51 protein-coding genes (1 of these 51 running past the window's edge) are annotated in these 57,671 nt (G+C 64.2%); 31 read left to right on the top strand and 20 right to left on the bottom strand.

The window, feature by feature from the left end; genetic code table 11:
• The coding region (locus QMZ05_RS17240) for a hypothetical protein (RefSeq protein WP_353701832.1) at window positions 1-519 on the top strand (519 nt) is incomplete at its 5' end.
• 173 nt (window positions 520-692) lie between these two features.
• Here QMZ05_RS17240 and QMZ05_RS17245 read toward each other — a convergent pair.
• Window positions 693-1,298, bottom strand: a complete 606-nt coding sequence (locus QMZ05_RS17245; protein WP_353701833.1) for a MarR family transcriptional regulator — start codon at window positions 1,296-1,298, stop codon at window positions 693-695.
• A gap of 153 nt (window positions 1,299-1,451) precedes the next feature.
• Between QMZ05_RS17245 and QMZ05_RS17250 the strand changes: the two genes are divergently transcribed.
• From QMZ05_RS17250 to QMZ05_RS17295, 10 genes are read left to right on the top strand one after another with little or no spacing between them, the layout of a single operon-like run.
• The gene (locus QMZ05_RS17250; protein ID WP_353701890.1) at window positions 1,452-1,970 is read left to right on the top strand and encodes a flavin reductase family protein; all 519 of its coding nucleotides are present in this window, start codon (window positions 1,452-1,454) and stop codon (window positions 1,968-1,970) included.
• Window positions 1,971-1,990: 20 nt separating this feature from the next.
• Entirely contained in the window at window positions 1,991-3,460 is a 1,470-nt protein-coding gene (locus tag QMZ05_RS17255; protein ID WP_353701834.1) for a 4-hydroxyphenylacetate 3-hydroxylase N-terminal domain-containing protein, read from the top strand.
• A gap of 17 nt (window positions 3,461-3,477) precedes the next feature.
• Window positions 3,478-3,858 carry a cupin gene (locus QMZ05_RS17260; protein WP_353701835.1) on the top strand — a complete coding sequence of 127 codons (381 nt, stop codon included), beginning with the start codon at window positions 3,478-3,480 and terminating at the stop codon, window positions 3,856-3,858.
• 53 nt (window positions 3,859-3,911) lie between these two features.
• The gene (locus QMZ05_RS17265) at window positions 3,912-5,312 is read left to right on the top strand and encodes an ABC transporter substrate-binding protein (RefSeq protein WP_353701836.1); all 1,401 of its coding nucleotides are present in this window, start codon (window positions 3,912-3,914) and stop codon (window positions 5,310-5,312) included.
• 36 nt (window positions 5,313-5,348) lie between these two features.
• Window positions 5,349-6,248 (top strand): branched-chain amino acid ABC transporter permease, encoded by a 900-nt coding sequence (locus QMZ05_RS17270; RefSeq protein ID WP_050419402.1) that lies wholly within the window; start codon window positions 5,349-5,351, stop codon window positions 6,246-6,248.
• Window positions 6,248-7,171 carry a branched-chain amino acid ABC transporter permease gene (locus tag QMZ05_RS17275; RefSeq protein ID WP_353701837.1) on the top strand — a complete coding sequence of 308 codons (924 nt, stop codon included), beginning with the start codon at window positions 6,248-6,250 and terminating at the stop codon, window positions 7,169-7,171. Before QMZ05_RS17270 ends, QMZ05_RS17275 begins: the two co-directional genes overlap by 1 nt.
• On the top strand, window positions 7,168-7,914 hold the full coding sequence (locus tag QMZ05_RS17280) for an ATP-binding cassette domain-containing protein (RefSeq protein WP_353701838.1): 747 nt from the start codon (window positions 7,168-7,170) through the stop codon (window positions 7,912-7,914). The genes QMZ05_RS17275 and QMZ05_RS17280 overlap by 4 nt, the downstream gene beginning before the upstream one ends.
• The gene (locus QMZ05_RS17285) at window positions 7,914-8,606 is read left to right on the top strand and encodes an ATP-binding cassette domain-containing protein (RefSeq protein WP_353701839.1); all 693 of its coding nucleotides are present in this window, start codon (window positions 7,914-7,916) and stop codon (window positions 8,604-8,606) included. The genes QMZ05_RS17280 and QMZ05_RS17285 overlap by 1 nt, the downstream gene beginning before the upstream one ends.
• The gene (locus tag QMZ05_RS17290; RefSeq protein WP_353701840.1) at window positions 8,590-9,273 is read left to right on the top strand and encodes a DUF2848 domain-containing protein; all 684 of its coding nucleotides are present in this window, start codon (window positions 8,590-8,592) and stop codon (window positions 9,271-9,273) included. Before QMZ05_RS17285 ends, QMZ05_RS17290 begins: the two co-directional genes overlap by 17 nt.
• A gap of 30 nt (window positions 9,274-9,303) precedes the next feature.
• Window positions 9,304-10,632: an amidase family protein gene (locus QMZ05_RS17295; RefSeq protein WP_353701841.1), complete on the top strand. Its 1,329-nt coding sequence runs from the start codon at window positions 9,304-9,306 to the stop codon at window positions 10,630-10,632.
• A 55-nt stretch (window positions 10,633-10,687) separates the two neighbouring features.
• Here QMZ05_RS17295 and QMZ05_RS17300 read toward each other — a convergent pair whose 3' ends face one another.
• The 3 genes from QMZ05_RS17300 to QMZ05_RS17310 form a co-directional block, all read right to left on the bottom strand.
• Window positions 10,688-12,997 carry a tetratricopeptide repeat protein gene (locus tag QMZ05_RS17300; protein WP_353701842.1) on the bottom strand — a complete coding sequence of 770 codons (2,310 nt, stop codon included), beginning with the start codon at window positions 12,995-12,997 and terminating at the stop codon, window positions 10,688-10,690.
• 380 nt (window positions 12,998-13,377) lie between these two features.
• Entirely contained in the window at window positions 13,378-13,524 is a 147-nt protein-coding gene (locus QMZ05_RS17305; RefSeq protein WP_353701843.1) for a hypothetical protein, read from the bottom strand.
• Between the two features lie 214 nt (window positions 13,525-13,738).
• The gene (locus QMZ05_RS17310; RefSeq protein WP_353701844.1) at window positions 13,739-15,355 is read right to left on the bottom strand and encodes an AMP-binding protein; all 1,617 of its coding nucleotides are present in this window, start codon (window positions 15,353-15,355) and stop codon (window positions 13,739-13,741) included.
• A gap of 207 nt (window positions 15,356-15,562) precedes the next feature.
• Between QMZ05_RS17310 and QMZ05_RS17315 the strand changes: the two genes are divergently transcribed.
• From QMZ05_RS17315 to QMZ05_RS17335, 5 genes are all read left to right on the top strand, one after another.
• On the top strand, window positions 15,563-16,141 hold the full coding sequence (locus QMZ05_RS17315) for a GNAT family N-acetyltransferase (protein ID WP_353701845.1): 579 nt from the start codon (window positions 15,563-15,565) through the stop codon (window positions 16,139-16,141).
• 304 nt (window positions 16,142-16,445) lie between these two features.
• Entirely contained in the window at window positions 16,446-17,720 is a 1,275-nt protein-coding gene (locus tag QMZ05_RS17320) for a DUF3100 domain-containing protein (protein WP_353701846.1), read from the top strand.
• 23 nt (window positions 17,721-17,743) lie between these two features.
• Entirely contained in the window at window positions 17,744-18,913 is a 1,170-nt protein-coding gene (locus tag QMZ05_RS17325; RefSeq protein WP_353701847.1) for a M20 aminoacylase family protein, read from the top strand.
• Window positions 18,910-20,310 (top strand): L-serine ammonia-lyase, encoded by a 1,401-nt coding sequence (locus QMZ05_RS17330; protein ID WP_353701891.1) that lies wholly within the window; start codon window positions 18,910-18,912, stop codon window positions 20,308-20,310. Before QMZ05_RS17325 ends, QMZ05_RS17330 begins: the two co-directional genes overlap by 4 nt.
• 167 nt (window positions 20,311-20,477) lie before the next feature.
• The gene (locus QMZ05_RS17335) at window positions 20,478-21,551 is read left to right on the top strand and encodes an AraC family transcriptional regulator (protein WP_353701848.1); all 1,074 of its coding nucleotides are present in this window, start codon (window positions 20,478-20,480) and stop codon (window positions 21,549-21,551) included.
• A 381-nt stretch (window positions 21,552-21,932) separates the two neighbouring features.
• Here QMZ05_RS17335 and QMZ05_RS17340 read toward each other — a convergent pair whose 3' ends face one another.
• From QMZ05_RS17340 to QMZ05_RS17350, 3 genes are all read right to left on the bottom strand, one after another.
• Window positions 21,933-23,132 carry a CoA transferase gene (locus QMZ05_RS17340; RefSeq protein WP_353701849.1) on the bottom strand — a complete coding sequence of 400 codons (1,200 nt, stop codon included), beginning with the start codon at window positions 23,130-23,132 and terminating at the stop codon, window positions 21,933-21,935.
• A 126-nt stretch (window positions 23,133-23,258) separates the two neighbouring features.
• Entirely contained in the window at window positions 23,259-24,233 is a 975-nt protein-coding gene (locus QMZ05_RS17345; RefSeq protein WP_353701850.1) for a 3-hydroxyacyl-CoA dehydrogenase NAD-binding domain-containing protein, read from the bottom strand.
• A 21-nt stretch (window positions 24,234-24,254) separates the two neighbouring features.
• Window positions 24,255-25,013 carry an acetoacetate decarboxylase gene (locus QMZ05_RS17350; protein ID WP_146989288.1) on the bottom strand — a complete coding sequence of 253 codons (759 nt, stop codon included), beginning with the start codon at window positions 25,011-25,013 and terminating at the stop codon, window positions 24,255-24,257.
• A 307-nt stretch (window positions 25,014-25,320) separates the two neighbouring features.
• Here QMZ05_RS17350 and QMZ05_RS17355 point away from each other — a divergent pair, with 307 nt between their 5' ends.
• The 12 genes from QMZ05_RS17355 to QMZ05_RS17410 all read left to right on the top strand — a co-directional run bounded on the left by QMZ05_RS17355 (window position 25,321) and on the right by QMZ05_RS17410 (window position 37,562).
• The gene (locus tag QMZ05_RS17355) at window positions 25,321-26,343 is read left to right on the top strand and encodes an AraC family transcriptional regulator (protein ID WP_353701892.1); all 1,023 of its coding nucleotides are present in this window, start codon (window positions 25,321-25,323) and stop codon (window positions 26,341-26,343) included.
• Between the two features lie 301 nt (window positions 26,344-26,644).
• A complete protein-coding gene (locus QMZ05_RS17360) occupies window positions 26,645-27,727 on the top strand; it encodes an AraC family transcriptional regulator (RefSeq protein WP_353701851.1) in 1,083 nt (360 codons plus the stop codon).
• 180 nt (window positions 27,728-27,907) lie between these two features.
• Window positions 27,908-28,717, top strand: coding sequence for an alpha/beta fold hydrolase (locus tag QMZ05_RS17365; RefSeq protein ID WP_353701852.1), 810 nt, complete (start codon window positions 27,908-27,910; stop codon window positions 28,715-28,717).
• A 60-nt stretch (window positions 28,718-28,777) separates the two neighbouring features.
• Window positions 28,778-29,218, top strand: coding sequence for a phasin family protein (locus QMZ05_RS17370; RefSeq protein WP_353701853.1), 441 nt, complete (start codon window positions 28,778-28,780; stop codon window positions 29,216-29,218).
• A gap of 38 nt (window positions 29,219-29,256) precedes the next feature.
• Complete coding sequence (locus QMZ05_RS17375; protein ID WP_353701854.1) at window positions 29,257-30,024, top strand: SDR family oxidoreductase; 768 nt, start codon at window positions 29,257-29,259, stop codon at window positions 30,022-30,024.
• A gap of 28 nt (window positions 30,025-30,052) precedes the next feature.
• A complete protein-coding gene (locus QMZ05_RS17380; protein ID WP_353701855.1) occupies window positions 30,053-31,762 on the top strand; it encodes a long-chain fatty acid--CoA ligase in 1,710 nt (569 codons plus the stop codon).
• A 172-nt stretch (window positions 31,763-31,934) separates the two neighbouring features.
• A complete protein-coding gene (locus tag QMZ05_RS17385; protein ID WP_353701856.1) occupies window positions 31,935-33,482 on the top strand; it encodes a wax ester/triacylglycerol synthase family O-acyltransferase in 1,548 nt (515 codons plus the stop codon).
• Between the two features lie 97 nt (window positions 33,483-33,579).
• Window positions 33,580-34,917 (top strand): MFS transporter, encoded by a 1,338-nt coding sequence (locus tag QMZ05_RS17390; protein ID WP_353701857.1) that lies wholly within the window; start codon window positions 33,580-33,582, stop codon window positions 34,915-34,917.
• A 92-nt stretch (window positions 34,918-35,009) separates the two neighbouring features.
• Entirely contained in the window at window positions 35,010-35,603 is a 594-nt protein-coding gene (locus tag QMZ05_RS17395; RefSeq protein WP_353701858.1) for an adenylate kinase, read from the top strand.
• On the top strand, window positions 35,600-35,917 hold the full coding sequence (locus QMZ05_RS17400; protein ID WP_353701859.1) for a hypothetical protein: 318 nt from the start codon (window positions 35,600-35,602) through the stop codon (window positions 35,915-35,917). Before QMZ05_RS17395 ends, QMZ05_RS17400 begins: the two co-directional genes overlap by 4 nt.
• Window positions 35,918-35,921: 4 nt before the next feature.
• Window positions 35,922-36,719, top strand: coding sequence for an SDR family oxidoreductase (locus QMZ05_RS17405; RefSeq protein WP_353701860.1), 798 nt, complete (start codon window positions 35,922-35,924; stop codon window positions 36,717-36,719).
• 66 nt (window positions 36,720-36,785) lie between these two features.
• Entirely contained in the window at window positions 36,786-37,562 is a 777-nt protein-coding gene (locus QMZ05_RS17410) for a hypothetical protein (protein ID WP_353701861.1), read from the top strand.
• Window positions 37,563-37,587: 25 nt separating this feature from the next.
• On the opposite strand, the gene QMZ05_RS17415 is transcribed toward QMZ05_RS17410, so the two are convergent.
• The 10 genes from QMZ05_RS17415 to QMZ05_RS17460 all read right to left on the bottom strand — a co-directional run bounded on the left by QMZ05_RS17415 (window position 37,588) and on the right by QMZ05_RS17460 (window position 49,611).
• Window positions 37,588-38,508: a LysR family transcriptional regulator gene (locus QMZ05_RS17415; RefSeq protein ID WP_353701862.1), complete on the bottom strand. Its 921-nt coding sequence runs from the start codon at window positions 38,506-38,508 to the stop codon at window positions 37,588-37,590.
• Between the two features lie 1,545 nt (window positions 38,509-40,053).
• Window positions 40,054-40,845 (bottom strand): CPBP family intramembrane glutamic endopeptidase, encoded by a 792-nt coding sequence (locus tag QMZ05_RS17420; protein WP_353701863.1) that lies wholly within the window; start codon window positions 40,843-40,845, stop codon window positions 40,054-40,056.
• Window positions 40,846-41,153: 308 nt separating this feature from the next.
• Window positions 41,154-42,137 (bottom strand): ABC transporter substrate-binding protein, encoded by a 984-nt coding sequence (locus QMZ05_RS17425; RefSeq protein ID WP_353701864.1) that lies wholly within the window; start codon window positions 42,135-42,137, stop codon window positions 41,154-41,156.
• Between the two features lie 39 nt (window positions 42,138-42,176).
• On the bottom strand, window positions 42,177-42,551 hold the full coding sequence (locus QMZ05_RS17430) for a response regulator (protein WP_353701865.1): 375 nt from the start codon (window positions 42,549-42,551) through the stop codon (window positions 42,177-42,179).
• A 334-nt stretch (window positions 42,552-42,885) separates the two neighbouring features.
• Complete coding sequence (locus QMZ05_RS17435; RefSeq protein ID WP_353701866.1) at window positions 42,886-43,371, bottom strand: hypothetical protein; 486 nt, start codon at window positions 43,369-43,371, stop codon at window positions 42,886-42,888.
• Complete coding sequence (locus QMZ05_RS17440) at window positions 43,310-45,823, bottom strand: ATP-binding protein (RefSeq protein WP_353701867.1); 2,514 nt, start codon at window positions 45,821-45,823, stop codon at window positions 43,310-43,312. The genes QMZ05_RS17435 and QMZ05_RS17440 overlap by 62 nt, the downstream gene beginning before the upstream one ends.
• A 269-nt stretch (window positions 45,824-46,092) precedes the next feature.
• Window positions 46,093-46,320 carry a DUF1127 domain-containing protein gene (locus QMZ05_RS17445; protein ID WP_353701868.1) on the bottom strand — a complete coding sequence of 76 codons (228 nt, stop codon included), beginning with the start codon at window positions 46,318-46,320 and terminating at the stop codon, window positions 46,093-46,095.
• Between the two features lie 183 nt (window positions 46,321-46,503).
• Window positions 46,504-47,484 (bottom strand): ABC transporter substrate-binding protein, encoded by a 981-nt coding sequence (locus QMZ05_RS17450; RefSeq protein ID WP_353701869.1) that lies wholly within the window; start codon window positions 47,482-47,484, stop codon window positions 46,504-46,506.
• Window positions 47,485-47,520: 36 nt separating this feature from the next.
• Window positions 47,521-48,708: a SpoIIE family protein phosphatase gene (locus tag QMZ05_RS17455; RefSeq protein ID WP_353701870.1), complete on the bottom strand. Its 1,188-nt coding sequence runs from the start codon at window positions 48,706-48,708 to the stop codon at window positions 47,521-47,523.
• A 126-nt stretch (window positions 48,709-48,834) separates the two neighbouring features.
• Entirely contained in the window at window positions 48,835-49,611 is a 777-nt protein-coding gene (locus QMZ05_RS17460; protein ID WP_353701871.1) for an anti-sigma factor antagonist, read from the bottom strand.
• Between the two features lie 248 nt (window positions 49,612-49,859).
• Here QMZ05_RS17460 and QMZ05_RS17465 point away from each other — a divergent pair, with 248 nt between their 5' ends.
• The 3 genes from QMZ05_RS17465 to QMZ05_RS17475 all read left to right on the top strand — a co-directional run bounded on the left by QMZ05_RS17465 (window position 49,860) and on the right by QMZ05_RS17475 (window position 53,234).
• Entirely contained in the window at window positions 49,860-50,195 is a 336-nt protein-coding gene (locus tag QMZ05_RS17465) for an STAS domain-containing protein (protein ID WP_353701872.1), read from the top strand.
• A 10-nt stretch (window positions 50,196-50,205) separates the two neighbouring features.
• Window positions 50,206-52,311, top strand: coding sequence for a winged helix-turn-helix domain-containing protein (locus QMZ05_RS17470; protein ID WP_353701873.1), 2,106 nt, complete (start codon window positions 50,206-50,208; stop codon window positions 52,309-52,311).
• A 251-nt stretch (window positions 52,312-52,562) separates the two neighbouring features.
• Window positions 52,563-53,234, top strand: coding sequence for a hypothetical protein (locus QMZ05_RS17475; RefSeq protein ID WP_353701874.1), 672 nt, complete (start codon window positions 52,563-52,565; stop codon window positions 53,232-53,234).
• 604 nt (window positions 53,235-53,838) lie between these two features.
• Here the strand turns inward: QMZ05_RS17475 and QMZ05_RS17480 are convergent.
• The 3 genes in view from QMZ05_RS17480 to QMZ05_RS17490 are tightly spaced (at most 41 nt apart) and all read right to left on the bottom strand, a layout consistent with a single transcriptional unit that may run on beyond the window.
• Window positions 53,839-55,359 carry a trypsin-like serine protease gene (locus tag QMZ05_RS17480; RefSeq protein ID WP_353701875.1) on the bottom strand — a complete coding sequence of 507 codons (1,521 nt, stop codon included), beginning with the start codon at window positions 55,357-55,359 and terminating at the stop codon, window positions 53,839-53,841.
• Window positions 55,360-55,375: 16 nt separating this feature from the next.
• Complete coding sequence (locus QMZ05_RS17485) at window positions 55,376-56,986, bottom strand: caspase family protein (protein ID WP_353701876.1); 1,611 nt, start codon at window positions 56,984-56,986, stop codon at window positions 55,376-55,378.
• A 41-nt stretch (window positions 56,987-57,027) separates the two neighbouring features.
• A protein-coding gene (locus tag QMZ05_RS17490) for an OmpA family protein (RefSeq protein WP_353701877.1) crosses the window boundary here: on the bottom strand, window positions 57,028-57,671 show its 3' portion. The gene runs 298 nt beyond the window's last position; 644 of the gene's 942 nt are visible here — the last part of the coding sequence; its start codon lies off the right edge, out of view — the gene reads right to left on this strand; the stop codon is at window positions 57,028-57,030.

The following is a 57,671-nucleotide window of genomic DNA, read 5'->3' on the forward strand; positions in this document are numbered from 1 at the left end:
TCAACGTCCGATCCGGCGAGCGGTCACTTTGTGGTCGGCGGCGTGGCGCAAGGCGCCAATCAGAACATCGACGTCAGTGCCGCGCAACTCGCCAGTACCAGCTTCCAGAGCGGCTCCGGCTCCGACGACCTCTGGGTGCGCGCCAATGACGGCTTTGCCTGGGGCGCCTGGAAGGAGTTTCACGTCAGTGCGCCGGTTGACCAGGCGCCGGTCGTGACGGCGTCGGATCTGACCACCACGCAAAATCACAGCCTCGCCGTCTCCAGTCTGTTCTCGGTCAAGGATGCCGAGAACGACACCATCACCGCCTATCGCTTCTGGGATTCATCGTCCGATCCGGCGAGCGGCCACTTTGTGGTGGGCGGCGCGGCCCAGGGCGCCAACCAGAACATCAATGTCAGCGCCGCGCAGTTCGCCGGCACGACCTTCCAGACCGGCACCGTCTCCGACGATCTCTGGGTGCAGGCCTTCGATGGCAACCTATGGAGCGCTTGGCACGAGTTTCATGTCCTGGTGTAACCCACTCGAGGCAAGCAAATTGATGCTGACAATCAGGTGCGCACGGCGGCGTTAGTACGGTGATCCCGCCGCTGCGCCAGCGCGCTGGATATTGGCGGAGATGCGCGTCACAGCATGGAGGCGCAATTCATTGCCGCAGACCGGCAACTGATTAGGCCTGCTGCAGCGGCGACTTACCGAGTATTACGAAGCGTCGTGCGTCGCTTCTTGCGCGAGGCCGGCGAATTCGTTGTGAGAGCCCGCTGATCCTCCTCAAACTTGAGCGTCGCCTTGACATGCTCCGCAAGTTTCACCGCGCTGTCGGCGTTCGACGCGAGCCGGGACAGCAGCTGAGACAGCACCTTGAACTCATCGCGCGTCAGCATCCCGAACAACGCATCGTTGACGGGGCGTTGCAGGGCGGCGAGACGGGTCAATAGACCGAGGCCGTGCTGGGTGAGCGTGAGTTGCACGCGCCGCCGGTCGTCCGGATGCGGGCTCTTCTCGAGGAGGCCGTCGGAGACCAGCTTGTTGATCTCGTTGGTGACAAAGGCGCCGCTCAGATACAGCCGTTCGGCGACTTGATTGACCCCCATCGGTTCTTCGGCCGTCGAATTCTTGATCGCGATCAGGATCAGATACTGAGTGGTCGACAGGTCGACGAAGTTCGCGAATATCTCACGGCAGGCTTCAAGGCTGCGTCCGAAGGCGAAATAGTCGTAGAGGACGCCGCGAAGCGTTCGGTCCCCCTCCTTGTCGAGCAGTTCGGGCTTCGACGCCGTCAAGAGCGCTTCGGTCACGGTCGTTCTCCCCGCGAAATCATGGGCTTGCGAATTTGCCTAAGAAGCACGCATGCGCGTGCCCATCAAGAGGGCTTGACATTCCCAAATAGCTTTGTCAGAAAGCTATCTGAAAATTATAAATCAGGGTCGAAGCAGCGAGGCAGGCGTCCCATGGAGGACCGCGCATTCAGGCGAGTGTTGGGGGAGTTCGCAACGGGCGTTGCGGTGGTCACCGCGCGCGGCCAGGGCGAAGAGCTCATCGGCATGACCATGAGCTCGTTCAACTCCGTCTCGCTCGATCCGCCGCTGGTCCTGTTCAGCGTCGACCGCAAGGCAAAAAGCCTGCCCGCGATGCTCGAAGCCAGGGGCTTCGCCGTCAACATCCTCGCCCGCGAACAGGAACAGATTTCCAATCAGTTCGCGCGCGCCCTTTCCAACAAATGGGATCAGGTCAAGACATCGGTCGGCCACGCCGAAGCCCCGTTGATATCGGGTGCCCTGGCTCATTTCGAATGCGCGCCGTTCGCAAGCTACGACGGCGGCGACCATGTGATCTTCGTGGTCCGCGTCGTGCGTCACTCCGCGCGCAGCGAGCCGGCCACGCCGTTGATCTTCTTCCGGGGGCGCTATCGCGACCTCGTCGACGAAACCGAGCGCGAGCCGACCTGGCCGCTTCCCATTCATTACTAGCTTCGAACCGGAGAACCGCGATGCGTAGCGCAAAGGAGTATCTGTCTGGCCTGAAGGACGGACGGACCGTCTACATCAACGGGGCTGCGGTCGGCGACGTGACCGCTCATCATGCCTATCGAAATCTCGCCGGTTCGATGGCGGGGCTGTTCGACTTCGCGAGCGCCAGGGAGAACGTCGATCTCATGACGTTCGAGACCGATGCCGGACGTGCCAACCGGAGCTGGCAGCTGCCGACGTCCTATGCCGATCTCGTCCAGCGTCGGAAGGCACTGGAAGCATGGGCCGCACTGCATGCCGGCTTCATGGGCCGGGCCCCGGATCATGTCGCGTCGTGCATCTCAGGTCTCTACATGGGGCTCGACGTCTTCAAGGCGTACGATCCGGCCCGAGCGGGCGCGCTCGAGAGCTACTATCGCTATGCGCGCGACAAGGATCTCTATCTCACCTACGTGATCATCAATCCGCAGGCCGATCGTTCGAAGGGGGCCGCCGAGCAGGCGGATCCGTTCCTCACCGCCGGCGTCGTCGATCGCGACGCAGAAGGGATCACGATCCGCGGCGCCAAGATGCTCGCGACCGGAGGCGTGGTCGCCGACGAGGTCTTCGTCACGACCATCCAGCCGATGCGTCCGGGCGAAGAGCGGTACGCGATGTCCTTTGCGATCCCGATGAACGCGAAGGGTCTCAAGATGCTGTCGCGCAAGTCCTACGAGGATGCAGCCGGCGCGGTGTTCGACAATCCGTTGTCGAGCCGCTTCGACGAGAACGACTCGGTCCTCTATTTCGACGACGTGAAGGTTCCCTGGGATCGCGTCTTCATCGAGGGCAACGTCGAAATGTGCCAGAAGCAGTTTCACGCCACGCCCTGCCACGTCTATCAGAACTACCAGGCGATGGTGCGGCTGAGCGTGAAGCTCAAGTTCCTGGCCGGCCTCGCGCATCGGACCGCCGAAATGAACGGCGTCACCCAGTTTCCGCAGGTACGGGAGATGCTCGGTCAGCTTGCAGCCGAGACCGGCATGGTCGACGCCTTGGTGGCGGCCATGGAGGCGAAGGGCGCGCAGGTCGGTCCCTATTTCATCCCGGACCGGCACACGCTCTATTCCGCACAAGTGCTGACGCAGCAGCTCTACGCGCACATCATCAATACGCTGCGCGAACTCGCCGGCGGCGGCATGATCATGCTGCCGTCGTCGGTCGCCGACTTCGATAACCCCGAGATTGCGGCCCTGATCGGCAAGACCCAGCAGTCGCCGAAGGCCAACTCGCACGACCGGGTGAAGTTCTACAAGCTCGCCTGGGATGCGGTCGGATCCGAGTTCGGGTCCCGCCATCAGCAATACGAGATGTTCTACGCCGGCGCGACCTTCGTCACCAAGGGACACTCCTATCGCACCTACGACTGGTCCGGCGCCGATCGCCTGGTCCAGACGATGCTCGATTCCTACGACCTCAACGGCATCTCGATCGCCAGCAAAGCCGCCTGAACCAACGGAGACGACATATGCCCGTCAACAAGAAGCACGACGAATTCTACACGCTCGACATGGCCACCGGTTGGGAAACGCCCGCAGGCTATCCTGCCGGCATCCAGCAGAAGATCCTCGCCGGCGCGCTCGACGAGGAGAACCGGCGCGGCACGCGAACCCGGCTGCTGCGCTTTGCGCCGGGCGTCTACACGACTGCACCGTTTTCGCACGAGTATTGGGAAGAGGTCTATCTCGTCTCCGGCGACCTGATCGTCGGCAATGACGAGAAGGGCGAGGGCGGCGAGAGCTTCCCGCCGAACACCTATGCCTGCCGGCCGCCGCACGCACCGCACGGTCCGTTCAAGTCCGTCAACGGCTGCCTGCTTCTCGAAATGCACTATTTCGATCCGGTTTGAGGCCGGTCCGCCAGCACCGACAAACATCGTTCGACCGCTCCAAGGGGGAAAATATGGCGTTCAAGAATATCTCGCTCGCATTCGCGCGTTGCCTGTCCTCGCTTCAACCGCTGTTCCGATTTAATCGGGAATTGCCGCACGGCAATCTCCGGGTGGTGGTCGATGGCCTTGCGGGCGCTCTTGCGATTTGCGTCGTGGCGGCAACTCCGGTCGCTGCGCAGGACAAGCCGAACTCGGTGGGACTTGGCGTCTTCACGTTCACGTCCGGTCCCGCCGCGGCCTACGGCCTGCCCGGCAAGAACGCCGCCGATCTCATGATTGATGAGATCAATGCCAAGGGCGGGATCGGAGGCGTTCCGGTCACCGCGACCTTCGTCGACGAGGCGCAGGGCGCGCAAGGCGTGATCGCGGAATATCGCCGGCTGGCCGGAGATGCGAAGAACCAGGTGATGATCGCCGCCTTGTCGAGCGCCACCTGTCTTGCGCTGGCGCCGATCGCCGAGCAGTTGGAGGTCCCGACCGTCGGCTGGAACTGCGATACCCACCAGCTGCTGATGGACGGCAAGAGCAAGTACGTGTTCCGTCCCAACGGCAACACCGTGCCCGAATTCGTCGCCTACGCGATCTACCTCCTGGATCGCAAGCCGGACGTGAAAACGGTGGCGATCATCAATCCGGATTATGCGTTCGGCCATGACGCGGCCAAGATCTTCACCGCGGCGCTCAAGGCGCTGAAGCCGGACATCGAGATCGTCGCCGAACTCTATCCGAAGCTCGGCTCGCCGAACTACCAGACCGAGATTTCGCGCCTCACCACCGCGCGCCCGGACGTCGTCTTCTCCAATCTCTGGGGCGCCGACCTCGAAAACTTCGTTCGCCAGGCGACGCCGCGCGGGCTGTTCACATCCAGTCAGGTGGTCCTCGCGCTCGGCGAGACCGTGCTGCAGCGCGTGCCGTTGCCGGATGGCGTGATCGTCGGGGTTCTGGGTGACGGCTGGTGGATGTCGCCGGACGCCAAGGCCAATCCCGAGACGGTGAAGTTCGCCGAGGCCTACAAGTCGCGGTTCGGCGAGTATCCGGTGTTTCCGTCGATCAAGATGGCCAATGCACTGATCTACGTGAAGGCCGCCTACGATGCCGCCATGCAGAAGAATGGCGGAAAGTGGCCGACCCGTGCCGAGCTCGCGGCTGCCATGAAGGGGAGCAAGGTCGCAACCTTGACCGGCATCACGCAGACGCGCGCTGACAATGACGGTCTCGTCGACCAGATCGTCGGAGTGACCGTGAAGACGTCGGCGCAGCCGTTTCCCGTGATCGGCGACATGGTCCGCTACAAGGGCGACAGCCTGATGCCGCAGGCCGGCCAGGATCCGCTGGCCTGGATTTCGACGCTCAAGCCCGAATTCGCCAAGAGCCTTCCGAAGCCGGGGAGCTACAAGATCGGCGAACGATAGCGTCCACTCGCAACCAATCACGCAGGCGTTAAGCCGATGTCGAATGCAATCATTCCCTTGCTGCTGGATAGCCTCGCCAGCGCCGCGTTGATCTTCTTCGCGGCGGTTGGCCTGACGCTGGTGTTCAGCGTGCTGCGCGTCCTCAACGTGGCCCACGGCAGTCTCTACTCGATCGGTGGCTACGTCGCGGCGTCGGCATGCCTGTTCATCGCGAGCCGGCAGCTCAACCCCTATTTGTCGTTTGCCGCGCTGCTGTTCAGTGCGGTTTTCGTGGCCGCCATCTTCGGTCCGTTGATCGAGCGCAGCCTGGTCCGGTGGACGTATGGCAAGTCTGAAGCCGTCCAGATCCTGATCACGTTCGGCCTGTTCCTCATCCTGGAGGACCTGCAGCGGCTGGTCTTCGGCGTGCAATCGCTCTACGAGGATGCGCCGATGCGATTGCTCGGCACGTCGAGCATCGGCGGCGTCGTTTATCTGAACTACCAGATCCTGCTGGTCGGGATGGCGGTCCTGGTCGTCGTCGGGCTGCGGCTCCTGATCAACCACACGCGGCTCGGGCGCCTGATCACGGCCGTCGTGACCGACCGTGAAATGGCGCAGTCGATCGGTATCGATACCAACCGGATCTTCATCCTGGCGTTCTCGCTCGGCGTGTTCCTTGCCGCGCTCGGAGGAGCGCTGTCGACGCCGACATCTGGCATTGCCCCTGGGCTTGGCGCCGACACCATGGTGCTCGCCTTCGCGGTGGCGGCGATCGGCGGGCTCGGCCAGATCGAGGGAGCCGCGGTCGCCTCGCTGATCGTCGGCCTGGCGCGCGTGCTCGCGATCTATCTGGCGCCTTCGCTGGATGCCGTTGCGCCCTATGCGGCCATGCTGGTGGTGCTTCTGATCCGCCCCTATGGCCTGTTCGGATCGGTCACGGCGCGGAGGATATGATGCGGATCATCCTGACCGCCGTCGCGGTGCTCACGCTCGCCGTCCTTCCCGTGGCCGCGCCGTGGCTGCAATTCGTGTTGACGCTTGCGATCGCCAAGGGCTTTGCGGCGCTCGGTGTCGCCGTGCTGCTGCGTGCCGGACTGATCTCGATCGGCCACGCGATGTTCTTCGCGGCCAGCGCCTACGGCGTCGCCTTCCTGGCCCATGCCGGCATCAACGATCTCGGATTGCTGCTGGTGCTCTCGGTGCTGGTCGCCGCGCTGACCGGCGCGGTCGCCGGCGCGTTCCTCGTCCGGTATCGCGCGATCTTCTTCGCAATGTTGAACCTCGCGGTCTCCATGGTGTTCTACGCGCTGTGCGCCAAACTCTACGGTGTCACGGGCGGAACGGACGGCATGCCCGTTCCGATTCCGGCGGTGTTCGGCATCATCTTTGCCGAGCCGGTGTTCAAGAGCGTGCTGTTCTATCTCAGCCTGGCGCTGATGGTGCTCGTCGGTCTTGCCGTCCAGCGGTATCTCGACAGTCCGCTGGGCCATGCGCTATCGGCCGTCCACACCAATGAGATCAGGCTCGAATATCTCGGCATTCCGGTCTGGGCGGTGTTGCTGATCGCCTATGTGATATCGGCGGCCCTTGCCGGGCTCGGCGGCGCGATCTCCGCGTTTGCGATCGGTCGCGTGGTTCCGGACTTCGCGTTCTGGACGGCATCCGGCCATCTCGTCCTGATCGCCGTGCTTGGCGGCATCGGTGGCGTGCCGGGCGCGTTCATCGGCGCCTTGTTCCTCGAACTGCTGCACAGCGCAGCCGTGACCGTAACCGATGCCTGGAATCTGATCGTGGGCATGGCTCTGATCATCGTGATCATGTTCATGCCGCAGGGCATCTATGGACTATTCGCGCGCAAGGAGGCGTCGAGCCCATGAGGCGCCCTATCCTGGAGGCCAAGAGCCTCTGCGTCGCATTCAACGGGGTCAAGGCCGCCGACGGGGCAAGCATTGCAATCCACGACGGCGAATTCCTCGCGATCATCGGCCCGAATGGATCGGGCAAGACGACGCTGCTCAACATCTGCACCGGTTATATCCGCCCGGTTTCAGGCAGCGTTCTGCTCGACGGCAACGATATCACCCGGCTGTCGCCGCGCGCCATTGCGCGACGCGGCGTCGCGCGCGCCTTTCAGATCCCGCAGCTGTTCTCCGCGCAGCGCGTGATCGACAACATGATGCTGGCGCTTGCCGCGAAAGACGGACTGTGGAGCGCGGTCCGGCCGCTTGAAACGGCGCAGCGGCGCGAAGAGGCTATGGCCCTACTCGAACTGGTCGGGCTCGGCGGCGATGCCGACCGGATCAGCAGCACCCTGCCTGAAGGTCATCGTAAGCTGCTCGACATCGCGGTTGCGCTGGCGCTCAAGCCGCGGCTCCTGCTGCTGGATGAGCCGACCAGCGGCGTGAGTGCGCTGGAGCGCTTCCCGCTGATGGAGGCCCTGATGAGTGCGCTGCGCCAGCGCAGCATCACCGCTCTTTTCGTCGAGCACGACATGGACGTGGTTGCACGGTACGCAAGCCGCGTCCTGGTGTGGAATGCCGGGAATATCATGGCCGAAGGGCGGCCCGACGAGGTGTTTGGCAACGCGCAGGTCCGCGAACGCGTCGTGGGAGTAGCCTAATGCTCAAGCTCGACAAGGTCAGCGTCTCAATCGAGGGCGTTCGTGTGCTGCGCAAGGTCAGCTGCGAAATCATCGCTCGCAAGACGACGGTGTTGATCGGCCGTAATGGCGCCGGCAAGACGACGACGCTTCGCGCGATCATGGGGCTGATCGCGCACGACGAAGGCTCGATCCACCTCGATGCCGACGATCTCGGCAGCCGGCCGGCCTACACGCGCGCCCGGGCCGGCGTCGGATATGCGCCGGAAGACCGCCGGCTGGTACCGGAGCTGAGCGTCGAGGAGAACATCCGCCTTCCGGCACTGGCGCTGAACCTTGCCAAGGCGGAAATCGTTCGCAGGCTGGACGAGATCTATACGCTGCTGCCCGAACTGCATGTGATGCGGTCGCGACCTGCGGGCGGCGTTTCCGGCGGGCAGGGCAAGATGGTTGCGCTGGGGCGTGCGCTGATGGTGGCGCGCAAGGTCCTGCTGCTCGACGAACCCTTCCAGGGGCTGGCGCCGGCCCTGGCGCTCGATTATGCACGGACGCTCGGTGAGCTGCGCAAGCACCGGCCGGAGCTCGCCCTGCTGATCACGGAATCCTCGCCGGCCCTGCTCGACCGCGTCGCCGATCGCACGTTGCAGATCGAGCGCGGCGAGATTCTCGTTCCGTCTACCAAGGATGACAAAGCCCATGTTCATGAAGTTTGACCGCATCGCGAAGGATCGGACCGATCACGTCGGCGTCGAAATCGAATCGCTCGTGATCGCGGGCTGGGCGGGCAGGAACGCGGCGGCGATCGAGCACCATATCGAGGAGCTCGCCGCGCTCGGGATCCCGCGCCCGTCGACGACGCCGCTCTACTACCGTGTCGCAGCCCAGACGCTGACGCAGGCGGATCGCTTGAGCGTGCTCGGTCCGGACAGTTCCGGTGAGGTCGAGCCCGTCGTGGTCGCCATGGCCGACGGACTCTGGATCGGAATCGGATCCGATCATACCGATCGCAAGGCGGAAGCCGCCGGTATCGCACTTTCGAAGCAGCTCTGCGGCAAGCCGGTCGGCCGGCAGCTCTGGTCCTATGCTGATGTCGAGCCGCACTGGGATGAATTGGTGCTTCGCGCGTGGGCGACGATCGACGGCAAGCGGGTGCTCTATCAGGAGAGCCCGGTTTCCTCGCTGAGAACGCCGCGCGATCTGATTCGTCGCTACGCGAGCGCCGACATCCTTCCCGCCGGGACCTTGATGTTCTGTGGCACGCCGGGGGCGATCGGCGGAATTCGCCCAGGAACACGCTTCGAAATGGAGCTGAGCGACCCGGTTCTCAAGCGCTCCCTGATCCACGGCTACGATATCGACGTGCTTCCGGTCGTCTCTTGACCTCCAACGTCCGGTGAGGAGCGTCGACCAATGACGTCAGCTAACGGCCAGTCTCAAGCCAGCGCCGCGGCACGATTGGAAGCCGCGCTGACGCGCGCGCGATCATCTGACGCAGCGAATACCTTCACCGCCCTGTTCGAGGAGAGCGCCCGGTGTGAGGCCGAAGCCGCCGATCGGCGAGCCGCTGCCCGGACGACGCGCGGTCCGCTCGACGGTCGCATTGTCTCGGTCAAGGCTCTCTTCGACGTTGCCGGCACCGTGACGAGCTCGGGTTCCGCCGTCCTGCGCGCTTTGCCTCCCGCCGCTGAAGACGCGCTGGCTGTGAAGCGTTTGCGCGCGGCGGGAGCCGTGATCATCGGCAAGACGCAGATGACCGAATTTGCCTTTTCGGCGCTCGGCACCAACCCGAACGATGGGGTGCCGGGCAACCCCCGAGACCGCCGGCGCGCTCCGGGAGGATCCTCGTCTGGGGCTGTCGTCTCGGTCGTCGACGGCATGGCGGAAATCGCCATCGGGAGCGACACCGGAGGATCGATCCGAATTCCAGCGGCGCTGTCGGGTGCAACCGGCTTCAAGCCGACGAGCGGCTTCGTGCCGACCGCCGGCGCGTTCTCGCTATCGTCGAGCCTCGATACCATCGGTCCGATTGCCTCGAGCGTCGCGGACTGCTTCGTGGCCGATCAGGTGCTTTCGGGTGGCGACGTGGCGTCGCGGCCGCAGCTTGCCTCTCCTTATACGTTTCGGCTCACTATCGCTCGCGGTCGTCTGTTTCACGGTTGCGAGCCGGAGGTGCTTGGCGCGTTCGAGAGCGCCGTCGAGCGGCTTCGATCAAGTGGCTTGCAGATCGCGGATGGATCGATCGAGATGGCTCTCGATCTCGTCGCAGAGATCGATGGGATCGGCACCTTTCCGTCAATCGAGGTCGGCGCGACGCTGCGCGGTCTCGGCCTATCGAGCCTGGATGGCGTCGATCCGAAAACCCGCGTTCGTATCGAGGCGGGCGCCGGCATCCTCGGTATCGACTATGTGCGCATGGTGCGGTTGCGGGAAGCGGCCATCCGATCCTTCGAACAGTCGTTTGGCAACGACGAGGTTTTCATCCTGCCGACGACGCCAATCCGCGCGCCGCTGCTGTCGTCGGTCGAGGAGGATGGTGCGTTTCATCGGGCCAACGGTCTCGTGCTTCGCAATCCACGGGTCGCCAATCTGCTCGATTGTCCGTCGATCTCGTTGCCGATACCGATCGACGGTCTTCCCGTCGGTCTAATGCTGATCGGCCGCAGGAATGCCGACCGGCGTTTGCTGGAGATCGCGTCCTGTGTCGAGACGATGCTGCGAGACCCGTCGCATCCCGCTTAACGCGAAGGGGTCGTCGAATCCGCGGCGGTCGGGCAAGTTGGCGCCGCCGCAACGATCACGCCGGGACGTCGATATGGTCCGGCGCAAGGCCCGCCCGGTGACGCTCATACATCGCGGTGTAAGCGGCCTCGATATGCCGGGTGAAGCGTTTGGTATCGAACAGCGGTGCCGTCAGCCGGTTGGCCGCCAGCCTGGTTCTGAGCGCCGCGAGCTTCGAAGGATGGGTCGCAAGATCGACCGCCATGTGCTCGTAAGCTTCCGGCGATTCCGCAATCAGCTCGGGCAGATCGGTCGCATGGAGCAAGCTCGCCCCGACCCGACTGGCAAACGTGTCGCCGAGAACGGTGAGCACCGGCAGGCCGGTCCAGAGTGCATCGCTGGCGGTCGTGTGGGCGTTGTAGGGAGTGTTGTCGAGGAACAGGTCGGCGAGGCGATGGCGTGCGAGATGGTCGGGCAACGGCGCACGCTGTGCGAACACAAGGCGCTCCGCAGCGACGCCACGCGCGACCGCCTCCTTTCGCAGATTCGCGGCAGACTCGGCGCTGGCTTCGAGCAGCCACAACATGCTGCCCTCGACGCGGCCGAGAATCCTCATCCACCGATCGAACATCTGCGGGTTGATCTTGTAGTTGTTGTTGAAGCAACAAAACACGAAGCCGGTCGGGGCCAGCCCCACCTCGGCGCGCGTGAACATACGTTCGGCAATGGCGCGCTTGTCGTCGTTGACCTGATAGCTGTCGGGCAGGGCGACCACCTTTTCGCTGTAGAATTCGCGATGGTGGTCCGGGATCACGGTACGATCGGCGATGATGTAGTCGATGAACGGGGCACCGAGTGTTCCCGGGTAACCCAGATAACTGACCTGGATTGGGGCGGGCCGGCGGCCAAGGACCCTGGTGCGGGATCCCCCGGTGAAGCCTTTCAGATCGACCAGGATGTCGATTTCCGATCGTCTGATCAGGTCGGCGACCGCATCGTCGTTCATGTCCCCGACCTCGACAAATCGATCGAACGAGGCCTCCAGCCGTCGACGCATCTCCGTGGGGTCTTTGGGCGACCATGAGATTGCCACCGTCTCGAATGTCGACCGGTCGTGGCACTCGAACAGCCCTGCCATCAAATGCGACGTCGCGTGGTTGCAAAAATCCGACGAGAAATAGCCGACGCGAATTCGGTCGTGATGGTAGCGCTCGCCCCGCCAGCGCTGGCTTTCAGAGGGCGGATGGTTCTTCGCGGTCCATCGCGTGGCGCAGAGCAGTTGGTCGGCGGCCGATGAAGGCACGCTACAAAACAGAAATGGCGCCGCCGTCGCGTCCCGATACCTGATCGAATCGATCAGTTGGTCGCACTCGGCGTCGAAGCTACTCCAGTCGCAAATCTGCGATTTGGCGTGCAGGCGATAGCCTTCGATGTCGGCCTGGTCCGGCTGGAGCGCGATGGCCTTGTCATAGGCAGCGAGTGCCTCCTGGTAGCGCGCCAGCATGGATAGAACCTTGCCGCGGTTGGCGTAGGCAGCCGCATCGTCGCCCTTGTGCTGGATCGCCTTGTCGATGCTGGCGAGCGCCGCCTCATGATCCCTGAGCTTGAGCAGCGCCGTGCCGCGGTTGTTGTAAGCTTCGCCATAGTCGGGCCGCAGTGCGATCGCCTTGTCGTAACTTGCAACTGCCTCTTCGAGACGGTCCAGTTTGATCAGCACGTTGCCGCGGTTGTAGTGCGCGCCGGCAATTCCCGGCGCCCGGTCGTAGCTGGCGAGCGCATCATCGAACCTTTCGAGGTCATTGAGCACGTTGCCGCGATCGTTGTGTGCACCGGTATCGTTGGGCTTGAGCGCAATCGCCCTGTCCAGGCTCGCCAGGGCCGCCTCGAACCGCCCGAGCTTTCTCAGCGCGGCGCCCCTGTTTCGATAGGCATCTGCATGGTTGGGCACCAGCGCGATCACGCGATCGTAGCTTGCGAGCGCCTCCTCGTGGCGGCCAAGGTCTGCGAGCGTAAGTCCGCGATTGTAGAGCGCCGGCGAGAGGTCTTGCTTGAGCGCGGTCGCCCGGTCGAAGCTCGCGAGCGCTTCGTCGAAGCGACGCAAGTCGCGCAGCGCATTGCCAAGGTTGTTGTGCGCATCCGCGACGTTGCCGTTGAGCCTGATCGCGCGCCGGATCAGATCAATGCCGCGCTCGCTGCGGCCGGTCTGCGCGGAAATCAGGCCCAACAGATGCAGCGCATCGAAGTTGCTTGGCTGCCGTCGGAGAATGTCTTCATAGATCTTCTCTGCCGCCGCCAACTGCCCCCGCTGATGCAGCGCGAGAGCCTGCGCGAACACGGGCTGAGAGGCGGTCGAATTGGATTTTTGGGGGTCACCTGTTTCGGGCATCCGACGTCTTCACGCGCTTCCAAAAATTGCAATACCAACCGCATTGCAATCTACCAACACGGCTACCGCCGTATAGCAGCAAAAGTGGGCGAATGGCCGTGAATGCCGAAATGAAGATTGTGCCGAGCCAGGAAAATCGAACGTTGCCGGATGAGGCCCAGGCCGCCCGTCTTCGCTTCTCGCGTCGCTCAAGCTTCGCGTGGTGTCCGGCCGGCATTGAGCTTTGAAGGTAAGTAGTTGATTTTACCGGATTTTAGTCGAAGGTCGCGGCCCTCTGCCAATGCAACCACCAGCATGTCGTGCAAAGCTCGGTCAGTTCTTTGAAGACCCCTTAGGCGGGTGCGCGCAAACGAAGATCCGGCTTTGTTCAGATAGATGTATCAGTCCGCGATCCTGTCGAAGTCGCACACCATGAGTGCCGTTTCGGCAAGGCTGACGATATCCACCCGCAAGTCCGTGGTGGTCCCCTGACCGATAATCCCTTGCAGCGTCAGTTCTCCTCGTAGTGCTTCGATCATCCGTTTCATGCGTCGCTGGTACTTGGTGCGAGAGCGTTCGTCGTCGTGACTTAACATGTGGCAGTCTGCAGTTTGCTTCTTATCGGTGGAATCGCCGGGGGCGAAATGGGATGTCCAACATGGGCATCAATTCCCGAAAAGGTGCTGTCGGACCGATTTGACGGTGATTTTTGGACACGGGCCGATCGGGATTTCCAGGCGGCACCGTCTGTTCGGGGCAGAGTCAGTCCTTGAGCAGCCGCCGCAACAGCTTGCCGGCCGGTGAGCGCGGCAATTCCGTGACGAAGCTGACGTCCCGCGGCACCTTGTAAGGCGCCATGTTCTGGCGCGCCCATGCCACAAGCTGCGCCGAGTCCAGTTCGGTACGCGGGGCCAGGACGATGAAGGCCTTCACCACCTCACCCTTCGTTGCGTCGGGCATGGCGATCACTGCCGACGCTGCCACCGACGGGTGCTTGTTCAGGATCGATTCGACCTCTTCGGGGAAGACGCTGTAGCCGGAGACCTTGATCATCTCCTTGAAGCGCCCCATGAAGGTCAGATAGCCATCGGCATCGAGGCGGCCCATGTCGCCGGTGTGGAGCCAACCGTTGCGCAGCGCTTCCGCCGTCGCATCGGGACGATTGCGGTAGCCCTTGAACACGCCCGGGCCGCGGATCACGATTTCGCCCGGGACACCGGCCGGCGTGTCCGTGCCCGAGTCCGGATCGACGATCCGGATCGCGTTGCCGGGTACAGGCTTGCCATGCGTGCCCCAGCGCACCGCCGTGCGCGGCATGAAAGTGTCGACCGTATGTGTCTCGGTCAGGCCGTACGCGGCCTCGAAGCTTTCGCAGTTCGACGCGACGGCCTGCCATTGCCTGGCAAGCGCTTCGGTCCAGTCGATGCCGAAACTGGTCACGGGATTGACGCGAAGGCTGCTCAGCTTGAAGTCGGAAATGTTCGGGATTTGCGTGATCGCGACATTCATCGGCGCCACGCTATACCACCAGCTCACCTGGTAACGGTCGATCGCCTGCGCCGTCACGAGCGGATCGAACCGGTACAACAGCACAGACGTCGCGCCCGCGTAGACCGGCGCGTTCACGCCCATCACCATGCCCGCGATGTGATAGAGCGGCGCAATCGAGAGCAGGACGTCATCGGCGCCGATCCCGTTGCAGTTCACGGTCGCCGCCGTCTTGTAGATGACGTTGCGATAGGACAGCATCGCTCCCTTGGGCCGGCCGGTGCTGCCCGAGGTGTAGACCATCAGCGCCGTGTCGTTCATGTCGATCGCGACCGCGCCCGGCCTTGCACCGCTTGTTGTGACGGCAAGGAAGTCTTCAGTATCGCCGGTCGCGCCGGCCTGCTCGGGCGCCGATCCCAGCAGTTCGTCCGGAACGCCGATCTGGGGCCGCTCGGGCAGCAGATCGGTGTAGCGGACGACGAACACATGCTCGAGCTTGGTCTTGTCGCGGACCTGCCGCACGATCGGCAGCAGCGGCTCGGCCGCGACGATCACGCGCGCGCCGAGATCGTCGAGCTGATAGGCGAGCTCGTGCTCCTTGTTCAGCGCGCCGCAAGGCGAGGCGATGGCGCCGATCTTCTGGATGCCGAACTGCGCCATCATGTACTGCGGACAGTTGTTCATGAACAGCGCGACCGGCTCGCCCTTGGCGACGCCGAGCTGTTGCAGGCGCGCCGCAAATGCATCGCTGGCGCGGTCGAGTTCGAGGAACGTGACGGCACGGCCGTACCAGATGCAGGCCGGTTTCTCCGGCCGTTCACGGGCATGCAGCCGGAGTATTTCATGCAGCGGTCGTTCGTCGTTGCCCGTGGGCGCGCTTGTATTGGTCATTGTCGAAAGGCTCTTGTGCTCATGCCAGCTGGGAAAGGTGCAAACTGGCCGCTTCAGGGGTTATATTGGGACATTGGCACGCCCGGCTTGCGTGATCCGGCTCTCGCGTGCAGGACAGGGCGAGAGAAACGCGGTGCCCCCGCAAGGGCGGTTGCGGCGAAGTGCGAACCTTTGATTGAGCGAGCCGTCTGCATGAGGAATACCAAGATGCGATCCTATCCACGTCGCGTCAACTTCGAGAGTGGAGATGTCGAGTTCCGGTTGATGGGAGCTGCCGACGAGGCCGCCACCCTCAAATTCGCCAAGGCGCTTGCCGTGCACGACATGCTGTTCCTGCCGAGGAATATCAGCGAGCAGAAGGTGCTCTCGGCATGGATCAAGGAGATCGAGCGCGGCTCGATCGTCAGCCTGCTCGCGGTGAGGGATGACGCAGTGGTGGGGTGCGCTGCGATCGTGCGAGACCCAATGTCGTGGTCGGCCCATGTCGGTGAGATCAGGACCGTGATTGCCTCGCATGTGCGCGGGACCGGCATCGGGCGGGCGCTCTCCAATGAGGCTTTCGATCTCGCACTGTCGATGGGCCTCGAACGCCTGACCGTGCAGATGACGTCGGACCAGACCCGGGCGATCGCGATCTTCGAGGCGCTCGGTTTCCGCGTCGAGGCGCTATTGCGCGATCAGGTGAAGGACCTCCAGGGCAAGACGCACGACATCGTGGTGCTCGGTGTCAACGTGTCGGAGGTGCAGAAGCTCGAGCCGAATGGCTCGTCCAGCGCGATCGAGTAGCACGGGCCACTATCGGAAAAATTGCGTCCTGCGCGCTGCATCCGAATGATCATCCACGCGGCGGCTTGCGCGGGCCGGAACGGCGTTCCCCAAGTGTTGCAAAAAATGCAACGGAAATCGGACACATCGATCATTGATGCAACATGCGTTCTCCCCGATGCTGGGCGGGCAAGTTGGTTCACCGTTCACCGCATCGTCGCGCAATCATTTCCTTGAGGTGTCCAGCACTATGACGTCGACCTCTTCTCCGTCCGCAGACCAGTCTGCTCAGGCAGTCGATTCCGCAAGCTCCGGCAAGCTCACATTGTTCGTTGCCGTTCTGATCATCGTTGCCGTCGCCGAGACGATCGGGATCGTCCAGTTTCAGGTCGGGCCGGGCACGGTGTTGCTTCAACCGATGGTGTGGGCGCTGTTGATCGCCGCCGCATGGGGCCTTTCAGCGCGTTATCTGCCTGCCGCGGCGCGGATCGGACCCGGCCTGCAGACCTACGCGGGACAACTGCTCAACGCAGGCCTGCTGCTCTTCGTGATCAAGATGGCATTCACGGTCGGCGGTGCGCTTCCGGAGGTGCAGAAGGCCGGCTGGGCGCTGCTCTTCCAGGAGCTCGGACATACCTTCGGCACGCTGGTCCTCGGCCTGCCGATTGCGCTCTTGCTCGGCGTCAAGCGCGAGGCGGTCGGCGCGACCTTCTCGATCGGCCGTGAAGGCAATCTGGTGATCATCGGCGAGAAGTACGGCATGAACTCGGCAGAGGGGCGCGGCGTGCTGGCCGAATACATCACCGGCACCGTGCTCGGCGCGCTGTTCATCGCGTTGCTGGCCGGTTTTGTCGCCAGCCTGCACATCTTCGACCCGCGCTCGCTTGCGATGGGCGCCGGGGTTGGCTCGGGCAGCATGATGGCCGCCGCGATCGGCACCATCAACGGCCACAACCCTCCAGAGATGGCGAAGCAGCTCATCGCGATCGCTTCGGCGGCGAACCTGATGACCGCCGTTCTCGGGTTCTATTTCGCCTTGTTCTTCTCGCTGCCGGTGTGCTCCTGGCTGTATGACCGGCTGGAGCCCGTGCTCGGCCGGTTCTCGAACGCCAAGTTGGGAGACCTCGGGCCGTCGATCGCAGGCGTCGGCGAGGCAAAGCACGGCACGTTCGGCTTCTCGGACTCGCTGCTCGCCTGGATCACCGTCGCGGGCGGCGTCCTGATCGGCAATTCCCTCACCTACAAGGTACCGCTGTTGCAATCGGGGGCAGGTCTCCTGGTCATGCTCGCCGTCGTGCTGCTGGTCGACGTTCTTGCCCGGCTGTTGACCAAGGTGCCGCACATTCTCATCCTGGTCGTGGTCACCACGGTGCTCGGCATCCCCGGCCTGCTGCCATTCTCCAACGCGATGATCGGCTCGGTCGACAAGCTGAACTTCCTGGCTTTCACGACCCCCGTGCTGACGCTCGCCGGCTTCTCGGTGGCCAAGGACCTTCCGATCTTCAGGAAGCTGAGCTGGCGTATCGTGGTGGTCTCGCTGACGGCCGCCGCAGGCACGTTCCTCGGCGCGACATTGATCGCCGAATTCTTCCATCGCTAAGCAACGGACAGGTAGACCTACGCATGTCAAAGGAATTTGGAATCGCCGACGATATCTGCGCCCGGATGCGGGATTGGCGTCATGACATCCATGCCAACCCGGAAACCGCGTTCGAAGAGCACCGCACGGCCCAGCTCGTGGCCGATGCATTGATGGAGATGCAGATCCCGGTCCATCGCGGCCTCGGCGGAACGGGCGTGGTAGGAACGTTGAAGAACGGTGAGGGTCCGACGATCGCGCTGCGAGCCGACATGGACGCGCTTGATCTCCAGGAGCTGGGGGACCGCGCGTACAAGTCGACCCGTGCCGGCAAGATGCATGGCTGCGGCCACGACGGCCACACCACGATGCTGCTCGGCGCCGCCGTTCATCTCGCCCGGCACAGGCCGTTCCGCGGCACCGTCCATTTCGTTTTCCAGCCCGCCGAGGAGAATGAAGGTGGCGGCAGGAAGATGGTCGAGGAAGGGCTGTTCAAGCTCTTTCCGGCCGACGCGGTTTACGGCATGCACAACATTCCGAACATCCCGCGTGGAAAATTCGCGATCAGGACCGGCATTGCGACGGCCTTCCTCGATACGTTCGAGATCGTGGTCACCGGGAGCGGTTGTCACGCCGCGACGCCTGAGAAAGGCATCGATTCAATCCTGGTGTCGGCCGATCTCGTCTCCGCGCTGCAAGGTATCGTGAGCCGCCGGATCGGTGCGATGGACGCCGCGGTCGTGAGCGTCACCCAGATCCATGGCGGCGACACCTGGAACGTGGTGCCCGAAACCGTTACATTGCGCGGCACGGTGCGGACGCTGGACGTCGAGGTGCAGGATCAGGTCGAGGCAGCCATGAAGCAGGTCTGCGCCGGCGTTGCGCAAACCCATGGCGCAAAGATTGATCTCAGCTACATGCGAGGCTATCCGGGCGTGATCAACACGCCCGCCGAAACCGATGCCGCGGCTGCGGCGGCCGCAGGCCTCGTCGGCGCCGAACAGGTGCAAACCGACATCAAGCCGGCGATGGGATCTGAGGATTTTGCCTTCATGCTGCAGGAGCGCCCAGGCGCCTATATCTGCATCGGCGCCGGCGAAACCGCCAACGATCCGCCGCTGCACAATCCATACTACGATTTCAATGACGCCATCCTGCCGCTCGGCGCCGCCTATTGGGTCGAACTGGTGAAGCAACAACTGCCCGCTGCCTGATGCTTTCGGTCTTCGACATCTTCAAGATCGGCATCGGCCCCTCGAGTTCGCATACGGTGGGGCCAATGCGCGCGGCCGGACAATTCGTCCGTGCGCTCGAGCGCGATGGCCTTCTGGAGAGAACGGTGCAGGTCCGCGCCGATCTCTACGGATCGCTGGGCGCCACCGGGCGAGGGCATGCGACCGACCTCGGCGTGATCCTCGGCCTGCTCGGCGAAAAGCCCGATACGGTCGATCCAGCCCAGGTCGCACCGCGGCTTGCCGACATTCGGTGCTCGGGCGAGTTGCGGCTGCTCGATGTTCATCCGGTCGCGTTCCGGCGCGGACGCGACATCGTGTTCAAGCCCGACAGTGCATTGCCGGAACATCCCAACGGGATCCGCCTCGTGGCGTTCGCCGCCGGCGACACGCTGCTGGCGGAACGCTATTACTTCTCGATAGGCGGCGGGTTCGTGATCGAGCGCGGCTTCGACGATGCGCCTCAAGGTGCCGACGGCGCGCCTTCGATCTGGCCATATCCGTTCGGCACCGGTGCGGAGCTGGTGGCGCGCGCGCAGGAAAGCGGCCGCTCGATCGCCGAAATGATGCTCGCCAACGAATGCGTCTATCGGACCGAGGCCGAGGTCCGGGCCGGTCTCCTGAATATCTGGGATGCGATGAAGCAATGCGTCGACCGAGGCTTCGGGATCGGCAATGCGGGCGCGGCCGAACCGCTGCCTGGCCCGCTGAACATTCGCCGTCGCGCGCCGGCGCTCTATCGCGAACTATCGGTCCGAAACAGCGATACCGAGGGCGTCGATCCGCTCGCTGCGATGGATTGGGTCAACGCCTTCGCGATGGCGGTCAACGAGGAGAATGCCGCGCGCGGACGCATCGTAACCGCGCCGACCAATGGCGCCGCCGGCGTGATTCCGGCTGTGCTGCACTATTACGTCAAGTTCAGTCCCGGCGTGACCGACGACGGCGTCATCACCTTTCTGCTCACCGCGGCCGCGATCGGCATGCTCTATAAGGCGAACGCCTCGATCTCCGGCGCAGAAGTTGGCTGCCAGGGCGAGGTCGGCGTCGCTTGTTCGATGGCCGCGGGCGGCCTGACGGCCGTGCTCGGCGGTACGCCGGCGCAGGTCGAGAACGGGGCCGAGATCGGCATGGAGCACAATCTCGGTCTCACTTGCGATCCCGTTGGCGGACTGGTGCAGATCCCCTGCATCGAGCGCAACGCGATGGGGGCCATCAAGGCGATCAACGCCGCGCGAATGGCGTTGCGCGGCGACGGCAAGCACTATGTCTCACTCGATGCCGTCATCAAGACGATGCTGCAGACCGGCGAAGACATGAAGTCGAAATACAAGGAAACGTCCTTGGGCGGTCTCGCGGTGAACGTCGTGGAATGCTGACGCGAAGCACGACTGCGGCGGAACATCCGAGAACGAGCTCGAGCCGCGGGCACGGCCCTGTGGCCGTGCTCCCCCGAGGTTGGGGATAGCGGAGGCCTGTCGGTTGCCGCCAGCATTGCGAATGATTTCGATTTGGAGCTAGACTCTACGCTAGGAGGAGGACGACCATGAGCGCTGGAGGGCGCCCGCAAGACGCCATGCCTGCATGCCAATTGCCCCCGGATTTCGACCAGTATGTCTATTCGGCGCAGTTGATTGCGGCCATCATTGCCGAGCTTGGCAGGCTGGACGTCCGATCGTCCGTGGCGCTGGCAGGCACGGGCCTGACCGAGGACAAGCTCGAAGCGCATACGACGCGTATCTCGTACCGGCAGATCGACGTTGTGGTTCGCAATGCGCTGCGGCTGTCGGACGACCCGACGGTTGCGCTTCGCGCCGGACAGCGGATGCGCGTGACAGCGCATGGAATGTACGGGTATGCATTGCTGAGCAGCGCGACCTATGACGATGTGCGGACCTTCGCAAATCGATATCTCCGGGTCGTCGGCCCGCTTTGCGATGCGAAATATTCGTATGACGGCGCAGCGGTCGTCTGCGCGTTCGAGCCGCTGCACTGGCCGAATCCGACGCAGGACGTGCATCGCTTCGCGGCCGAGTTCGCGCTGTCGTCGCACTTGACGACCATGAAGGATCTGGCGGGTGAATCGTTCCGCTTTTCGCAGATTTCCGTTGCCTATGGCGAACCGGCGCATGCCGGTGCCTATCAGGCGATCTTCGACTGCCCGGTTCTGTTTCAGCAGCGGGGCAATGAATACAGGTACGAGCTGTCGCAGGCCGATGGTCCGGTGGCGCTGGCGGACTCCCGCACCCACGGGATGGCGCGCGAGATGTGCGAGCAGGTGTTGTCCGAGGTCAACCAGGCGGGCGGGATCGCGGTGGACGTCCGGCGCGTGCTGATCGAGCAGCCTGGCAGGTATCCGAACATCGAGGCGATCGCCGAGAGGCTTTCGATGCATCCCCGGGCGCTGCGGCGAAAGCTCGAGGCCGAAGATACATCGTATCGCGAGCTCCTCGCCGAGGTGCGGACGCGCCTTGCGATCGAATACCTGCGCAAGACCGCGATGACCAACGAGGAAATCGCGAGCCGGCTGGGCTATAGCGACGCCGCCAACTTCCGGCATGCCTTCATCCGCTGGACCGGCAAGAGCCCATCCGATTTCCGGGTATCTTCGCCGATGTGAAGGCCGCGGGGGCAGGGCAGCACGACGCTTGATCGTTCGTCATCGCGGGCTGTCCATAAGTCACCTCCGAACCGGCCTCGTCGAACCTCCTCGCGGACGAACACCGTGCATAGACTGGCCATCGACCGGAAACGCAATGGTTGGTCAAGAGGTTGAGATGTGTGGGGCGACGCGCGGTAGCACGTTCTATCGGCCGGCCTTGGCGCACCTCAGGCTCTAGCTGATCCCTCTCGGAGGCGCCTTCCGAACCTCAGCTGCGCCGCACCGCCGCTGTGGTGCCCCCCGGTTCGGGCCTCGAGACTGGCCGCGCTCCTCAACCGAGGGCGCGGCCTTTCTCGCGCGCGCCATGAACCTGCCAGGCATCGCCTGACGCTCAGCGTGTCATGCCAGGATCTTGCTTTCGCGCATCCCTGTGATGGCCGCGTCGTCGTAGCCGGCCTCACGCAATATCTCTGTGCTGTGTTCGCCGACCGCGGGCGCCTTGCGCGGCTTCACCTTGGTCGCGCCGTCGACAAAGAACGGGCTGTCGATGGTCAACATTCCGTCGTTCTCGAACGGCACCAGCACGCCGGCTGCCAGCATTTGGCGGTCGGCAGACAGGTCGCCCATCTCGGCAACGCATTCGAAGACGATCCCTGCCTCATCGAGCCGCGCGCGCCACTCGTCGCGGTCGCGCGTTGCGAAGGCCGCGTCGAACAGCGCGATCAGTTCCGACGAGCGGGCGAACCGATCGGTCTGCTTGGCAAAGCGTGGATCAGTGAGCAGGTGGTCGAGGCCGAGGCATTTCGCCACGGTCGGAAAGTCGCGCTGCTCGTTGACGATCGCGAGCAGCAGCCAGCGGCCGTCGCGACAGCGGTAGTAGCAGCCGAGCGCATTGAACAGGTTCTCGCGCGGCGGTCGTGGCGTGAAGGTCGCGCCGCACAGCGCGGCCTGCGCCATGATGCCGTTCGACCAGACGCCGTTCGCCAGCAGCGAGGAGCCGACCTGGGTGCCGCGGCCGGTACGCTCGCGCTGATACAGCGCTACCGCGACCGCCGCGAACAGCGAAACGCCGGACGGATGATCGCCCATGCCGGCGAGCGCCCGCGCAGGCGGCGTGCTGGCGTCGCTCCGCACCATGTCCATCAGGCCTGAACGCGCCCAGTAGGCAGTGACATCGAAGCCCGGCTTTCCCGCCTCGTCGCCGGTTTCGCCATATCCGGTGAAGGATGCGTAGATCAGCCGATCGTTCATCGCGGCGAGCCGCTCGTAGCCGATCGAAAGCTTCCTGCGGACGGCGAGTGGATAATTGGTGATGAACACGTCCGCGGTCGAGGCAAGGCGGTGCAGCACCGCCTGGCCTTCGGGTTTTGACAGATCGAGCGCGAGGCCGCGCTTGTTGCGGTTGTCGAGCAGCCAGCCATAGGGCTGGTCGGATCTCGGCATGCCCGGCAGTTTAGGCACCTGACGGAACGCATCGCCTGCGCCGGGCGGTTCGATCTTGATCACGTCGGCGCCGAAGTCTCCCAACAGTGTTGCCGCGGTCGGGGCGGCGATGAAGCTGCCGCAGTCGATGACCTTCAAACCCTCGAAGATGCTCATATGAGTCCGTCTCCGCTTGATTGCTTTGGAATCATGCCAGGCTCGTCGGGTCTCGCCGGCTGGATGACCTTGTCCCGAAATAGCACCCCTTGGGCCTGCGATTGCATGCAGCCCGAGGCGAGCCGGTTATGTGCGATCCCTTCCGTTGCGTGCCGCCAGCACGTGCAGCAGCGCCACCTGGGTGTCGTCGCGCGCGCGCTCCATCTGCGGGATCGGCGTCCGGCCGAACGATGCGGCGGCCTGATCGATGATCCGGCGCTGCAAAGCCTCGTCGAGGTCGACTTGCGGAATCACCTTGAACGACGCGGCCATGTTCTTGCCGAGGTGCTGGAAGAACGATTCGAGCCCGTTCGGTCCGCCGCCCATGTGGAACGAGCTGAATGGCCCGTTCACCGCCCAGCGCAGGCCGATCGAGCTGGTGACGATATCGTCCAACTCGTCGACCGTGACGACGCCCTCCTGCACGAGATAGCAGGCCTCGCGCATGATCGCGCGCTGCAACCGGTTGGCGACAAAACCCTGGATCTCCTTCTTGAGCACGCGCGGCACCTTGCCGAGCGCCTCATAGAACGCCACCGCGTCGGCGGTCGCTGCCGGATCGGTCCGGTCGCCGGGAACGACCTCGACCAATGGAATGAGATGCGGCGGATTGAAGGGATGGCCGACCAGCAGCCGGCTCGCATCCTTCATCTCGTGCGCCTGCTCTGTGGCGGGCCGCGCCGAGCTGGATGACAGCAACAGCGCATGTTTCGGCACCGCAGCCTCGATCCGCGCCCAGAGCTGCTGTTTCCATTCGGGCTTCTCCGGACCGTTCTCCTGCACGAGGTCGGCACCGGCGACGGCGCGCGTCAGATCCGGCTCGAAGCGCAGGTTGCGCTCCAATCCCTCATGCGGCAGACCAAGCTTGAGCAGTGTCGGTGCGATCCTGATCAGCGCGGTCTTGACGACGGCCTCGATGTCAGGCTGCGGGTCGTTGATCACGACGTTGAGCCCGTGCGCGAGAAACAGCGCTGCCCAAGAGGATCCGATGACGCCGGCTCCGATCACGCACACATTGCGATATCGGTTCAGCACGACGGCACGATCTGCGGATGATGGCATGGTTTCCTCCGGAGCGTCCGCTCAGCGCGGTTGATCGAGATAATTGTGGCAGCGCTTGGCGCGGGACAGCGTCAGGTCGGTCATGATGTGGCTGCACGCGACGATCTCGCGCACCGGAAAGTCGGCCATCGGTGCCAATGCGTGGGCGAACAGCTCGAGCCGCGCCGGGCCGGTCCATGCGCCCTTGACGGTGATGTCGGTGATCTCGGAGCGCAGCAGCTCGCAGATGCGTGGCTCGCCCGCCGGCTTCGGGCTGTCATAGGTCCACAGGATCTTCAGCATGAAGGTCGGCACGCAGATCTCGGCCTTTGCCTTCTCGAGGTCCAAGGCACGGTGCTTGTAGCCCATCGTCGCGGTCGCAACCCGCAGCGTGCCGTAATCCATCGTGCCCACCAGCGTGTCGGAATCGACGTAGAGCTTCGGCTTGCCGATCACCTTGGGGTAGCCGCTGATTTCGCGGCCGGATGCCAGTGCCGGCAAATTGTCGAGATACATGGCGTGAAGGTATTCACCCTTCTCGTCGCCGAAGCGCACCTGGACCGCCTGGCCGCATTCGGTGTAGTCGCCGAGGCCAGAGGTGTCGGGCATCCGCATGATTTCCCAGCGGACCAGCGGGTCGTCGATCTCAAGCGGCTCGGGAACCACCGCGCGCAACGCTTCGATATCGGTGCGGTACAGGATGTTCAGGTATTCGCGGTTGGTGAAACGAAACGGTCCGCGGGGAAATGCCGGCGCGCCGATCGGCGTGGTCAGCTGCTTGAGAACGTCTTCCCGTCGCATCCGCTCCTCCCTTGATAACGCTTGGTCAATGCACGCCTCCGGCTGCATGCCGGTTGTCGGGCAAGGCATCGCGAGCCTAGCGATCTTGCGAAACGGAGAAAGGTGCGATTGGACCGCCGACCGGGTGACTTCCGGACGCGGAATGCGGCGCGTAAGGCCCGCGCCATGCGATCATTGCGTCGCGCACGCGATCGGGCTTACGCTCGGAGCGGTCGATCAATAGCAAGGGAGGAGCGTGCGGAATGCCAGGGGGCAAGCGGTCGTCATGACCAGGCAAGATCCGCAGGCCAGCGAATCGTCAAATCGAATGTTAGCCGGCTTCTCGCAGCGCATCTTCCCGCCGCATTCGATCGCGGCGATTGCGGCCGAGCTTCGCGAGCAGGGCATTGATCCATCGACGGTTCTCGAGGGGACCAGGCTTGGCATCACCCAGCTCGAATCCCATACCACGCGAATATCGTACCGGCAGCTCGACACGGTGATCCGCAATGCGCTGCGGTTGGCGAAGGACCCCGCTATTGCGCTGCACTCGGGCGCGCGAATGCATGTCACCGCCTATGGCATGTATGGATACGCGCTGCTGAGCAGCGCAACCCACGCGGAGGCGCGCGACTTTGCGGCGCGGTACATCCGCGTGGTGGGGCCGTTCTGCGATTTTGGCCTCTCCTATAATGGTGAAAGAGTGGTGGCAATCTTCCAGCCCATGCACTGGCCGAATCCGACCGAGAGCGTGCACCGCTTCGCGGTGGAGTTCGCGCTGGCCGCGCACCTGACCACCATTCGCGACCGTTCCGGTCAGAGCTTCGGGTTTTCGCGCGTGCTGCTCGACTATGCGCCGCCGCCGTCCACCGCAGCGTATCAGAGCCTTTTCCAATGTCCGGTGCTCTTCAATCAACTTCATTGCGGATACGAATACGCGCGCAATGACGGTCCGCGGGCGCTGGCGGATCCGCGAACCCATGCCATGGCGCGGGAGATGTGCGAGGAGATCCTCGGCGAGGTCAATCGCGCCGGCGGTGTAGCCGCAGATATCCGCCGGCTCTTGATCGAGCAGCCGGGTCGCTATCCAAGTATCGAAGCGATCGCCGAGCAGCTCGACATCTATCCCCGGGCGCTGCGGCGCCGGCTCGAAGCGGAGGGGACTTCATATCGCGATCTGCTTGCAGAGGTGCGCATGCGGCTTGCGATCGAGTATCTGCGCAAGACGCGCATGACCAATGAGGAGATCGCGAGCCGGCTGGGCTACAGCGACGCGGCCAATTTCCGCCACGCCTTCTTGCGCTGGACCGGCAGGAATCCATCCGAGTTCCGAAGTGACGAGGGGCTGTAACCCCGGCACATCCAGGGGAGCTCTGTCCGTAGTTCACCGCCAAATTGGCTCAATCGAACCTTTTGTGCGGCCAAGGCGCGCTTATGCTCGGCGCCGTGATTGCGCTCGCGATCGCGTTCTCCCTACTTGGACCGCCCTCCCTCGGCGGTCTTTCTTTTGGCCGGCCCTGTCCGGAATTCACCTTCAAACACGACCAATCGAACCTTCCGCTGCCCGGTCCGGCTTACTAGCCTTCCAGCAGGTAGCGAGGAGCCGGATTGCGGTGCTGACGAACAGACGCTGAAGGCGGACGAGGAAGCTCGTGTATCACCCGTCACCAAATCTCCTGCAGTGTCTCTATTCGCCGCAACGGATCGCAGCGGTGGTGGATGTCCTGTCTGAGGACGGGATCTCCGCGTCGCGCACGCTCGGCGGCGCCAATTTGAGGAGTGCCGACCTCAGGGATTCGTCAGTGCGCGTCTCCTATCAGCAGGTCGAGACCGTGTTTCGCAATGCGATGCGGTTGTCGCGGGATCCGGCGATCGCGTTTCGTGCCGGTGCACGAATGCATGTCCTGGCTTACGGTATGTATGGTTATGCCATGCTGAGCAGCCCGACCCGCGCAAAGGTCATTGACTTCGCGGCCAAGTACGGCCGCGTCCTGGGTACAGTTGCCGACATCGACTTTACCCGCAAGGACGATACGGTGAGCTGCCTGTTCGACCCTCTGCTCTCTCGCGATCCGGCTCATGACGTCTATCGATTCGCGCTTGAGTTCGCCTTTGCCGCCTATCAGACCCTGAGCCGCGACATCTATGGCGGCTCGTTCCGCTTCTCGAAGCTCAGCGCCGCCTACACGACGCCGCCTCACGCCAAAGCCTACGATCGCATCTTTCAGTGTCCAGTCGAGTTCGGCCAATGCAAGAACGCGCTGGAGTTCGACACGGCCTGGATCGACCATCCGGCGGCTCGCCCCGACGAGACAACCAGGGCCATGGCGGGCCGAATCTGCCATCAGCATCTTGATCGGATCGGGCGTGACGATGGCCTCGCCGCCGACATCAGGCGACGGCTCCTCGAACATCCCGGCCGCTTTCCGAGCATCGAGGCAATGGCTGCGGAGCTCGCGATTCATCCGCGGACGTTCCGCCGCAGGCTACAGCTGCAGCAGCAGACCTACCGGCAAGTCGTCTCCGAGGTCCGCATGCAGCTCGCGGTCGGCTATCTGCGCAACACCCAAATGACCAATGACGAGATCGCCGCGCGGCTTGGCTACAGCGACGCGGCGAATTTCCGCCACGCCTTCGTGCGCTGGACCGGCAAGAGCCCGTCGGACTTCCGCAACGGCCGGGCATCGAGCGTCGCAGCGCGCGTGCAGGAATCATTGGCGGATGTCCCAAACTAACCGCTCAAGCGGGCCAATTGCACCTTTTACGCATTTGACCTGCCCGATAGCGTTTTGAGACCAAAGAATGCACGGCTGCGCGGTCGGATTGGTATGGAGCCGCTCGCGATGCGTGGCAGCGATTAAAAAATGACGGGTCGTGGCGGACACTCCACGCGATCCGGGAGGGGACATTCTGACATGAACACGGCCGTCGACCGTTCCGCGCCGCCGTCGCAACTCCTGTTCGCGCTCGAGATGCGCGGAATCTGGGAGCTGCAGGCCTTCTTCGCGAGCTATCCGCTGCTTCGGCGCGCACCGCGCGGCGATGGACATCCGGTGCTCGTGTTGCCGGGGCTCTCCGCCAGCGATATCTCCACGCGACCGCTGCGCGCCTACCTGAAGGCGCAAGGCTATGCGGTGCACGGCTGGAAGCTCGGGCCCAATCGCGGACCACGACCCGGCGTCGAGGCCGCCATGGATGCAAGGCTGGCCGAGCTCGCCGAGCGATACCAGCGCAAGGTCAGCCTGATCGGATGGAGCCTTGGCGGGGTCTTTGCGCGCGAGATCGCGCGGCGTACGCCCGAGCTGGTGCGTCAGGTGATCACGCTCGGCAGCCCGTTCGCCAACGAACCGAAGGCGAGCAATGCGTGGCGTCTCTATGAGGTCCTGAGCGAACGCCGTGTCGACGACTGGCCCGATCGGGATACGATGAAGCTGCCGCCGCCGGTGCCGAGCACGGCAATCTACTCGCGCACCGACGGCATCGTCTCGTGGTGGGGCTGCCGCGAGCAGCATGCCGACCGGACGCAGAACATCGAGGTCGAAGGCAGTCATTGCGGGCTCGGACACAATCCGGCCGTGCTCTATGCGATCGCCGATCGGCTCGCGCTGCAGGAGGCGGAATGGTCGCCATTCGACCGCAGTGGTCTCCGCGGCCTGGTGTACCCAGATCCTGATCGCGCCGACGACAGTCTCGCTCTGTTTCGGTCGCGCTCATCCGCGGCCTGACGCGCAGTCCACTGGACGGCGTTTCGCCGCCATCAGCCAAATACCAGAAGGAGGACATCGATGGGGACCGATGACAGCCAATCCGACGCAATGAGCATGGGCGCGATGCCGTGGCTCGGGGACCTGAAGAAAATGGCCGAGAGGTTCACGTTGCCCGGCATCGATATCGCCGCGTTGATCGAGTGGCAGCGCAAGGACATGGAGGCGTTGGCGGAAGCGAACCGGCAGGCCTATGAAGGCATTCAGGCGATGGTCAGCCGACGCAACGAGATCCTGCAGGAAACGCTCGCGCAGTGGCAGGCGGGAATGAAGGACTTCGCGAGCGGCGAAGCCATGACCAAGCAGGCGGAGAACGCCAAGCAGCAGGTCGAGAAGGCGGTCGCGAACTTCCGCGAGCTGTCGCAGCTGGAGGCGCAGGCGCGCAACAACGCCTGGAAAGTCATGCAGGACCGCATGCAGGAGAATTTCGCTAACCTTCAGAAGTTGCTGCAGCCGAAGTAGCGCTGCGCGCGCGAGGAGCCAACCCACCGGAGGATGCCATGAGCCTCGCCAAGTTGCAGGACCTGACCGGCCGCGTCGCGCTCGTGACGGGCGGATCGAGAGGTCTTGGTCTTCAGATCGCCGAGGTGCTGGGCGAGCTCGGCGCAAAGGTCGCGATCACCGCTCGCAAGCACGACGAGCTCGAGATCGCGGCCACGCACCTGAAAGGACTGGGGATCGAGGCGCTGCCGGTGGTTTGCGACATGGGCAGGCTGGAGACGATCCCACCGATGGTCGAGCAGGTCGTGGCCGCGTTCGGCCCGATCGACATCCTGGTCAACAATGCCGGTACGTCATGGGGCGCCCCAACGATCGAGCACACGCTCGACGGCTGGAACAAGGTGATCAACCTGAACGTGACCGCGATCTTCATCGCCACGCAGGAGGTCGGCCGCCGCTGTATGGTGCCGCGGCGGCGCGGCAAGGTGATCAACATCGCCTCGATCCAGGGACTGACCGGCTGCTATCCCGAAGGCACGCCGACGCTGGCCTACAACGCCAGCAAGGGCGCGGTCGTCAACCTGACCCGCACGCTGGCAAATGAATGGGCACCGCTCGGCATCAACGTCAATGCGATCGCGCCGGGCTATTTCCCGACCAAGATGACCGCGCAACTCGATCAGAGTGCGACCGCGCACATGGCGCCGATGAATCGCGAAGGCGGCCCCGAAGATCTCAAGGGTGTCGCCGCGCTGCTTGCCTCCGATGCGTGTGCATTCGTCACCGGTCAGACCATTGCGGTCGATGGCGGCGTCACGGCCGTCTGACCTGAGAGACCATAGAGGGAGAGATCTCATGAACGACATGCCCTGGATCCGATCCTATCCCGACGGCGTGCATTGGGATATCGAGATCGCTCCCGGACCCGTGCAGGGGATTCTCGACGAGGCCGTTGGCAAATGGCCGATGCGTCCTGCCATCGATTTCATGGGCAAGCGGATCACCTACGCCGAGCTCGGGCGGCTCACCGATCGCGTGGCCAAGGGTCTGCAGCTGCTCGGCGTGAAGCCGGGCATCCATGTCGGCCTCTATCTGCCCAACACGCCGCACTACATCATTGCGTTCTTCGGCATCCTCAAGGCCGGCGGCACCGCGGTCAATTACTCGCCGCTCGATGCCGCCAAGGTGCTCGAACACAAGATCGAGGACAGCCGCACGGATATCCTGATCACCCTCGACATGGCTGCGCTCTACCCGCAGACGGCGGCGATGCTCGGCAAGACGAGATTGAAGAAACTCGTGGTCGGTTCGCTTGGCGAGATCACGGCCGATCCCGACGCCGTCATCAACGAGATGAAGGCGGCCAAGCAACTGAGCGAAGTCAACTGGGATGATCATCACGTCAGCTTCGGCCAGCTGATCCACAATGACGGTGCCTGCGAGACTTATCCGATTGCCGATCCGCGCGAGACGATCGCCGTTCTGCAATATACCGGCGGCACCACGGGGCTGCCGAAAGGCGCGATGCTCACGCACGCCAATCTGACCAGTGCGTGCCAGCAGTACCGGGCCACAACGGCGGGTTCGCCGCCGGTGCTGGTGGATGGGCAGGAGCGTTTCCTGGCCGTCCTGCCGCCATTCCATATCTATGCGTTGTCCGTGAACGTGCTGTTCGGCGTCCTGATGGGCGCCGAGATCATCCAGCATGTCCGCTTCGATCCGAAGGCCGCGCTCGAGGAAATCTCGACGAAATCGGTCAGCGTCTTCTGCGGGGTGCCGACGATGTTCACCGCGCTGATCAACCATCCTGAGACACCGAAGCACAGCCTGCGCACGCTCAAATATTGCGGATCCGGCGGCGCGCCGCTGCCGCTCGAGGTGGCGCAGCAGTTCGCGTCCATCACCGGCTGCACCCTGAGCGAGGGCTGGGGCATGACGGAGACCTCGCCGAGTGGAACCTTCACGCCGGCGCAGCCGGGAGCGACGCGCAAGGCCGGCTCCTGCGGCATGCCGATGCCCGGGATCGTGATCAAGTTCCTCGATGTCGACAACAGCAGCAGCTACGTCCCGCTCGGCGAGCGTGGCGAAATCTGCATCAGCGGCCCCAATGTGATGAAGGGCTACTGGAATAAGCCGGACGCGACTGCCGAGGTCACGACATCAGACGGGTTTCTGCGCACGGGCGATGTCGGCTACATGGATGAAGACGGCTTCATCTTCATCGTGGACCGCACCAAGGACATGCTCCTGTGCAGCGGATTCAACGTGTATCCGCGTGTCCTCGAAGAGGCGATCTACAAATATCCGGCGGTCGAGGAGGTCGCCGTGATCGGCATCCGCGACGAGTATCGCGGCCAGTCGCCGAAGGCCTTCGTCAAGCTGAAGGCGGATGCCAAGCCGTTCAAGCTCGAAGAGCTGCAGGCGTTTCTAAAGGACAAGCTCGGCAAGCACGAGATGGTGCACGCGCTCGAGATCCGCGCCGAGCTGCCGAAAACCGCGGTCGGGAAGCTTTCGAAGAAGGAGCTTTACGACGAGGAGGAGCGCAAGGCCCAGGCGCAGGCATGAGATCGCCTGCGTGAGCCGGCCGACGTGCCGAGCGGCCGAGGGAGAAAGCCCAACCTCGGACCCCGTTCGGCAGTATCGGGCCCTGACAGAAATGCGATGACCGCGGCCCGCAAGGCTTGGGCACCGGTCGTCAGGTGCAGCGATTGCCGTCACAGCGCCACGGGAGGAAAGCATGGACCAACTCAGCAGCATGGATGCATCGTTCTTGCATCTCGAAACACCGGAAACGCCGATGCATGTCGGCAGCCTGATGATCTTCGATCTTCCCGAGGGCTACCAGGGCGACTACTACGAGGACGTCAAGGAGATGCTCGGCAAGCGGCTGCATCTCTCGGCATTGCTGAACCGCAAGCTGGCGCAGATGCCGTTCCAGCTCGCCGAGCCCGTCTGGATCGAGGATGACGATATCGAACTCGATTACCATGTCCGTACCGTCACCTTGCGGCGCCCGGGCACGATGGCACAGCTCGAGCAACTCGTCGCGCGGTTGCACGCCTCGCTGCTCGACCGCAGCCGTCCGCTCTGGGAGATGTACGTCATCGACGGCCTCGAGAACGGGCAGGTCGCGTTCTACACCAAGGCCCATCACAGCGGGGTCGACGGCAAGGCGGGCGTCGAGCTTGCCAAGGTACTTTATGACGTCACGCCCACGATGCGCGAGGTGCCGCCGCCGCGGCGCAAGCGTGCCGGCGCGCAATACCAGCTCGGTGTGACCGAACTGTTGCAGGCGGCGGCCAACAACGCGGCCCAGCAGTATCGCAAGCTCGCGGAACTGCTTCCGACGGCAGCCAAGGCGCTCGGCACTGCTGCAAGCGTGATGGCCAGTCAGCGGTCGGAGAAGGGGGAACGCTCGCTCAGTCTCGGCCTGGCGCCGAAGACCGTGTTCAACGATTCCATCACCAACCAGCGCTCCTATAGCACCATGACGTTGCCGCTCGCCGACATCAAGGCCCTGGGCAGACGCGTCGGCGGCACAGTCAACACCATTGTCATGGCGATGTGCAGCATCGCGTTGCAACGCTTCCTTACCGAGCGCGGCCTGCTGCCCAAGGAAGCGTTGATCGCGATGGTCCCGGTCAGCCTGCGCGCCGAGGGCGACAAGGCGATGAACAATCAGGTCTCGGCGGTGCGCGTTGACTTGGCGACCGACATCGACGATCTGCCGACCCGCTTCAAGGCGATCCATGCCTCGTCCGAGGCGGCCAAGGCGGTGGTGCGCGAGCTCAAGCCGGTGCTCGGCGTGGATGTGCCGATCACGGGCTCGCCGTGGCTGATGACGGGGCTCGCTTCGCTGCTTGGCCGCTCCAATCTCGCAAGCCGCCTGCCGGCGGCTGGCAACGTGCTGATCTCCAACGTGCCGGGACCGGGGCAGCATCTCTACATGGCGGGCGCCCGGATGGTGCACTATTTCCCGGTCTCGATCCCCTATCACGGCAGCGCGTTGAACATCACGGTGCACAGCTATGCCGGCCTGCTCGAGTTCGGCCTGACGGCGTGCCGACGGGTGCTGTCGCAGGACGAGTCCTACGAGATGATCGAGCATCTGCGGGCGGCGTTGCGCGAAATCGAGGCTCTGCCGCAGGTCGAGATCGTCGAGTTGAAGACACCGGGTGCCGATCAATCGAAGGTCAAATCCACGGCGGCAGCTTCGGTAACGGTCATTCAGCCGGATGAGACCGCGCCGGTTGCCGCAAACGACAAGGCGAGCCGGGCCAGCTAGCAAGCCCGGCGGGTTGGGCAATCACGTCCCAGGCGGTCGCGGCACGGCCGGATCGCCGCCGGGTTTCGAAATTGAAGAACATTTGGAGGAAACCGCAATGCACCCGTCCGCTGCGAGCAAGGGATCGCTATCTCTCCTGGAGAGCCCTGCGCATAAATCGCTGTTCTCGAAAATCGATTGGCGCCTGATACCGCTGTTGCTGATCGCCTATATGATCGCTTATCTCGACCGCATCAATATCGGCTATGCGCAACTGCAGATGAAGCAGACCCTGCCGTTCGACGAGGCGGTGTACGGCCTTGGTGCGGGTATCTTCTTTGTCGGCTATTTCCTGTTCGAGGTGCCGAGCAACCTGCTCCTGGAGAGGATCGGCGCCCGCAAGACGTTGTTGCGGATCATGCTGCTGTGGGGGCTGGCGGCAACAGCGATGATGTTCGTGTCGACGCCGTTCCAGTTCTATCTGGTGCGGTTCCTGCTCGGTGTGTTCGAGGCCGGATTCTTTCCCGGCGTCATTCTCTATTTTACCTACTGGTATCCCTCGGTGCGACGGGGGCAGGTGATCGCGACCTTCATGTCGGCGACAACCATCGTGTCTGTGATCGCCGGTCCGCTATGCGGCTCGATCCTGAAATACTTCGACGGTGCCGGCGGCCTTCATGGCTGGCAGTGGCTGTTCCTGGTGCAGGGACTGCCGGCGCTGGTCCTCGGTGTCCTTGTCTATGTCCTGCTTGAGGACAAGCCCGAACAGGCCGCCTGGCTGTCGAAGGATGAGAAAGCCCTGCTCGCAGAGTCCTTCCAGCACGATGAGAAGGATGTCGAGAGCGAGCCCTCGGGGACGTTCGGGCAGATGCTGAAGGACCCCAAGGTCTATGTGCTGTCATTCGTCTATCTGCTGCTGCTCGGCGCGACCTACACGATGGTGTTCTGGCTGCCGACCCTGATCCAGAGTTGGGGTGTCAAGGATCTGTTTCTCGTCGGCGTATATGCCGCGATCCCGAATGCCGCAGGAGTGATTGGCATGATCTTGATCGGCCGCCATTCGGACAAATGGCACGAGCGGCGATGGCATTATGCCGCTTGCGTCGGCATAGCTGCTCTCGGCCTGCTGATCACGACGCTGCTACAGGGGAACCTGGTCGGATCGATCCTCGCGCTGTCCTTTGCCGTGATCGGAATTGCGTCGGCGACGCCGCTGTTCTTCGCGTTGACCAGCGAGTATCTCTCCACCGGCGCCGCCGCCGGCGGGCTGGCGCTGATCAGCAGCCTCGGAAACCTCGGTCCGGCTATCAGTCCCACGATCAACGGCCTGATCGTGCGCAGCACCGGCGACAACATCTACAGCATGTACTTCGTGATGGCACTCTATCTGCTGTCCGGATTGCTGTTGCTGCTGTCGGTGCGGCCTGCGCCGAGTGCGCGATTGGCGATGGCGTGACAAGAGCTCCGGCGAGGCTGCCAGCGGGCGGGGACGAGTCACCCGCTGCTGGAGGCCGTCGCAATGCCGTTGGCGCGGATATGAGTATCAGGATGCAAGCGATGAGGATTGTTCTGCTGGGGCCGCCTGGCGCAGGCAAGGGTACGCAGGCGCGGCGCCTCGTTGAGGAGTACGGCATCCCGCATCTCTCGACCGGAGATATGCTGCGCGCCGCAGTCGATGCGGAAACCTGCATCGGACGGAAAGTCAGGGAGACGATGGCGAACGGCGGGCTCGTTCCGGATCAACTCGTCATCGCCGCGGTGATCGAACGCATCTCGCAACCGGACACCGAGCGCGGCTTTGTGCTCGATGGCTTCCCACGGACGATCGCGCAGGCGGTCAGCTTCGACGACCTGCTCGATACTGAGGGCCTCACGCTCGACCATGTCGTTGAGCTCAAGGCGGATGAAACGGTGTTGCTGGACCGGATCGAGAGAAGGGTCCGCGAAACGCGAGAGCAGGGCGCCGCGGCGCGCGCCGACGACAATCATGAAACGCTCAAGGCACGCATCGACGCTTACAACGAGCAGACGGCGCCGCTGGTCGACTATTATCGCTCGCGGAGCCTGCTCCGGAGTGTCGATGGGCTCCAGCCGGTCGAGGTCGTGGCCTCGGACGTCTTCAGGGCGATCGCCCAAGCTTGATCGGGGATGTGATGCCGGCCACGCGAAGTCTCGACCCGCGATCCGGACCGTCCGGCCATGTCGTCCGGATCGAGGTGCTTGAGCCTCTGCGCAAGTCGCTGGGCGAGGTGAAGGAAACGGCCGATCAATTCGAGCAAGCTCAGGCGCTGTTGCGGGCGATCGAACGGTTTTCCTGCAAATATGCCGTCGATCGGAGGAGCGCCGGCGCGCCAGTCGATCCGGTCCATCGCGACCACCGCCGTCTGGTACGCGGCAAGATTCTCGCCCGCGTCATTCGCCGATCGCGCAGATCTGTCCTGGCAGCGAAAGGATAACCTTATGTCGATGAGCGGAAATGAGGGGCAGTGCGCGCTGGTGACCGGCGCGTCGGGCGGTATCGGGCTCGAGCTCGCACGCGTGCTCGCGGCTAACCGCTTCAGCCTCGTACTGCTGGCGCGCAGCCGCGACAAGCTGCAGGACATTGCCCGCGAGCTCAAGGCCGATCACGGCACCAGGGTGACTATCGTCGCCGCCGATCTGAGCGAACCGCTGGCGCCGCACGCAGTGTTCGATTCGCTGAAGGACGCCGGCGTGCGGATCGACCTTCTGGTGAATAATGCCGGTCTGTTGTTCGAAGGACGCTTCGGCACGATCGGCCTCGAGGACCAGTTGCGGCTGCTGCAGGTCAATATCGTGGCCATGACAGCGTTGACCCGCCTCTTCCTCGAGCCGATGCTCGAGCGCAACGGCGGGCGGATCCTGAACGTTGCCTCGGTTGCGGCGTTCATGCCGGTGCCGAACCTTGCGGTCTATGCCGCGTCCAAAACTTATGTGCTCTCGTTCGGCGAGGCATTGTCGCAGGAATTGAGCGGCAGCAAGATCACACTGACGACGCTGTGCCCCGGCGTGACGGACACCGGAATGGTCCATGGCACAAATCTCGGCAACATGCCGAGCATGATGATCATGGATGCGAAGACCGTCGCACTGGAAGGGTATCGGGCGTGCATGGCGGGGAAGCCGGTCCATGTCGCGGGACTTGCCAACGAACTCGCGGTGCAATGGATCAAGTATCAGCCGAGCTGGCTGTTGCGGGCAATCGGCGGCGTGTTTGGAAAGGCCGCAACGTCGGGATGAGAGCGGCCTGCCGGCCTGCATCCCCGGCACGGAGCGCAGTTCTGGCCATCAACAACGGACATAGTCATGGGACCTGAGGAGCAGACCGTCAAACCACCATCGCTCGCCTTGCTTGCCGCCGAGGGGCGCGGCTTGCTCGACATTCCAGCGCTGCTTGCCGTCGCGGCGCCGCTTCTGGCGACCGCGCCGCGAGGGCAGCCGCACCCGGTGATGGTCCTGCCGGGATTGGGCGCCGATGACCGGTCGACGCTCGCGATTCGCGCGTTCCTCGAGTTTCTCGGCTACCAGGTCCATGGATGGGGCCGCGGCCGCAATGTGCGTGCGCCAGATGCGGATCTGTCCGCGGTGGCGGCGCGCGTCGTCGAGCTCGAACAGCAGAGCGGTTCGAAGGTCAGCCTGGTTGGTTGGAGCCGCGGCGGCATCATTGCCCGCGAGGTCGCGCGGCAGGCTCCTGCGTCGGTGCGTACGGTCATCACGCTTGGCAGTCCGTTCGCGGCACCGGGCGCGAGCAATGTCCGCGCGATCTGGCGGCTTCTGACCGGACAAAAATACGAACCGCCGACACTCGCGCGGATCAGCCGCCTGGCGCAGCCGATTCCGGTGCCGGCGACATCGATCTACACACGCACCGACGGCGTGGTGGCGTGGCGCGCCTGTTTGGAGCCGGACGGCGGGGAGCGCGAAAACATCGAGGTGAACACGACACATATCGGGCTTGGCTTTCACGCACCGGCACTTTGGGTGATTGCCGATCGCCTCGCCCAACCGCCCGGCACCTGGAAGCCGTTTCGTCCGGCGTCGCAAGTTGCGATCTGGTTTCCTGCAACGACGCGCCGCGACTAGATCCTGTGAGTGCGCGTTTGCCGGTTTATCGCGCGCCGCTTGCCGGTGCGCGCATCTCGCCGACCATCATCCGCAGCAGCTTCATCGCGGCGGCAGGCAACGTGCGTCCCTGGCGCGAGACCACATGGGTGCGGCCGCGATGCAGCAGGGCATTCCTCAACGGCAGCGCCGTCACCTTTGCGGCATCGGCTTCCGTCATTGCAAGGCGCGAGACCAGCGCATAGCCGAGCCCCGCGGTCACGTAATGGGCAAGCGCGTCGAATGAGGCGGTCGTGAACGCGAAATTGAGGCGGACGCCTTCGCTGATCTCGGCGGCCTGGATGTGTTGGCGCAGGCCGTAGTTCGGATGCATCGCGGCTCCCGGATATGGCGCGAGGTCGGCGAGCCTGAGCGGCCGACCGAGCTGGATCAGCGGATGTCCGCGCGGCACCATTGCCTTGATTGGATGCGGCTGCGAATGATGTGAGCACAGCCGATCGTCCCGGGGCGGATTGAAGAGGACGCCGATATGGGCGCGTTCGCTCACGACCTGCTGGACAATCTCGTCGGTGCTTCCGATGTCGAGGCTGATCGTGATCTTCGGGTGGGCTTGCATGAAGCGGCACAGGCTGGTCTTGGCCAGCCAGTCGACATAGCCTTCACCCGTCACGACGTCGATGTGACCCGTCTCGACCTTGCGGATGCTGTCCATCTGCGCGAGCAGTGCCTGCCGTTCGCTCTGCTGGCGGTGCAGGTAGGTGGCCAGCAGTTGGCCGGCGTCGGTCGGCGCAACGCCTCGGCCCCGCCTTTCGAGCAAGCGTGCACCGTATTCCTGCTCGAGCAAGCTAAGCGCCCGGCTGACCGCCGAGGCATCCATGCCGAGGGCGCCGGCGGCGCCCCGCACGGAGCCGCTATTGAGGACCTCCATGAAATAGTGCAATCGGCGCGGCTCGAGTTTGGCGTTCATCGACACAGCCCTGATCATTGCAAGCAATGCAACGAATATTCAATTATGCGGCTATTTATGCAAGGACGCCGCGGCGGCGCCAGGATGGGGCCAGGCATTGGGCCCAGCACGAGATCATGAGGATGCAGCACTGCTGAGCTGAGAACAAACGTCACGCCCTCCGGTCCGGCTTGAAGCGGGATCGCGGCATCACTTCGGTCGAACGCGATCACGTCGCCGGGCGGCTGCGCCACGCGAAGTTGGGGAATGATTTTGGCTGAGCCCTCGGGGCCGTCCGTCTTCGCTCTCGCGTCGCTCAAGCTTCGCCGGACACGCTTCGCCCTTGCAGCCTTGTCGTGGCTGCGCCACGCGAAACCCCCAAGGGCGAAGCGTGGTGCCCCTGGCCGACAATCGCCCAGTATTGTAAGTAATTGAATTCAAAATAGTTTTCATCGGCAATTGCTGCCGATACCAACACAAATACCAACAACGTGACGCTTGGTTGTAGCGCGCAAAAATAAGAGCAGGCAGGGACGGTAGCCACCGCGGCGAATAGCGAGCACCATTGGATCGGGCGCCTGAACTTCCGGCCGTGTTCGGTGGTTGGCGGCGTGCTCGCTTAGCTCAATCCGCGATAGACGCGCCGCGCCTCGCAGTCTCGGCCGCCGATGAGAAACGCGACGTCATGGCCCAGGATCTTCTACGCCAGATTTCGAGTTTCTGCGATCTCGTGCGACCGGCAGTGGCGCTCCGCCTCGAATCCGGCGCTCATGAGAGTTTTGGCCAGTTGTTTCCGCGCGTAGAAGATGCAGCTCTTGGCGGTTGCCTGCGGGATGTCGAGTGGCGGCTCCTCTCTCGGCGCGTTGCGTGAGATGCTGCACCTGTCTCGTGTCAGGGGCGGCCGATAGATCGCAAGTTCGGCTACCATGGGAAGCTACGATAGCCGTTGGTTACCGGGCGCAATGGTCCGCCAGGTATCGACCACGAGGGTGGCGATGGCGGGCAGGCCTTCTTTGGTCGATGTTCGGATCATGGTCATGGGCGACGTCGCTATCGATCAATGATCGGGTCGTCCGAGCGGTGCAGCGCTCCGGCGGAGACACGTGATCTCGTGTGGTATGCATGCTATCCCGACATTGGAGCAGTCAATCGTCCCATCGTCGTGGCGGGCGCAAGCGCGGCAGCCATCCGTCCATGAATCGCAAGTTTCTCCCGGACCTTGAAACACGCTCGGGAGCGGCGAGGATTCTTCGGCCACCCGGTCGCGGCGCGCTAAGTCGTGCGAATGGGACGCAGATCGAATGCCGTTCACGACCAACAATGTGAGCGCCAGTGGGACAATGAGGTGTCGCAACGGCCTAGGCACGATTGTACTCCTTGTCTGCGCATCGGTCTCTCGGCGAGCGCCTTGGATCGCCAGGCCCGTGGAAGATTCTGCATCGAAGAGCCGTGCCTTCGTCGGCCTGCGCGGGTGCTGCCACGGCCAACACCGCGCCGGCAAGCAAGAACCTGGATCGCATCATGGGCGACACTCCCTCGATGAATGCGCGGTGAACCGAGCTGCCCTCATGGCCAACCATGCCGAACGGCCAGCACGGTCAGCACGGTCAGCGCGATATTCACGAGCGCGTGCGTGATTATCGCGGCGATGGTGCTGCCGCTGCGCCAACGCACGAAGCCGAAGATCAAGCCGAAGATGAAGGGGCTGATCAGCGCTCCCAGGACGACTTGGCCGCCCTGGATGTAGTAGTGATAGTGGACCGCAGCGAAGAACAGCGCGCTGACGAGCAGGGAACCGCCATGGCCGAGCCGCGAAGCGGCAAGGCCACGCCAGAGAAACCCGCGATAGGCCGTCTCTTCGACCAGCGGCGCAAAGATCGCAGCAGGCCAGTACTTCAACACGTACCACCAGGGCCACATGCCGGGGGCGATCATCGCCTGGTAGTCTTCGACCGGAAGGTTGTTTCTGAGGCTACCGGTCGCCAGATACGGTATGCCGCGCAAAACGACTTCGGCTACCAGAAACGTTCCGATCGCGAGCTCAACAGCGGCGGCGCGCGGCCTGCGCAAATTGCAATACGTGGCAAATGACTGGCGCGCGATCCGTACCGCGACGAGCAGCACGATCAATGGCGTGACCCACGAGAGGGTGATGACGAGCACTCGCGGCAACGGCGTGCGGTCGAGGCCGAGATCGACCAGCGCGCGGATCACTTCGGCCGCCGCCACCCAGAACAGCGACGTCCAGGCACCCCACGGACGGAAACCAGCGTCCCCCGCGACGAGCGCCATTCCAGGCCGATCGGCCGGCGCGCCGCTTTCTTTCCCGAAGTGAATGATTTCTTCGCCCTTCGACACTCGATGCTCCATCTCGACCTCGATCGCACCGCATCGGGAATGACGACCATGCAAACCAGACCGCGCGAGCGCGTGCTACGCGCGCGCCGATCGTTCGGGCCGCGGAGCGCTGCGCTTGAGGCCTCGCCTGCCGCCTGTCACCCGGACAGCATGCCGCGTATGGCCGGGCCAGGCCTTGGGACGAATCTTAATTGTTATGAATCGCGGCACGATCGTTCTGTATCCGGCTGCGCGGAAGGCGAGAAGCCGACGGACCCTCTCGGCTGCGACAACCGCGATCGGGTCGGCGTGTGGATCCAGGTCGCCAACTACTCAATCATCTCGTTCGCCATCACCCGCAGTCTCGGCGTGACGACGAGACCGAGGGCCTTGGCCGTCGTCAGGTTGATCACACACTCGAACTTGCTCGGTAGCTGCACCGGCAGGTCGGCCGGCCGGGCACCGTTGAGAATGCGATCCACGTAGGACGCCGCGCGCCGGTAGACGTCGAGATTGTCGATCCCGTACGAGATCAGTCCACCGGCTAGCGCGAAAAAGCGCAGCGAGTAGATGGCAGGAACGCGATGCCGCGCTGCCTCGGCAATGATCGTCGCGCGATGCGTCGTGTTGAATACGTCCGGTAGCGCAATCAGGCCGCCATCGCCATTGCGGCCGATATTGCTGATGGCCTGGCTGATCTCGTCGTCATCGTGAACGTCCGCCGTCAGCGCCTCGATGCCGAGAGCGGTCGCCGTCGTCTTGATGGACTTTATGAACAGTGAGGGGGGTTCGGTCTGTGGATTGGAGAGGAGCGCGACGCGCGCGATGTGCGGAGCGATCTCGCGCAGCAGTTCAAGCCACTTGCTGCCGATTGAAGCCTCGAAATTGGCGAGCCCGGTGACGTTGCCGCCGGGCTGCGCGAGGCTGGCCACCCAGCCGCGCGCGACGGGATCGCCGTAAGTTACGAACACGATCGGGATGGTCGTCGTCGCGTCGCGCAACGCCGCGATCGCCGGCGTGCCGCTCGTCAGGACCGCGTCAGGCGCCTCCTCGACCAGCGCGGCCGCCTCGGCCCGCATGCGCTGGATGTCGCCGGCTGTCCAGCGGACATCAATCCGAAGATTGGGGCCCTCCGTCCAGCCAAGCCCGGCGAGGGCCTCGCGGAACGCCGCCACGCGCGCTTGCGCCGAGGCGTCGGCTCCATCGACGCCCATCAGCACGCCGATATGGCGCGGCCGGCTGGTGGAACTCGCCGGACGCGGAAAGCCCGCGACCATCCCGGCAAGAAACGTCATGAAATTGCGGCGTTTCATTCGATCCTATCTTGGTCGCATCGTGTCGCGCGGACGGCCTCACCGTCGCTCTCGCAAGATATGCTCGATCTTCGCCAGAAGGCGATCGAATTCAACCGGCTTGGTGTCGAATTCGTCGCACCCCGCGGCGAGCGCTTTCTCGCGCGCGCCGGCGAGCGCGTGGGCAGAGAGCGCGATGATCGGAATGGCGCGCGTCGCCGGATCGGTCTTCAGACGCCGCGTCGCCTCCCAGCCGTCGACCACCGGCAGGCCGAGATCCATCAGGATCAGGTCCGGCCGCTCGGCGCGCGCGACCGCGATGGCGCTCTCGCCGTCCTCGGCGACGAGCAACTGGTATGCGCCCAACAGGTCGAAGCGCATGCAGATGAGGTAGATGTTGTCCTCGTTGTCTTCGGCGTAGAGGATTTTCGGCACGGCTGTTAAGGTCCTCGTCGCACCCCTGGGCACAAATTCACGGCAGTCGGCGCCGATGAGCGCGGCGCGCTGGCGCCTCCGGGGTCTTTGGGGCAATCCTGAAATGTCATAAATGCTCCGAACAGCTCTGCTACGGGCTACATTTAGCAGAGCCACCCGAGCGGCGTTACAACATTTTGCGTCAGCCGGGAACCTCTGCGCAACCATCAAGCGACGCGCGAGACAGCCTGTATCTCACGCCGCGCAATATTTGAACAGCATGTCATGCCCGGACATGCTCTCGGCGATAAAGCGATCCCGCCAGATCGCCGGCGTCGGCGCGACGAAACGTCTGCTACGACCGGTCACCGCGACCAGTGCCGCGCGCTGCGTCCTGTACGATTTTCTGCACATGGGTGAGCGATACGCCGAAACGCGCACCGATGTCCTTGTAGTCAAGCTCGACGGCGCGGCCGTCCGGCGTGCCGGCCATCAGGGCGAGCTTGAACAGCATCAGGATCCCGAACAGCATCATGTCCGGACTGCCGCCCAGAACCTGGGCGCCGTGCCCAGAGACGCTGATTGCCGTCCGACGCAGTGCGCGCCGAACCTCCGGATGGTATCGCATCACTTCGCCGTAGCCCGGATCGGGGAACATCAATTGCAACGGCAGATAATTGGCGGCAAGCCAGTCCCGGTCGTGCGAGAGCAACTTTGCGGTCGGCGTTAGAAGGCGCAGGCGACCGTCGCGTTGCGAGAGGATCGATTCGAGAAAGCCGTTATGGATCAGCAGCGCGACCAGAGTTTCGATGTGGCGCGGGCTCGGCTGCCTGCTCCTCACCGCCGGCCCCGGCGGGCAGGCGGACCGAAAAGGTCGAGCCCTTGCCGGGCTCGCTTGCGACCTTCACGTCGCCACCCATCATGCGCGCGAGCCGGCGCGTGATCGCGAGCCCGAGCCCGGTGCCGCCATAACGGCGCGCGGTCGAGGGATCGGCCTGGCTGAAATCCTCGAACAGCTGCTCCTGCTGCTGCGCCGTCATGCCGATGCCGGTATCGGCGACCGTGAAGGTGATCCAGTCGCGCGCACCCGCGGTCACGCGCGCCGCGCTCAACGTCACCTCGCCCTGTTTGGTGAACTTGCAGGCGTTGCTCAGAAGGTTGAGAAGGATCTGGCGCAGCCGCGTCGGATCGACCGTGAGCGAGCCGAGCTTCTCCGGGACGCGCAGGCTCAAGCTGTTCTTGTTCTGCTCGGCAAGCTGGCGCGCCGTGCCGAGCACGTCATCGAGCAAGCTCGCGAGATGGACGCGCTCTGGCGCGATGTCGAGCTTGCCGGCCTCGATCTTGGAAAGATCGAGCACCTGGTTGATCAGCGCGAGCAGGTGCGTGCCGGCGCGATGCACCCGGCGCAGCGGCTCGGATGCCTTTTCGGTTCCGAAGCGCTCCGCGTTCGAAACCAGCATCTCGGTCAGTCCGATGATGGCGTTGAGCGGCGTGCGCAGCTCATGACTCATATTGGCGAGGAACTGGGACTTGTGCTGGCTCGCGAGCTCGAGCTGGCGGCCCTTCGCCTCGATCTCGGCGAACAGATGGGCGTTGCGGATCGCCAGAACGGATTGCGCCGCAAAGGTCTGTAACAGCTCGATCGTTTCGGCCGGAATCTGATCGGGCGCCTGCTGGTTCACCACCAATGCGCCGATGAGTGCGCCGTTCGCCGGATCGTGCAACGGAATCGTCAACGGCGCAAGAATGCCGATGCGATAGAGCAGCGCGCGCACCTCCGTGTCGGGCTCGAGGTGAACGTCAACATGGAAGGGGCGGGCGCGATTGTCCTTCCCCACGCGGTGCTGCAGGTGGCGCTCGTGGTCCGGCTGCGCGCGCAGCAGCGCGAGCTCCTCGGCGCTGATGCCGTGCGCCGCACGCAACTGAAGCTTTCGTGTTGCCGGATCGACGACATAGATTCCGCCTGATTCCATGCCGGCGAGCGAAATCGCATTCGCCAGGATGGCCGACAGCACGGTCTGCAAGTCAATCGTCGAGTTCACCGCGCGTGTCACCTCACTGAGCGCGCGCAATTCCGCGACCGAGCGTTCAAGCTCGGCGGTGCGGCTTTCGACCTTCGTCTCGAGATCCGCGTAAGACTCCTGCAGGCGGCCGGCCATGTCGTTGAACTGATCGGCGAGCGCCTCGAGCTCGTCGCCGGTCTTCACCGCAATACGCTGAGAGAGGTCGCCGGCGCCAATGCGCGCAGCGCCAAGCTGCAGCGTCTCGATCGGTCCGACCATGCGGCGCGCCAGGAACATGCCGGCCAGCGCCGCAAAGATCAGGCCGGCAAGTACGATCAAACCGAGGCGATAGAGCGCCGCGTAGAGCGGCGCATAGGCCTCGCTGATCGGCAGCTCGACGAAGACATGCCAGCCGAGCGGATTGATCGGCGCCGAGGCGGTAAGCACGATCTCACCCCGAAGGTTTTTTGCCTGGCTCAATGTGTCCGGCTGGCTGGCATCGCCGCGCGGTCCGCGCGACAGCGCCGCGCGCACCTGCGGAAGCTGCGAGACATCGATATTGCGCAGCACCTGACTGATATCGGGATGCGCGATCAGCCTTCCCTGCCAGTCCACCACGTAGGCATGGCCACCCTCTCCGACCTTGATCTGCGAGACGACGTCCCAGATCAGCTTGAGATTGACCTCGGCGATGCTCACCCCGGCGTCGCGCCGTGCGCCCGCGACTGCGAGGGTCATGTAGGGTTCGGACTCGCGGCGGAAATAGACCGGCCCGTAGTAGACCTTCCGCGCGACCGTCTCGGTGAACTTCGACTCGCGCGACAAATCGAGCCCGCTGTCGATCACGTCCATCCCGATACGCGAAACGCGAAGACGTTCCTTGCCGGTGGCGTCCGTCTGAGCGAGCTCGGTCACCGCAGGGACCTGCCGCAACAGCCGCAGCGCATCGAAGCGGCGTTGATCGAAGACCCCAGCAGACCAGGGCAATTGCGTTGTCCAACCGAGCTGGCCCTCGATCTCCGTGATAAACTGGCTGATCTTGCCGGCCGCGGCCGTGGCCTGCTCGCGCTGAATGCGGACCAATGCCTGGCGATGCTCGCGATAATAGGAGAGCGCATCGAATACGCCGCTGAACAGCAGCGCGACGGTGACGACCGCGACGAACAGTGTTGCGTATTTAACGAACAGCCGTCTGCGGCGCGGCCGCACGGCTCCATCAAGCGACGACGTGTCCGTCGCCCCAGCACGATCAGCGGCGCTGCGCTCTTCGCTGTGGCCCATCACTGTCATCGGGCCACCACGTTAGCACGCTCGATTGCTTTGTCTTTAAAATAAGTTCCCGACGGGCCGCGCAGATCACCGCGTTGCCCGCATCTGCGCCATGTCGGCGCTCGGCTCGAGGTTTCCACCCGTCTGCCGGACCACCGCGCCGATCGCCAGGAGACCGGCCACGTGGATGCAGGCGATCGTCAGGACGACTGTTTGACAAACGGCCAATCGTTGCCGGCCCGGCAGGCATTGAATTGCGCGGGCATGGCGTTGCTCCAAACTGCCGCAGATTAGCTCAGCCAGAATGGCTTGCGCACCTCTTCGGCTGCCTCCACGCGCGATACTCCGATATCGCGCAACTGGTCGTCGTCGAGTTCGCCGAGCACGCGGCGGTGGTGCGCGCGATTGCTCCAGATCGTCACGATCCGCCACGCCATGGCGAGCAGATCGACGACGCGGACGCGGTCGCCCTGCATGCGATGGTTGACGACTTCTTGCCCGACGAACGGATTGGCCATCGGCACGATGCTCCTCATGGGGTTGCGGCGCTGGACAGCGCCGGGGCGACTTTCATGGGAGCAGAATGGCGCGATCCGCCTGTGTAATCTTTGAGGTGGGTCTGAATTGTTATGAATTCGGGGGCGAGCAGCGCGATAGGGAGAAGTTCGATGGTGACCGCACTATGCACCACTCACTACTCGCTACTCGATCACCTCATCGGCCAACGTCAGCAGCGTATCGGGGATGGTGACACCTAGCTGTCTGGCGGTCTTGAGGTTGATGATCAGCTCGAACCGGGTCGGCTGCTCGAACGGCAGATCGCCGGGCTTCACGCCTTTGAGGAGCTTGTCGACGTAGGTGGCGCCGCGGCGAAAGTGCTCGCGAATGTTGGTCGCGTAGGAGAACAGGCAGCCTGCGCGCGTCATCTCGCGGAAGCCGCAGGCCATCGGCATGTTGACCGCTGTCGCCGCCGCCGCCAGCCGCGGCCCGTTGCGCCAGAACATCTCGGAGTCGAGCACGATGACGGCATCGGCCGACCATTGCCGCATCGTCTCGAAGCTGGTCTTGAAGCCCTCCGGCTCGCGCACGTCGAAAACGCGCACGACGAATCCAAGGCTCCGCGCGGCCGGCAGGATCGCGTCGAGCATCAGCGGCATCAGCGGGGTACCCGGCTCGCCGAGCAGGGCGAGGCGCGTCGCGCCGGGAAGGATTTCACGCAACTGCTGCACACGCCGAGTCGCAAGCTCCGGCGACATTGTGGCAAGGCCGGTGATCGTGCCACCCGGGTGCGCGAGGCTTTCCGCCGCGCCAACGCGCACCGGATCGCCGGCGACCGCCACCAGGATCGGCGTATCGCCGGCGACCGGCCGTGCTGCCAGGGCGACCTGCAGCGTCACCACGATGATAATGTCGACCTTGGCGCGGATCAGCTCTTCGGTGCAGCCCGGCACGGCGCCGAGGTCGCGCCAATAGGCACGCGTCTCGAACACCCAGTTCTTCCCTTCCTCCCAGCCGAGCTCGCGCATGCCCCCGCGAAAATACTGGGCGAAATCCGAGTTCACCGCCGGGAAAGGCAGCAACAGGCCGAGCCGCGCGACCTTTCCGCTCTTCTGTGCGCGCGCAAGCGAGGAAGCGGCGACGACGCCGCCGATACAGGCGGCGATGAAATCCCGTCGTCTCATTCGATGACCTCGTCGACCTGCACGGTTTCCGGCACTTCAAGCCCCGAGCGCTGCTGGGATGCGCCGCAGCGCCAGCATTGCGATGTCGTCGGAGCGCGGCGCGTCGCGCACGAAAGCTGCGAGATCGGCCGCGACCGTCGCGACCATGGCCGAGCTCGTGGATGTGACCCCCGCCAATGCGGCCTCGAGCCGCGCCTCGCCAAGCGGCTCGTCAACGGCGTTGACGGCCTCGGTCACGCCATCGGTGTAGAGAAACAACCCTTCGCCGGGCGCGAGCTCCGCGTGCGCGGTCCGATACGCAACGCTCGGCTCGACGCCGAGCACGAGGCTGGCCGCCTCAACGAGCGGCGTGATGCTGCGGCCGGCGATGCGGTACGGCGGATTGTGCCCGGCATTGCAATAGCTGAGCATGCCGCCCGGCGACAGCACGCCGAAGAACAGCGTGACGAACATGACCGAGTCATTGCCGTCGCAAAGCTCCGCATTGACCCGCGTGATGATCGCGGCCGGATCGGGGGGCACCTCGCGCGCGGTCAGCTCGGTGACGACACGGATCAGGCTCTTCGTTCGCGCCATGAACAGCGCCGCCGGCATCCCCTTGCCGGAAACGTCGCCGATAAAGAAGCACAAGTCTCCGTTCGGCGCGCGGAACACGTCGTAGAGGTCGCCGCCGACCTCGAGCGCTGGCGCGATGCTGGCATGAATGTCCCACGGAAACGCCGCACCGGGCGCGGGAAAGGATTGCGGCACCATGCCCATCTGCAGCGCACGCGCGGCGTCGAGCTCGCGCTCGAGCCGCGCCAGATGCACACGCATCTGATCGCGCAGCCGCTTCTTTTCCAGGCTCGCGCCGAGCCGCGCGCGCAACAGCACCTTGTTGAACGGCTTGGTCAGGTAATCGACGGCGCCGAGCTCGATGCAGCTCACGACGTTTTCGATCTCGTTCTGCGCCGAGATCATGATGACCGGCAGATGATGCAGCCGCCCCTTGGCCTTGAGCCAAGCGAGCACGCCGAAGCCGTCGAGGCGCGGCATCATGACGTCGAGCAGCACCAGATCGAAGGGCTCGATTTCGAGCAGCGCCACCGCTTCCTCGCCATCATTCGCCGTGACGACGTGCTGGTAGCCCTCGAGGTCGAGATACATGGTCAGCGTGTAGCGATTGTCGTCATTGTCATCGACGACGAGGATGCGCGGGCCAGATGTCGTTACGGGTGCGGTCATAATTCTTCAGTGCTGGAAGTGGATGGCGAGGAGGCCCCCTCCGCCCTGCGGAGGGCTCGGACGGCTGGCGGCTTGTCGGCAATGCCGTAGATCAGATTGCTGGGCCGCACCATGTCCTCCCGGGCATCAGCAGGGCTCCGCCCAGGCCAGCCCTTCCTCGCGCGTGCCGCAGATGGCGAAGACCGTCGTGAAATGCGCGATTTCGAACAATCGTCGCAGCTCCGGGGACAAGCCGCAGATCACTATCCTGCCGTTCGTCTTGTGCATCAGCTTGTGGGCGAGCAGCATAGCGCGAAAGCCGGCGCTGCTGACATAGATGATGTTGCAAAGATCGATGACCACGCTGCGACAGCCGGCCCGGATCAAGGCGACGACCTGGTCGCCAAAGCGTTCTGCGCTCGCGGTGTCGATCCGCCCGTGCGGCGCCAAGACGGCGACGCCGTCAGTCGGAGGGGGCGTCATCGGGTTCGGCTGCCGCTCGTCCGAACGCGCCGGCAAGCGCTTGATCATGCGCAGCAGGTTCTTGCCGTTGCGGCGGTCATAGCAGACGGTGTCCATCAGGCTCTTGATGAAGTGTATGCCGATTCCTCCGACCTGACGCTGCGCCAGGTCCGCGGTGAGATCCGGGAGCGGAGCCTGTAGCGGATCGAACGCCTGGCCGTCGTCCTCGACCTCGATGCACACCTCGCCGTTCTGGCAGGCGAGGCGAACCACGATCATGCCGCTCGCCGGGTTGTCGTAGCCGTGGACCACGATATTGCTGAGCGTCTCGTCGAGCGCGACCTGGATGTCGTTGACGACCGTACCCGGCAGGCAGTTCTCGGTTCCGAATTGCTCGGTAAGCGCCACGATCCTGCGCAATTCCGCCTGGCGGCTTTCGATGCGAGTTTCACAATGCAGCATCAGGCTCGTTTCCGGGACGGGGGCCAGCTCAGCCGAAAGGTGTGGCTTCGTCAACCAAAGACATGTCCAAATGCGAGCTCCGGCCGGGAACCGGCAGGCCCGAACGGTTCGCGTCGCCCGTACTGTAGGCTCCGCGCGCGCGGTGGGCGTTGGCTGACGTATGAAAAGTTATGAATCCTCATGAAAACCTACCCCCGCGACGGCCGGCTCATGCTACCACCACAACAGTAGGAATCGGTTTTGGGGCAATGGATATCAGGTTCGAAGACCTGCCGGGACAAGGAAGCAAGGTCGTGCTCTCCGGCCGGCTCGACTCCTCCGGCGCGATCGAGATCGAGCTGCCGTTCAACGCCGTTGCGACCGAAAAGCGCGCCGTTGTGGTCGACCTGTCGGGCGTGACGATACTGTCATCATCCGGCGTGCGTTTGCTGCTGGTCGGCGCCAAACTTTGCGCCGCCAAGGGCGGAAAACTCGTCATCCTGTGCCCGCAGGCCGATGTGGCTAAAGTGCTACGCATCGCACGCTTCGATGCGCTCGCGCCGATCGTCACGAGCGAGAGCGCCGCGCTCACGGCGCTCGGCTAAGACCTGTCTGATGGCGCAGAACGCAATAAGCTTCGTGTTCGGTCCATTCCGGCTGCTCGCCGCGCGCCACGAATTGCTGGCGCAGGGCGTGCCGGTCACGATCGGACAGCGTGCGCTCGACGTGCTGCTCGCGCTGGTGCGCCGCCACGGCGAGCTCGTCACCAAGGACGAGTTGATGAGCGCGGTGTGGCCCGGCCTCGTGGTCGAGGAGAACAATCTCGCGGTCCACATCTCGGCGCTACGCAAGATTCTCGGGAAAACCGAGGACGGCAAGAGTTATCTGCAGACGGTCGCAGGCCGCGGCTATCGCTTCGTGGCTCCGGTCACGCAGGAGGATGTTGCGCGCGCTGTCGTGCCACCGGTCGTGCCCGTCGAGCCGAAAGGCGCTCCGCACAATCTGCCGCAGATGCTGACCCGCCTGATCGGTCGCAGCGACGAGCTTGGCGTTCTGCAAGAACACCTCAAGCGCCATCGCCTCGTCACGCTGACCGCTGGCGGCGTCGGCAAGACACGACTGGCGATCGAGACCGGCCGGCAGGCGCTGCCCTCTTATCCTGACGGCGTCTGGTTCATCGACCTAGCGCCGATCCGCGGCCTTGTTGCCGCACTGGTCGCCGAGGTGCTTGGTCTCGGCCATGCGAGTGGCAGTGCAGGTTCTCTCGCGGCCGTGCTCAAGGGACAACAGCGCCTCATCATCCTTGACAATTGCGAGCACGTGATTGGCGAGAGCGCCGCGCTCGCCGAGACGCTGATCCGGACCTGCCCTGACCTCTCGATCCTGGCCACGAGTCGCGAGCGCCTCGCGATCGCGGGCGAGAACGTGTTTCGGGTTCCCTCACTGCCGACGCCGGACGCGACCGACGCCCTGACGGCGCAGGCGGCGCAGCGCTTCGGCGCGGTAGAGATGTTCGTCGAGCGCGCCGCCGCGCTCGGCGAAGGCTTCGCGCTGACCAACCAGAACGCCGCCGTCGTTGCGGCAATTTGCCGGCGCATCGATGGTATCCCGCTGGCGATCGAGCTTGCGGCGCCGCGCCTGCGCGTGCTGTCCGAGCGGCAGCTTGCGAGTGGGCTCGACGAGCGCTTCGGGTTGCTCACCGGCGGCAGCCGTACCGCGGTGCCGCGGCACCAGACCCTGCAGGCGCTGATCGCATGGAGCTACGAGCTCTTGGATCGCACCGAGCAGCAGATGCTGCGGCGCTTTGCGGTCTGCGCGGGCTCGACCTCGCTTGCCTCGATCGTGGCAGTCGCCGAGCCCGACGCCGCGCACGCTGACGTGCTCGACCTCGTGATCTCGCTGGTCGAGAAATCGCTGATTCTACCCGACCGCGACCAGGACGAAACGCGCTACCGGATGCCCGAGTCGACGCGCTACTTCGCGCTCGATCGGCTTGCCGCCGAAGAGCAGCATGACCGGCATCGGCGGCACGCGCGCTATTTCGCTGAGCGGTTCGCGCAGGCGACCCAAGCTTTCGAGACGTCGGCGTCCGAATCCTGGCTGTCGCGCTACGGCGCCGATGTCGACAATCTGCGCACCGCGCTCACCTTCGCGTTCGGCCCGGACGGCAGCCGCGACATCGCGCTCGACCTCGTCGGCTGCAGTCATGTGATCTGGTCCGAGCTCGGGCTGATGCTGGAGCACCGGCATTGGGTCGAGCGCGCCCGCGCATGCGTCACCGCGGACACGCCGCCGCTGACGCAGGCGCGGCTGTTGTCGTGGCAATCCGGTGACGTGAAGGACGCCGACGATCCGAGCGACATCGACGACGCGCTCAGCGCAGCTTCCCTCTATCGCGGGCTCGGAGACGCGTTTCACGAGGGCAAGATGCTGATGCGAGCCGGCGCGGGCCGCCTGATGCAGGACAGCGCGCAGACGAGCACGCCCGCGGACCACGATAGCGGCGAGTCGCTGCTGCGGACGGCGCGCGCCTTGCTGGCGCCATCCGGTGACACAAAGGCGCTTGCCCAATGCGTCTCGGCGCTCGCTTCCGCGCGCCTGTTTGCCGATGACATGGGGCAGGCGCAGGCACTGCACCGTGAGGCTCTCGCGATCACGCAGCGCCTTGCGGAGACGGAGGCCGTGGCAGCGTCGAACCGGTCCAGCCGGTTGAAGACGTGAACGAGACGATACGACTGGCACCGACCGTCAGCGAATCCCCGGGCGATCCAAACCGGGACCTACACGTCGACCGAAAGCGCGCGAAGCGTGGGCCGCCGAACTGATTGAAGGCCCCGCGCGCCACGGCGCCACGACGTCGACCTGCCAAACCGATGGGGGGCCGGCGTCTTTCAAAGAAATTTGCGCTCTGTCATCACAACCGTGTTGCCGAGGGGCGGCACAGCGACGCTCACCGAGCCGAAAGGACAGACATGTCGACATCACAGTTCGCCAAAATTTCGATCGCCGCCGTGCTGTTGCTTGGCACGGCCGTTCTCGCGGCTTCCACGATCGCAAGGGCGCAGGACCAGGTTGATCCCAACCAGCTGCGTGCCGCGCAAGAGGCCGAGGAGGAGTTCAGCGACGATCAGCGCGCGATGCAGGCCGACGCCGAGGACAATGATCCGGCGAACGCCAACCGGCTGATGATCATGGACGCCAATGGGCGGCCCTACATGTATGACGGCGTCCGGGACGGCTTCACCTGCCGCGCGCGCCGCGTCCCGGTGCGCCGCATGTACCGCAGGATGACACGCTGCGGTTTCGGGCAGGATACGATGAATGCCTTCATCTCGCGCCCGACTGCCTACATGAATTCGGGCGCGTTCATCAATCCGCAGTACGGCGGCGCCTTCCCGCTGCAGCAGGGGTTCGACCCCGGCGCCTTCCGCTCGCAGGACTCCGAGGAAACCTTCAGCGACGATCAGCGCGCGATGCTGGCCGACAGCGAGGACAACGAGCCCGCCAATGAGAGTCGCATGATGCTGTTCGACGCGTCGGGACGTCCGCTCGCGTTCAATTCTCGGCCCGCCGGAATGTGGTGCCGTGTGGTGCGTGTCCCGAGCCGTGCGGTCTATCGCCGGACGATCTCCTGCGGTCGTTAGCCATCGCTTTCCCATTTTCGCCGCCATCGGCGGCATCCATCAGGCGTCGAGTTACGGCCTTCGCGTAACCCGTCGCCTTTTCTGTTTGCTGCCCTCCTGCTCTCATCGCTGGCTCAACCGGTTAGCACTGGGTCCTAGTCGCATCCGGCCGGAGCCCTTACCCAAGCCACGCCCCAGCCGAAGACGCGGGCCGACGAGGGCGGCGGCGCGCAACCGGATTCGATTTTCGACGACATCGGCGACTTCTTTTCGAAGGACTTGCCCCATGTGATGGAGCGCAACGTTGCATCGGTCGCGAAGTGGGTGGGCAGGGATGTCCTCCTCGGCCAGCCGAGTAAGGACGCTCTGAACGGCATGATCAACGCGCTTACCACCTGCAAAGACAACAACGGCGAGGACCAGACGAAGTCGAAATCGCAGCTCTTCGGACTGCGGATGCGGGCACGCAATCCGCCGCGGCTACGGCTTCGACCTGCTCATGGAGCGAGATGGCAGTGCCTTCCGTCATCTCGCTTTTGTCTTTCCGTCGATTTTGACGTTATCGCACTTGGCGCGTGTTGCTGATCGTCGTGCGCGGCGCCCACCCGGTCGCGACGCGCGCCGCTCAGGGCACTACGCGGTAGCGCAGCGACGCCATCGACCAGTTCGTGTTCGGCGGCCTCTGCGGACCAGCCCCCGGCGCCGCGGGTGCGGCAGGCACCAGATTGAGATCGCGTGCGATCAGCTCGTCGGCGATGCGTCCGATATATTCGACCGCATCCTCCGGCTCGCCGAGCGCACGCGGCATCGGCGGGACGTCGACCGATGTGACCGGCTTGTCGGCGAGCACCGCGATCAGCGTACCTTGCCCGACGGGCGGGTCGATCATGTAGGTGAAGCCGGCGAACTGGTCCGGAATCAGGAACGGTACTCCTGCGCGCAGTTGATTTCCGCCGCTGCCCGGACTGGAGAGCGACTGCTTGTTCGGGAAGATCTGCGTCACCTTCCCATCCGGCGTCGCGTCGAACAGCACCAGGTAGCCGCTGCGGCTCGAATCAACCCGGATTTGCGCCGACTGCCCGATGCGCAACGTCGCTCCGGGCGCAACACCGATGCGCAGGTTGGCCTCGTTCGAATGCGCAATCGAGGTTTGCACGGCGACTGGCACGGCGGCCGGAGCGACGGCGTCGGCAGCCGTGAACACGTCACTGCCGGTCTGCTGCTTGATCCAGCCGGAGAAAGCCGACACGCGCGAGTAGACGCCGGGCCGTCCGGCGCGGGCGCAGCCGAGCCCCCAGCTCACCACGCCTATCTGCACATAGTGGCCCTGTTCGTCCTTGGTGACCAAGGGTCCGCCGCTGTCGCCCTGACAGGCGTCCTTGCCGCCCTCCGCATAGCCCGCGCAGATGGTGCGGCGGTCGATACCGCGCCCGCGGTCACCCTGATAGGCCTGTCGGCAGGCCACGTGATCGATCAGCGGCAGGTCGACCTGCATCATCGACTCGGTGAGATAGAGGTTCTCCTGACCGTCCGGGATCGGCTGGCGCGTGTCGGAATCCATCCACACTTTCTTCTCGCGATCGAAGTAGCGCGACTTCAACAGGCCCCATCCGGTGACCGTGCTGAGCCGCCCCTCAGTTTCGATCGGCGACGGCAAGCGCGCGAGCTTCGAGGGCTTGGAGTGCGCCGGGGTCGCGAGTTGCACCAGCGCGACGTCGTTTTCGTGCGATTCCGCATCGTAGCCCTCGTGCACGATCATGCGCTGCACCTTCAGGGACCGGCCGCGATCCGCCGGCACCGTGCCGCCCGGCAGACTGCGCGCGATCATGTTGGTCTGCTCGACCACGAGCACGTCGTCTGGGCCGAGCCGGCCGCCGGCAAAGCAATGCCCGGCGGTTAAGACCCAATGCGACGCGATCACCGATCCGCCGCAGAAGAATGTGAACACTCCATCGGAGGCGCGGCGCTGGAAAAAGGCGATCTGCCATGGCCAGGCATTGTTTTCGGCGGGATTGCCGCCGACCACGCGCATGCTCTCCTCGTAGTCGTCGTCGTTGGCCGCGGGCACAGCGCTTTGTGCGCGTAGCGGCAGGGGCAGCACCAGGATGATGAGACCGACGAGCGTCGCGATTTGCTTGACAGACATGAGTTCTCGCCTCACTTCAGGGAGCGGTAAACAACCCGACCATTCCGATCTTTGCACCTGGCGCGCGCTTGATCTCCTGCTCGAGGAGCTCGACGACCCGTGCCGGGTTCTTCTTGCCGTCGAGATGATAGAGCGCATCAAGCAGCGTCGGCGAAGGCTGCTCGGACACGAACGCCACGACCGTGTCGCCGCCGAACGGCTCGCTCACGGTCAAGGGAAGCCGCCATGTCCCTTTCGGAAATGCGGCGTTCTCTCCGACACGCGGGAACAGCATTTGGACCGTGCCGTTGCCGCTGATATTGAGAACGACCACGAAACGGCCGCGCACACCGTCGGCCTCGAACGCGACGCTTTCGCCATTGCGGTGCACCGCATTGTTCGGTTGTAGCACGATCGTCTGCGGTCGCGCTTCCGCGAGCTTCTGCAGCGCACTGAGCGCGCGCGTGCGGTCGACGATGCCGGGAAGATCGCGTTCGGGTGCGCCCAGCACAATGATGCTGCCGGTATCGCTCACGACGTCGCCGGAACGGCTATCCCAGATGAGTTCGGCCGGCTCACGGTCGCCGACGATCTTGAATGGCGTCGTCACCGGCGTGACCAGCGCGACCGCCTCGCGCGGGCCACCGGCGAAACGGATGCGAACCGGCGCGTCCTTCCAGGGCTGCAGCGCGTTGCCGGCCGCCGGCGCCGCAGCGAGCAGCCTGAAGGCCGGTGCCTCGATCAGCGCGGCCGAACGTAGCGGCTCGGCCGTGATGACCTGGCGCTGCTCGGAATATTGCGAGACGAGCTGTCGCGCATACTCGAACAGCCGCTTGCGGTTGACCACGCCGCCTTCGATCAGCGCCGGCGCCGTGCCCTCGATCGCGCGCGCTACTGCGTAGCTCAACGCGCCGCGCAAGGTCGGTTGGCCGGAGATGCGCACTTCCGGCGCCTTGGAATTCTTGTCGACGGCGCCGAGGAAGGTGAGCTTCTCGAAGTTCGTCTCATCGAGCATGGCTTCTGCCGGGGTGTTGATCGGCTGCAGTTCGTCCGCCTCGATACGCAGGACGCTCGCTTGGCGGTAGCTGATGTCGGTCGCGCGCTCATCGACGCTGCGGACGAGGCCGCCACCGTGGCAGGTATCGGCGACGAAAAGTGTAAACACACCATGCTGCTCGAGGCGCTGCAGCAGGGCATGGAGCTCCTTGTCGATGATACGCTCGGCCGTTCCCAACCCGGCTGATTCAAAGCCGGGCAGAACGAACACCTCGTCCATGCCGTCCGGGTTCGATCCGGGGGTGCGCTCGGGCAACTGCGCGCCGTGACCCGCGAAGCTGATGATGACGAGATCGCCGGGTTTCGCATCGGCGGTCATCTGCTGCAGCGTCCCCATGACGCGCTGTCGCGTGGCCTGGCGGTCGAGCAGTACCGTCAGGTCGCTCACACCCGCCTTGCGCAATGCGCCGGCAAGATCGCTCGCATCTGCGACCGCCCCCTTGAGGTGGCGCTCCGCGACATAGTCATCGGCCCCTATGACGAGCGCATGCACCGGGCCGCCGGTGGGGCTCTGCAAGGTGGCGGCGTCGGCAATCCCCGCCTGCATTCCGATCAGGAGACCGGCAGTGCTGCTCAATTTCAGCCAGGACACCGTGCGTCGCGCCCGCGCGCCCAACTGTGAACCAGCCGGCACTAGCGCCGCCGCCACTCGACGCGCCGGTTGAGCGCGTTGATGTCTTCCTGCGTGAGCGAGGCGGGATCGACCACGCGCAGCGGCTGGCGCTTGCCCATCGCCACGCCCTGGATCGGTTGCGACACGCCGGCCTCGCGCAGCGCGCGCTCGACCGCCTTCAGCCGCTCCGCGGACAGGCGCATATTGTATTCGTCCGAGCCGACGGCATCTGTATGCCCGACCAGGATGATTTGGGCCGGATGTTGCTGCTGAATTGCCGAAAGCAGCTCGTTCACGGCCTGCTGCCCGATCGGCGATAGCTGTGCGGAATTGAAATCGAAGCGGATCGGCAGCGGGATCGAGACTGGATGGAAACCGCGAACGTCCTCCGACATCACACCTCCGACGCTGCCGTCGCGATGATCCTTCGCGGAAGCGACGAACACCGAGCCGGGCGCCTGCTCGTTCGCGGCCAGAAGGCGCGCTTGCGTGGCGCGGTCGAGGATCTCACTGATCAGCTCAGGGGCCGGCGCATGCGGCGTCTTGGTCGCGTCCTTGACGATTTCGATTGCGCGCATGTAGGTGCCCGCCGCATCGGCAAAACGCCGTTGCTCGAAGCGCAGCGCGCCGAGCACGGCTGCGGCCTTCCACGAGACTTGCGGCT

This window comes from Bradyrhizobium sp. INPA03-11B (genome assembly GCF_040446015.1).
Classification (GTDB): domain Bacteria; phylum Pseudomonadota; class Alphaproteobacteria; order Rhizobiales; family Xanthobacteraceae; genus Bradyrhizobium; species Bradyrhizobium macuxiense_A.

Excerpts from the sequence above, each read along its gene's own strand:
- QMZ05_RS17250 (WP_353701890.1), top strand. The coding sequence starts at position 1,452 with ATGGAGGACCGCGCATTCAGGCGAGTGTTGGGGGAGTTCGCAACGGGC.
- QMZ05_RS17450 (WP_353701869.1), bottom strand. The coding sequence starts at position 47,484 with ATGAGACGACGGGATTTCATCGCCGCCTGTATCGGCGGCGTCGTCGCC.
- QMZ05_RS17270 (WP_050419402.1), top strand. The coding sequence starts at position 5,349 with ATGTCGAATGCAATCATTCCCTTGCTGCTGGATAGCCTCGCCAGCGCC.
- QMZ05_RS17385 (WP_353701856.1), top strand. The coding sequence starts at position 31,935 with ATGGACCAACTCAGCAGCATGGATGCATCGTTCTTGCATCTCGAAACA.
- QMZ05_RS17405 (WP_353701860.1), top strand. The coding sequence starts at position 35,922 with ATGTCGATGAGCGGAAATGAGGGGCAGTGCGCGCTGGTGACCGGCGCG.
- QMZ05_RS17445 (WP_353701868.1), bottom strand. The coding sequence starts at position 46,320 with ATGGCCAATCCGTTCGTCGGGCAAGAAGTCGTCAACCATCGCATGCAG.
- QMZ05_RS17255 (WP_353701834.1), top strand. The coding sequence starts at position 1,991 with ATGCGTAGCGCAAAGGAGTATCTGTCTGGCCTGAAGGACGGACGGACC.
- QMZ05_RS17370 (WP_353701853.1), top strand. The coding sequence starts at position 28,778 with ATGGGGACCGATGACAGCCAATCCGACGCAATGAGCATGGGCGCGATG.
- QMZ05_RS17465 (WP_353701872.1), top strand. The coding sequence starts at position 49,860 with ATGGATATCAGGTTCGAAGACCTGCCGGGACAAGGAAGCAAGGTCGTG.
- QMZ05_RS17295 (WP_353701841.1), top strand. The coding sequence starts at position 9,304 with ATGACGTCAGCTAACGGCCAGTCTCAAGCCAGCGCCGCGGCACGATTG.
- QMZ05_RS17315 (WP_353701845.1), top strand. The coding sequence starts at position 15,563 with ATGCGATCCTATCCACGTCGCGTCAACTTCGAGAGTGGAGATGTCGAG.
- QMZ05_RS17285 (WP_353701839.1), top strand. The coding sequence starts at position 7,914 with ATGCTCAAGCTCGACAAGGTCAGCGTCTCAATCGAGGGCGTTCGTGTG.
- QMZ05_RS17440 (WP_353701867.1), bottom strand. The coding sequence starts at position 45,823 with ATGACAGTGATGGGCCACAGCGAAGAGCGCAGCGCCGCTGATCGTGCT.
- QMZ05_RS17345 (WP_353701850.1), bottom strand. The coding sequence starts at position 24,233 with ATGCCATCATCCGCAGATCGTGCCGTCGTGCTGAACCGATATCGCAAT.
- QMZ05_RS17390 (WP_353701857.1), top strand. The coding sequence starts at position 33,580 with ATGCACCCGTCCGCTGCGAGCAAGGGATCGCTATCTCTCCTGGAGAGC.
- QMZ05_RS17335 (WP_353701848.1), top strand. The coding sequence starts at position 20,478 with ATGAGCGCTGGAGGGCGCCCGCAAGACGCCATGCCTGCATGCCAATTG.
- QMZ05_RS17310 (WP_353701844.1), bottom strand. The coding sequence starts at position 15,355 with ATGACCAATACAAGCGCGCCCACGGGCAACGACGAACGACCGCTGCAT.
- QMZ05_RS17455 (WP_353701870.1), bottom strand. The coding sequence starts at position 48,708 with ATGACCGCACCCGTAACGACATCTGGCCCGCGCATCCTCGTCGTCGAT.
- QMZ05_RS17460 (WP_353701871.1), bottom strand. The coding sequence starts at position 49,611 with ATGCTGCATTGTGAAACTCGCATCGAAAGCCGCCAGGCGGAATTGCGC.
- QMZ05_RS17470 (WP_353701873.1), top strand. The coding sequence starts at position 50,206 with ATGGCGCAGAACGCAATAAGCTTCGTGTTCGGTCCATTCCGGCTGCTC.
- QMZ05_RS17340 (WP_353701849.1), bottom strand. The coding sequence starts at position 23,132 with ATGAGCATCTTCGAGGGTTTGAAGGTCATCGACTGCGGCAGCTTCATC.
- QMZ05_RS17380 (WP_353701855.1), top strand. The coding sequence starts at position 30,053 with ATGAACGACATGCCCTGGATCCGATCCTATCCCGACGGCGTGCATTGG.
- QMZ05_RS17375 (WP_353701854.1), top strand. The coding sequence starts at position 29,257 with ATGAGCCTCGCCAAGTTGCAGGACCTGACCGGCCGCGTCGCGCTCGTG.
- QMZ05_RS17480 (WP_353701875.1), bottom strand. The coding sequence starts at position 55,359 with ATGTCTGTCAAGCAAATCGCGACGCTCGTCGGTCTCATCATCCTGGTG.
- QMZ05_RS17325 (WP_353701847.1), top strand. The coding sequence starts at position 17,744 with ATGTCAAAGGAATTTGGAATCGCCGACGATATCTGCGCCCGGATGCGG.
- QMZ05_RS17415 (WP_353701862.1), bottom strand. The coding sequence starts at position 38,508 with ATGAACGCCAAACTCGAGCCGCGCCGATTGCACTATTTCATGGAGGTC.
- QMZ05_RS17300 (WP_353701842.1), bottom strand. The coding sequence starts at position 12,997 with ATGCCCGAAACAGGTGACCCCCAAAAATCCAATTCGACCGCCTCTCAG.
- QMZ05_RS17305 (WP_353701843.1), bottom strand. The coding sequence starts at position 13,524 with ATGAAACGGATGATCGAAGCACTACGAGGAGAACTGACGCTGCAAGGG.
- QMZ05_RS17350 (WP_146989288.1), bottom strand. The coding sequence starts at position 25,013 with ATGCGACGGGAAGACGTTCTCAAGCAGCTGACCACGCCGATCGGCGCG.
- QMZ05_RS17280 (WP_353701838.1), top strand. The coding sequence starts at position 7,168 with ATGAGGCGCCCTATCCTGGAGGCCAAGAGCCTCTGCGTCGCATTCAAC.
- QMZ05_RS17365 (WP_353701852.1), top strand. The coding sequence starts at position 27,908 with ATGAACACGGCCGTCGACCGTTCCGCGCCGCCGTCGCAACTCCTGTTC.
- QMZ05_RS17290 (WP_353701840.1), top strand. The coding sequence starts at position 8,590 with ATGTTCATGAAGTTTGACCGCATCGCGAAGGATCGGACCGATCACGTC.
- QMZ05_RS17425 (WP_353701864.1), bottom strand. The coding sequence starts at position 42,137 with ATGAAACGCCGCAATTTCATGACGTTTCTTGCCGGGATGGTCGCGGGC.
- QMZ05_RS17275 (WP_353701837.1), top strand. The coding sequence starts at position 6,248 with ATGCGGATCATCCTGACCGCCGTCGCGGTGCTCACGCTCGCCGTCCTT.
- QMZ05_RS17260 (WP_353701835.1), top strand. The coding sequence starts at position 3,478 with ATGCCCGTCAACAAGAAGCACGACGAATTCTACACGCTCGACATGGCC.
- QMZ05_RS17475 (WP_353701874.1), top strand. The coding sequence starts at position 52,563 with ATGTCGACATCACAGTTCGCCAAAATTTCGATCGCCGCCGTGCTGTTG.
- QMZ05_RS17355 (WP_353701892.1), top strand. The coding sequence starts at position 25,321 with ATGTTAGCCGGCTTCTCGCAGCGCATCTTCCCGCCGCATTCGATCGCG.
- QMZ05_RS17265 (WP_353701836.1), top strand. The coding sequence starts at position 3,912 with ATGGCGTTCAAGAATATCTCGCTCGCATTCGCGCGTTGCCTGTCCTCG.
- QMZ05_RS17395 (WP_353701858.1), top strand. The coding sequence starts at position 35,010 with ATGCAAGCGATGAGGATTGTTCTGCTGGGGCCGCCTGGCGCAGGCAAG.
- QMZ05_RS17410 (WP_353701861.1), top strand. The coding sequence starts at position 36,786 with ATGGGACCTGAGGAGCAGACCGTCAAACCACCATCGCTCGCCTTGCTT.